At 72.1% G+C, this 57,671-nt stretch carries 44 protein-coding genes (2 of these 44 running past the window's edge); 17 read left to right on the top strand and 27 right to left on the bottom strand.

The features are described from left to right. From QT196_RS03860 to QT196_RS03810, 11 genes are all read right to left on the bottom strand, one after another. Positions 1–1,184: the beginning of a SpoIIE family protein phosphatase gene (locus QT196_RS03860; protein WP_248001568.1), read on the bottom strand. Its footprint begins 1,219 nt before the window's first position; the window shows 1,184 of its 2,403 coding nt (coding positions 1–1,184); its start codon is at positions 1,182–1,184; its stop codon lies off the left edge, out of view. A gap of 262 nt (positions 1,185–1,446) precedes the next feature. Continuing rightward, complete coding sequence (locus QT196_RS03855; protein WP_290354337.1) at positions 1,447–4,860, bottom strand: SAV_2336 N-terminal domain-related protein; 3,414 nt, start codon at positions 4,858–4,860, stop codon at positions 1,447–1,449. 3 nt (positions 4,861–4,863) lie between these two features. After that, entirely contained in the window at positions 4,864–5,817 is a 954-nt protein-coding gene (locus QT196_RS03850) for a MoxR family ATPase (RefSeq protein WP_168477537.1), read from the bottom strand. Then, complete coding sequence (locus tag QT196_RS03845) at positions 5,814–7,952, bottom strand: trypsin-like peptidase domain-containing protein (protein ID WP_168477535.1); 2,139 nt, start codon at positions 7,950–7,952, stop codon at positions 5,814–5,816. Before QT196_RS03845 ends, QT196_RS03850 begins: the two co-directional genes overlap by 4 nt. Continuing rightward, positions 7,952–8,332, bottom strand: coding sequence for a CU044_2847 family protein (locus tag QT196_RS03840; RefSeq protein ID WP_168477533.1), 381 nt, complete (start codon positions 8,330–8,332; stop codon positions 7,952–7,954). Before QT196_RS03840 ends, QT196_RS03845 begins: the two co-directional genes overlap by 1 nt. 75 nt (positions 8,333–8,407) lie before the next feature. Next, positions 8,408–10,072, bottom strand: coding sequence for a BBE domain-containing protein (locus QT196_RS03835; RefSeq protein ID WP_290354335.1), 1,665 nt, complete (start codon positions 10,070–10,072; stop codon positions 8,408–8,410). A gap of 185 nt (positions 10,073–10,257) precedes the next feature. Beyond that, entirely contained in the window at positions 10,258–11,286 is a 1,029-nt protein-coding gene (locus QT196_RS03830; protein WP_290354334.1) for a zinc-dependent alcohol dehydrogenase family protein, read from the bottom strand. Positions 11,287–11,413: 127 nt separating this feature from the next. Next, positions 11,414–11,644, bottom strand: coding sequence for a hypothetical protein (locus QT196_RS03825; RefSeq protein WP_168477527.1), 231 nt, complete (start codon positions 11,642–11,644; stop codon positions 11,414–11,416). 102 nt (positions 11,645–11,746) lie between these two features. Further along, positions 11,747–12,184, bottom strand: coding sequence for a hypothetical protein (locus tag QT196_RS03820; protein ID WP_290354333.1), 438 nt, complete (start codon positions 12,182–12,184; stop codon positions 11,747–11,749). Between the two features lie 177 nt (positions 12,185–12,361). Beyond that, positions 12,362–13,342: a hypothetical protein gene (locus QT196_RS03815; protein ID WP_290354332.1), complete on the bottom strand. Its 981-nt coding sequence runs from the start codon at positions 13,340–13,342 to the stop codon at positions 12,362–12,364. Between the two features lie 132 nt (positions 13,343–13,474). Continuing rightward, positions 13,475–14,938 (bottom strand): amino acid permease, encoded by a 1,464-nt coding sequence (locus tag QT196_RS03810; protein ID WP_290354331.1) that lies wholly within the window; start codon positions 14,936–14,938, stop codon positions 13,475–13,477. A 776-nt stretch (positions 14,939–15,714) separates the two neighbouring features. Here QT196_RS03810 and QT196_RS03805 point away from each other — a divergent pair. Next, on the top strand, positions 15,715–17,073 hold the full coding sequence (locus tag QT196_RS03805) for an NAD-binding protein (protein ID WP_266734945.1): 1,359 nt from the start codon (positions 15,715–15,717) through the stop codon (positions 17,071–17,073). A gap of 57 nt (positions 17,074–17,130) precedes the next feature. On the opposite strand, the gene QT196_RS03800 is transcribed toward QT196_RS03805, so the two are convergent. Together QT196_RS03800 and QT196_RS03795 are read right to left on the bottom strand one after the other, a co-directional pair. Then, on the bottom strand, positions 17,131–19,605 hold the full coding sequence (locus tag QT196_RS03800) for a SpoIIE family protein phosphatase (protein WP_290354330.1): 2,475 nt from the start codon (positions 19,603–19,605) through the stop codon (positions 17,131–17,133). 188 nt (positions 19,606–19,793) lie between these two features. Continuing rightward, on the bottom strand, positions 19,794–21,425 hold the full coding sequence (locus tag QT196_RS03795; RefSeq protein WP_290354329.1) for a helix-turn-helix domain-containing protein: 1,632 nt from the start codon (positions 21,423–21,425) through the stop codon (positions 19,794–19,796). Between the two features lie 320 nt (positions 21,426–21,745). Between QT196_RS03795 and QT196_RS03790 the strand changes: the two genes are divergently transcribed. Then, positions 21,746–22,708 carry an IS481 family transposase gene (locus QT196_RS03790; protein WP_168481483.1) on the top strand — a complete coding sequence of 321 codons (963 nt, stop codon included), beginning with the start codon at positions 21,746–21,748 and terminating at the stop codon, positions 22,706–22,708. On the opposite strand, the gene QT196_RS03785 is transcribed toward QT196_RS03790, so the two are convergent. Next, entirely contained in the window at positions 22,705–23,904 is a 1,200-nt protein-coding gene (locus QT196_RS03785) for an acyltransferase family protein (RefSeq protein WP_248001567.1), read from the bottom strand. The two genes, QT196_RS03790 and QT196_RS03785, sit on opposite strands and share 4 nt — an antisense overlap. Beyond that, a complete protein-coding gene (locus tag QT196_RS03780; protein ID WP_266734951.1) occupies positions 23,904–24,083 on the bottom strand; it encodes a hypothetical protein in 180 nt (59 codons plus the stop codon). The genes QT196_RS03785 and QT196_RS03780 overlap by 1 nt, the downstream gene beginning before the upstream one ends. A gap of 329 nt (positions 24,084–24,412) precedes the next feature. Here QT196_RS03780 and QT196_RS03775 point away from each other — a divergent pair, with 329 nt between their 5' ends. Continuing rightward, a complete protein-coding gene (locus tag QT196_RS03775) occupies positions 24,413–25,246 on the top strand; it encodes an undecaprenyl-diphosphate phosphatase (RefSeq protein ID WP_168477519.1) in 834 nt (277 codons plus the stop codon). A gap of 147 nt (positions 25,247–25,393) precedes the next feature. Continuing rightward, on the top strand, positions 25,394–26,659 hold the full coding sequence (locus QT196_RS03770; protein ID WP_266734954.1) for a SpoIIE family protein phosphatase: 1,266 nt from the start codon (positions 25,394–25,396) through the stop codon (positions 26,657–26,659). 14 nt (positions 26,660–26,673) lie between these two features. Here QT196_RS03770 and QT196_RS03765 read toward each other — a convergent pair whose 3' ends face one another. Continuing rightward, complete coding sequence (locus tag QT196_RS03765) at positions 26,674–27,660, bottom strand: IS481 family transposase (protein ID WP_168477516.1); 987 nt, start codon at positions 27,658–27,660, stop codon at positions 26,674–26,676. Between the two features lie 87 nt (positions 27,661–27,747). Continuing rightward, positions 27,748–28,113 carry a VOC family protein gene (locus QT196_RS03760; protein WP_168477514.1) on the bottom strand — a complete coding sequence of 122 codons (366 nt, stop codon included), beginning with the start codon at positions 28,111–28,113 and terminating at the stop codon, positions 27,748–27,750. Positions 28,114–28,209: 96 nt separating this feature from the next. Here QT196_RS03760 and QT196_RS03755 point away from each other — a divergent pair, with 96 nt between their 5' ends. Both QT196_RS03755 and QT196_RS03750 read left to right on the top strand, forming a co-directional pair. Next, a complete protein-coding gene (locus QT196_RS03755; protein ID WP_168477513.1) occupies positions 28,210–29,175 on the top strand; it encodes a WYL domain-containing protein in 966 nt (321 codons plus the stop codon). 445 nt (positions 29,176–29,620) lie between these two features. Continuing rightward, positions 29,621–30,955 (top strand): DUF5685 family protein, encoded by a 1,335-nt coding sequence (locus tag QT196_RS03750; protein ID WP_290354328.1) that lies wholly within the window; start codon positions 29,621–29,623, stop codon positions 30,953–30,955. Positions 30,956–31,121: 166 nt separating this feature from the next. Here QT196_RS03750 and QT196_RS03745 read toward each other — a convergent pair whose 3' ends face one another. Both QT196_RS03745 and QT196_RS03740 read right to left on the bottom strand, forming a co-directional pair. After that, a complete protein-coding gene (locus QT196_RS03745) occupies positions 31,122–31,949 on the bottom strand; it encodes a hypothetical protein (protein ID WP_168477511.1) in 828 nt (275 codons plus the stop codon). After that, positions 31,949–33,223, bottom strand: coding sequence for a VWA domain-containing protein (locus QT196_RS03740; protein ID WP_290354327.1), 1,275 nt, complete (start codon positions 33,221–33,223; stop codon positions 31,949–31,951). Before QT196_RS03740 ends, QT196_RS03745 begins: the two co-directional genes overlap by 1 nt. Before the next feature lie 458 nt (positions 33,224–33,681). Here QT196_RS03740 and QT196_RS03735 point away from each other — a divergent pair, with 458 nt between their 5' ends. After that, entirely contained in the window at positions 33,682–34,539 is an 858-nt protein-coding gene (locus QT196_RS03735; RefSeq protein WP_266734963.1) for a fumarylacetoacetate hydrolase family protein, read from the top strand. Here QT196_RS03735 and QT196_RS03730 read toward each other — a convergent pair. The 3 genes from QT196_RS03730 to QT196_RS03720 form a co-directional block, all read right to left on the bottom strand. Further along, the gene (locus QT196_RS03730) at positions 34,536–35,399 is read right to left on the bottom strand and encodes an IclR family transcriptional regulator (RefSeq protein WP_168477508.1); all 864 of its coding nucleotides are present in this window, start codon (positions 35,397–35,399) and stop codon (positions 34,536–34,538) included. The two genes, QT196_RS03735 and QT196_RS03730, sit on opposite strands and share 4 nt — an antisense overlap. A gap of 265 nt (positions 35,400–35,664) precedes the next feature. Beyond that, a complete protein-coding gene (locus tag QT196_RS03725; RefSeq protein ID WP_290354326.1) occupies positions 35,665–36,846 on the bottom strand; it encodes an aminotransferase class I/II-fold pyridoxal phosphate-dependent enzyme in 1,182 nt (393 codons plus the stop codon). A gap of 117 nt (positions 36,847–36,963) precedes the next feature. Further along, positions 36,964–39,147, bottom strand: coding sequence for a SpoIIE family protein phosphatase (locus QT196_RS03720; protein WP_168477504.1), 2,184 nt, complete (start codon positions 39,145–39,147; stop codon positions 36,964–36,966). Between the two features lie 354 nt (positions 39,148–39,501). Between QT196_RS03720 and QT196_RS03715 the strand changes: the two genes are divergently transcribed. From QT196_RS03715 to QT196_RS03705, 3 genes are all read left to right on the top strand, one after another. Continuing rightward, positions 39,502–40,338, top strand: coding sequence for a GNAT family N-acetyltransferase (locus tag QT196_RS03715; RefSeq protein ID WP_290354325.1), 837 nt, complete (start codon positions 39,502–39,504; stop codon positions 40,336–40,338). An 89-nt stretch (positions 40,339–40,427) separates the two neighbouring features. Next, positions 40,428–42,398 carry an APC family permease gene (locus tag QT196_RS03710; protein ID WP_168477500.1) on the top strand — a complete coding sequence of 657 codons (1,971 nt, stop codon included), beginning with the start codon at positions 40,428–40,430 and terminating at the stop codon, positions 42,396–42,398. Positions 42,399–42,477: 79 nt separating this feature from the next. Beyond that, complete coding sequence (locus QT196_RS03705) at positions 42,478–42,906, top strand: VOC family protein (protein ID WP_168477498.1); 429 nt, start codon at positions 42,478–42,480, stop codon at positions 42,904–42,906. 130 nt (positions 42,907–43,036) lie between these two features. On the opposite strand, the gene QT196_RS03700 is transcribed toward QT196_RS03705, so the two are convergent. Next, positions 43,037–44,665 (bottom strand): ISAzo13 family transposase, encoded by a 1,629-nt coding sequence (locus tag QT196_RS03700; RefSeq protein WP_168476530.1) that lies wholly within the window; start codon positions 44,663–44,665, stop codon positions 43,037–43,039. Positions 44,666–44,719: 54 nt separating this feature from the next. After that, positions 44,720–45,328 carry a TetR/AcrR family transcriptional regulator gene (locus QT196_RS03695; protein ID WP_168477496.1) on the bottom strand — a complete coding sequence of 203 codons (609 nt, stop codon included), beginning with the start codon at positions 45,326–45,328 and terminating at the stop codon, positions 44,720–44,722. Positions 45,329–45,399: 71 nt separating this feature from the next. On the opposite strand from QT196_RS03695, the gene QT196_RS03690 reads away from it, so the two are divergent. Continuing rightward, positions 45,400–46,230 carry a class I SAM-dependent methyltransferase gene (locus QT196_RS03690; RefSeq protein ID WP_266734975.1) on the top strand — a complete coding sequence of 277 codons (831 nt, stop codon included), beginning with the start codon at positions 45,400–45,402 and terminating at the stop codon, positions 46,228–46,230. Between the two features lie 62 nt (positions 46,231–46,292). Here QT196_RS03690 and QT196_RS03685 read toward each other — a convergent pair whose 3' ends face one another. Together QT196_RS03685 and QT196_RS03680 are read right to left on the bottom strand one after the other, a co-directional pair. Beyond that, entirely contained in the window at positions 46,293–47,129 is an 837-nt protein-coding gene (locus tag QT196_RS03685; protein WP_290354324.1) for a (2Fe-2S)-binding protein, read from the bottom strand. A 57-nt stretch (positions 47,130–47,186) separates the two neighbouring features. After that, on the bottom strand, positions 47,187–48,050 hold the full coding sequence (locus QT196_RS03680) for a LysR family transcriptional regulator (RefSeq protein ID WP_266734977.1): 864 nt from the start codon (positions 48,048–48,050) through the stop codon (positions 47,187–47,189). 157 nt (positions 48,051–48,207) lie between these two features. On the opposite strand from QT196_RS03680, the gene QT196_RS03675 reads away from it, so the two are divergent. From QT196_RS03675 to QT196_RS03650, 6 genes are all read left to right on the top strand, one after another. Continuing rightward, complete coding sequence (locus QT196_RS03675) at positions 48,208–49,149, top strand: EamA family transporter (protein ID WP_290356602.1); 942 nt, start codon at positions 48,208–48,210, stop codon at positions 49,147–49,149. Between the two features lie 183 nt (positions 49,150–49,332). Further along, positions 49,333–50,445: a CapA family protein gene (locus tag QT196_RS03670; protein ID WP_290354323.1), complete on the top strand. Its 1,113-nt coding sequence runs from the start codon at positions 49,333–49,335 to the stop codon at positions 50,443–50,445. A 149-nt stretch (positions 50,446–50,594) separates the two neighbouring features. Next, a complete protein-coding gene (gene lanKC / locus QT196_RS03665) occupies positions 50,595–53,195 on the top strand; it encodes a class III lanthionine synthetase LanKC (RefSeq protein ID WP_168477488.1) in 2,601 nt (866 codons plus the stop codon). Between the two features lie 57 nt (positions 53,196–53,252). Beyond that, entirely contained in the window at positions 53,253–53,381 is a 129-nt protein-coding gene (locus QT196_RS03660; RefSeq protein WP_042152795.1) for a SapB/AmfS family lanthipeptide, read from the top strand. Positions 53,382–53,506: 125 nt separating this feature from the next. Continuing rightward, the gene (locus tag QT196_RS03655) at positions 53,507–55,282 is read left to right on the top strand and encodes an ABC transporter ATP-binding protein (RefSeq protein WP_290354322.1); all 1,776 of its coding nucleotides are present in this window, start codon (positions 53,507–53,509) and stop codon (positions 55,280–55,282) included. Continuing rightward, complete coding sequence (locus QT196_RS03650) at positions 55,279–57,081, top strand: ABC transporter ATP-binding protein (RefSeq protein WP_290354321.1); 1,803 nt, start codon at positions 55,279–55,281, stop codon at positions 57,079–57,081. Before QT196_RS03655 ends, QT196_RS03650 begins: the two co-directional genes overlap by 4 nt. 23 nt (positions 57,082–57,104) lie before the next feature. On the opposite strand, the gene QT196_RS03645 is transcribed toward QT196_RS03650, so the two are convergent. After that, positions 57,105–57,671 carry the 3' portion of a response regulator transcription factor gene (locus tag QT196_RS03645; RefSeq protein WP_168477486.1) on the bottom strand. Its footprint extends 21 nt past the window's final position, so 567 of the gene's 588 nt are visible here — the last part of the coding sequence; its start codon lies off the right edge, out of view; it ends in the stop codon at positions 57,105–57,107.

Genomic DNA, 57,671 nt, shown 5'->3' with positions numbered 1-57,671 from the left:
AAGGACCGCTCCTCCGGCCCGAAGTGGTGCTCCGCGTCCCAGCCGATCAGGCACACCCCCACGAGCCGGCCCTCGGCCGGCAGCGGCAGCACGGCGAGCCCACCTGGCCCGATGCCCGCGAGGTCGCTTTCGAGGGCCGCACCCGGCGGCCACAGCGCGACATGCCCGGCACGCAGCACGCTCTCCAGCGTGGGCATCGAGTGGCAGGCCGCATCGGGCCACTCGGACCGCCATTCGGACCGCCACGCGTCGGGCCAGGCCGCGGGCTCCGGCGGGTCGAGCACGGACACCACGAACCGGTCGGCCTCCAGCTCGGCCACCGCCACCCGGTCGGCCGCCAGCGGCGCCCGCAGCGCGGCGACCACCACCCGGCTGACGTCCCGGATCGTCGTGGCACCGGCCAGCGCGGCCGACAGCCGCTGCACGATGGAGACCTCGTCGGCGGTGGGCCGCAGATACGAGGCGTCGGCGACCACGCCCAGCATCCGCTCCGGGGTGCCGTCGGCGTCGACCAGCACCCGGCAGCGCAGGCTCAGCCAGTGCAGCTCGCCATTGGGCCGCCGGATACGGATCGACAGCTGCTGGCCGGACACGGGCACCCCGCCCGGCTCCACGATCGACATCAGCGCCGGCACATCGTCCGGCACGGTGCGCTCCAGCAGCGTCTCCACCCGCCGGTCGAACTCCTCCGGGCCGATGCCGAACAGCTCCAGCACCTGGGCGTCCGCGTCCATCCGCCCGGTGCGCAGCACCAGCGTGAAGGCGCCGCCCCGCAGGGTGTCCAGCCCCGGACCCAGCAGCGAGCGCCGCTCCGTCTGCGCCATGGCGCGGGCCGCGACGGCCTCCAGCCCCGCGGCCACCTGGTCGGCGTGCAGTTCCAGGAGCTGGCGGCGGTCCGCGTCGAAGGCGTCGGTGGCCTTGTCCATCACCACCAGGCACCCCAGCCGCCGGACGGTCCCGCCCAGGGGCAGCACGCACAACGAGACATCCGCCGGGGGCTTCCCGGCACCGTCCCAGGCGCCCGCACCGGGGCTGTCCGCGGCCCCACTGAGGTCGTACTCCGCGAGCTCCGCCGGGCTCAGCCACAGCGGGTCGCCGCTGCGGAAGGCCGCGGCCACCGGAGAGTTGCCGGACAGCGGGTAGCTCGTCGGCAAGCCATAGGGGACGCCGGAGCCTCCGACCATCTCGGCCAGCTGAAGAACGCCGTCCCCTTCGGCCGGCACATAGACGGCGGTCAGCTCAGCCCCGGTAGACCCAAGGACTCGTGCGGTCACTGCCTGCACCGCCTCCGTACGCCGGAAGCCGTCGTCATAAGCCACGGTCGCCGTATCCGCCCTCGGGGGCCAGGGCGTCCGCCCCGCCACCGCCTCATCGGATATGTCGTGAATTACCGTCTTCCCTCCATGGTGCGGCACGCAGGGAGCCGGGAGCTAGTCGGCGCGGCGGTCACGGTGTGTGATCGGGGAAGTCCTCCGCCAGCAGCGCGGCGAGGTCGAGGAACGCGTCCTGCGTACGGGACCGCAGCCGGGCGAGATCGATGTCCCGCTGGCTGTCGAGGCGGTAGTCGAAGGGGAGGAAGACCATCCCGCCCGGATGGCCGCGGAACTGTTCGGCGAAGTCGTCACGCCGGGCCGGCCGGTCCGGCCCGGGAAGGCCGGTGACCGCGAGGACGGCACGCTCCGCCAGCTCCGGGTAGCCGCGCTGCGCGAGACGGGTCAGCAGCGCCTGGGTCTGCCCCATACCGCGCTCGGTCATCCGGGCCACGACGACCAGACGGTGCGTCATCGAAAGGGCGGTGTCGGTGACGCTCTCCGTCCGCAGATGCGCCCAGTCCGCGAGGACGACGGAGAAGTGCCGGCTCAGCAGCTCCATCAGCCGGCGGTACTCCTCCTCGTACACCGGAACCGGCGTGGTCCGGCCCAGGCCGTGGGTGAGCGCACGCAGCCCTGACGGGCCGTCCACGGTGTGGCGCAGCACCGCCTCGTAGCTGTCGACCGCGGGCAGCGTACGGAGCAGATTGTGGCGCAGACCGGCGGTGCCGCCGCGGTTCAGCCGGGCGGCCAGCTCACCGACCGCGTGGCCGGCGTCGAGCGCGATCACCCGCCCGCCGCGCGCCGCGGCCAGCAGCGAGCCCAGGGCGACCGTGACGGTGCTCCGGCCGACCTCACCGTCGACGCCGACGACGGTGGTCCGGTAGCTGAACCGCAGGCGGGCCCGGATCAGTTCCAGCTTCCGCTGCTGCTCCGGCCCCAGCCGCCGCCGTCCCAGCCGGGGCGCCGGAGCGCCGCCCCGCGACGGCCCGGCCGCCGCCGGGTCGGGTGCCGCGGTGCCGTCGTCGAGCGGGATCTGCGGCCCCGGACGGAACGAGTAGTGCGCGGCGCTCCGGGTGCGGTCCGTGCCACCGGACTCGCCACCGCCCGTCCGCAGCTCCGTCGCCATCGGCACGTAACGGGCGAACGCCTCGGCGACCTCACCGGCGGTCGGACGGCGGCCCGGGTCCTCGGACAGACACGCCTTGACGATCTCGCGCAACGGCCGCCAGGTGTCGCCCTGCCACAGCGCCATGTCCCCGCTCTCCGCGGACACCGGGACATGGTGCTTGTCCCCGAGCCGGCGCAGGATCTGGCCCAGGGACTCGACGTTGTCCGCCATCGTGGGGACGGCCTCCGCCCCGCGGGCCCGGAACTCCCCGTCGATGCCGCACCGGCCCAGCCCGGTCAGCATCAGGGAGCGCCCGACGACATGCACGCTCTGCGGCGTCAGTTCGGGCAGCACCAGCCCCTTGAGGTGGCAGAGGTTGACGGCGCTCGCCAGATGCCATCCGTAGGCGATGGACAGCAGGGTGTCGCGGCGCAGCTGGGAGCCGGTGGCGGCCCGCAGCAGGCTGCTGAGCTGCGGCGGCGGCCCGCCCTGGTCCTGCCCGGACGGCCGGTAGAGCTGCATGGCCAGCCACGGCGGCTCATCGCGCGGGCCCGTCGCCAGCAGCAGCGGCGCATACTGCCCGGCCATCCGGCCCAGCGCCTCCGCCTCCGTGGCGAGCATCGCTGCCGCCTCGTCCGGCGCGCCCGGCCTGATCACCCGGACCGCGGCCTCCTTGCCGTGCCGATCACGGCCCAGGTACACGAGCGAACGCGCGCCGGGCTGCCGGCCGTGCAGGGTGTACGGGCCCAGCCGCCGCGGATCGCGCGAGGTGAGGGGGCGCCAGCCGTCCGGGCCCGCGGGCTCCGTGTCGTCGTCCGGTGGCGCCACCTGTACGGAGGCGCCGAGCCGGGCCATCAGCCGCCGCTCCACGGACGAGAAGGCGCGCGAGCCGGCCGGGAGGTGATCCATCCCGTCCGGATGGGCGAGCCAGGCGGGGAAGTCCGGGGAGCGCCCGGCCAGTTGCTCCAGACGGCGGCCGATGTGCCGCCCGGTGCGCAGGAGTTCGGGGGTGGACACCGCGTCCAGGAGCGCCGACTTGGCTCCCTCGGGGAAGTCGAAGATCCGGTGCTGGTCCCGCAGCGGACCGGCCACCGGCGCCTCGACGGGGTGCATCAGCCCGCCCAGGAACACCTCGGCCAGATGGGCGGTGTCCGCGGACCACGGCACCGCGGACTGCACCAGCCGCATCACCGGCACGGAAGCGGGCGCCACCGCCGCGATATGCGCGGCGAGCCGGTATGCCTCGGGCGAGGCCGCCGCGCGGAAGTGCCGCACGGAGTCCGTACCGTCGCCGGACGGAACGACGGGGCGTCCGGCCGGGGCGTGCAGCAGCGGGAGCTGGACCGTGCCGCCGGTCGAGGCGAGCAGCCGGGACCAGGCCGAGACGGGGCCCGCGGAGGTCTCCAGCACCGGCACCGGCAGCCCGTGGAACGGCGCGAGGTCGGCAGGCAGGACCGGATCGCTGACGCTCCACGAGGCCCCGGCGGCGCCCCGCCGGCGCGTCGTCACCCGCCAGCGGCCGGCCTGGATGCCGGAGCCGCTCCACAACCGCGGCGGCAGCGCGTGCAGCACCGCCACCGGTCCGTTCGCCGCCCAGCGCCCCAGCACCCGGTGCATCCGGCCGTCCCGCCAGGCGGCCCCCATCCCATCGCTCAGCAGCAGGATCAGGGTCTGGCCCGACGGGTCGGCGAGCACCGCCGGCGGCAGCGAGGTGGTGTCCGGGTCGAACGGGCGGCCGCGCAGCAACGGGGCATCGGGCCCGCGGGTGTCCAGCCCGTGCACATGGACCATGCGGAACGCCCCGACCCGCTGCATCATCGTCCGCCACTCGACGGCGAGCCGCCGCCACAGCAGCATCGACATCCCGTCGTCCACCACGAGCGCGAGGTCGAGCCAGCGTTCGTGCCCGGGACGCAGCACGACATCGGGCAGCCCGCTCTCGGCCAGTGCGGCCGCCGTCGCCGCCTCGTCGAACTCCTGGATACGGGTGGTGGCCCGGCGCTGGCGCAGCGGGCGCAGGGCGCGGCCGATGCCCAGCTCGCCGAGGAGCGCCTTGTTCTCCGGGACCCGCAGCGGGATCGCCGCACTCGTCTTCGGCGGCAGCGGGAACTCCCGCCGGGGCGGCCGCGGCGCCGTCCCGGTCTCCGGTGCGGCGTGCAGATCGCCGCCGAGGTCGTCCAGCGGCAGGACGTCCGGGGGCTCCGCTTCCGCCAGGGCACTGTCGTCCGGCGGGGGCGGCGGCGGTGGCTCCGGGCACGGCTCACCGGCCACCGACCGGTGCCCGGGGCCCAACGCCCGTGCGAGCGGCGCCGATTGCGGCCCGGTCGGCAGTCGTCCGGCCAGCCAGAGCGCGTCGAGCAGGGAGTGCCGGTCCAGCTCGACACCGGCCCCCGCGAAGACCGCGAGCACCTCCCGGAGCCGGTCCGTTCCCCCTGTCATCGCTCAGACGGTCCCGCCGAGTTGGTGGAGCACGGCGTCCAGCAGCCCGTCGGCGTCCAGATCGACGCCGCCGGCGCGCAGGAAGACGGCGTTGAGCAGCTGGTCGGTGGCGAGTTCGCCCGGACCGCGGCGCTGGAGGAACGACCGGAGCAGATCCTCGACGCCGTCCAGCGAGCCGTCGCCGAGGTGGGCCGCCACGATGGCGCGCAGCCGCTCCTCGTCGGGAGTGGGCAGATCCAGCCGGATACAGCGGCGCAGGAACGCCGGGGGGAAGTCCCGCTCCCCGTTGCTCGTGATCACCACGACCGGGAATTCGGTGCACAGCACCTTGCCCCGCTCCACCGTGACCGGGTCCTGGGAGTCGGCCGCCAGCACCTGGATCACCGACTGCGCCTCGGGCAGCCTGGCCAGCTCCGGGATCTCGAAGACGCCCTCCTCGAACACGGTCAGCAGATCGTTGGGCAGATCGACGTCCCCCTTGTCGAGCTCGTCGACGAGCAGCACCCGCGGCCGCGGGCCCGGTACCAGCGCCGTGCCCAGCGGGCCCAGGCGGACGAAGCTGCCGATGGAGGGCTCGGCCTCCCCGCGGTCCCGGCTGAGGGTGGTCTCCCGCAGCCGCCCGATGGCGTCGTAGCGGTACAGGGCGTCCTGGACGTGGGCCCGGCTGTTCACCGGCCAGCGCAGCACCTCACCGAGGTCGAGCTCATGGGCGACCGCCCGGGCGAGCGAGGACTTGCCGGTGCCGGCCGGGCCGGTGACCAGGAGCGGCCTGCGCAGATGCAGCGCGGCATTGACCACGTCGGCGTGCTCCGGAGCGATCAGATACGGCAGCGGCCCGGCGGCGCCGCGCCGCGAGCCGCCGAACCGGCGCCAGGGCGGGGCCTGCGGCAGGGTGACCCGGCGCTGGGTGCCGTCTCCCTGGAACAGCCGCCAGTCGGTGGCCGGTTCGGCGTTCATAAGAGCTCCGTGGGTTCGGAAAGCTGGAGTTCGGGCAGCGCACGGTCGGGATCGGCCCAGGCGAGAACGGGCCGGCCCGGATGGTCGGCGGGACGGTGCAGGGTCTTGGCGCGGTAGGAACGGACCTGCTCGGGCAGCGCACGGGCCGGGGCGTCCGAGACCTGCTGGACGGCATGCGAGACCTCGTGCGCCGGACCGCGGTCCCACAGCACGACGGGAACGCCCATGGCCAGACACACCTGGATGATCTCCATCCGGGCCCGTGCGGACACCTCGACCGATACCCGGGCGGCATCGCGGCGGTCGAGCAACTTGCCGTACACCTCGCGCACTCCGGTGGACGGACCGGTGATGCGGAGGGGGCCGGAGGATTCCAGATGTTCCCAGCGGTGGCGCCAGTCGGTGAGAAAACGCTCATTGCGGCGCAGGAGTTCCGGGCAGTGCACCACCAGGGCGTACTCCGCACCCAGCACCCCCGGGATCAGCCCGTCCGCGTCCGCGAACTCCCACTCGTCCACGGGGAGTTCGAGGCAGTCACGGTCGAGGAGGACCTCGACGACCGGCCGGACGCCCTCGGGAGCGGACCGGCAGAGCCGTTCCAGGAGTTCCAGCACCGCCCCGGCGGTCTCGGCCGCGCTGTACCGGCGGCCGGTCTCGGTCGGCGCCCGGTGCGGGCCCATCCCGTCATCGCTCCACAGGCGCAGATGGAAGGCGTCCGTACCGGCCTTGACCAGATGCACCAGCAGCCTCGGTGGACGGGTGCGCCGGCGCCGCCCGAGAGCCCATTCGTCCGCGTCGGCACGGCGCTCCCGCAGCGAGGACGCGGGGAGGCCGAGCCGGGCGGCGACACCGTCGGCCCACAGCCGCAGCCGGGCCCGCTCCGGGGCGGGACACAGCACCGCCACATATTCGACCGCCCGCAGCAGGCCGGGCACCCGCAGTTCGCCCGGGCCGGAACGGCTGTCGCCGGAGAGCTGCTCCAGCCTCCCCAGCAGCGCGGGAAACCCGGCGTCACAGGGGAGTTCGGCGACCAGCGGCAGTGCGGCCCGTACGGCCTCCGGCAGCAGGTCCACCAGCTCTTCCGGCAGCCCGGTCAGCAGGGCCACTAGCCGGTCGTGCTCCCGCGGCGACAGCAGCCGGGGCACCGCGGAAAGCTTCCCCGCCGCGATCAGCGCGGTCACGGCTCCCGGGTCCCTGGAACGCAGCGCCTCCGTCAGCGCGGCCAGCGCCCGCTCCTCGGTCACCAGGATCCGCGCGAACTCCTCCGGAGACGGGGCGGACCCGTCCGTGGGGTGCCCGAGACCGCAGCGTTCGGCGACCGCCCTGGCGTAGTCGGCCCGGAACATCGGCGCGGGCAGCACATTCGCCAGCAGATCGGCGAGGACGGCCTGCGCGGGATCGTCGTCGCACACCGGCCGGTCGAGCAGGGCCCCGGCACCGGCCGCCCGCAGCTCCGCCTCGATCCGCTGCCACGGGATGCCCCAACTGCGGCGGGTGACATGCCGGGAATCGTAACCCTGGTCGGCGGGCGGCAGCATGCAGGCGGCGACGAGTCCCACGACCGCGCCCTCGGCCTCCGACCACAGCGGGCCGCCGCTGTAGGCGGGCCCGATCGCCATCCCGGACAGCGCGCCGTCCAGGTAACCGACCCGGCTGTCACAGGTCTTCACCCGGACATCGGCGTACGAGCCGCTCAGCGCGCTGCCGTGCCAGGCGCGCACGGACTGGCCCACCCGCATCCGCCGGAACTCCGGCGGAGCCGGGCAGCACAACGCGGCGCCGACCCTGAGGACCGCCAGATCGCCCGCCCACTCCAGCTCGCCGCGGCCCGGCGGACCGTCGCCTCCGTCGAGCCGCCGCGGCGGGATCCAGTGGACGGTCTGCGCTTCGTGCAGCTGCGCACCGGACGGGCCGTGGGTCTGCACCCGCAGCGTGAGCCCCTCAGGCCGGCTGTCGTCGAAGAGCTCCTTCCCGAGCGCGTCATTGACCACATGGGCGCAGGTGAGCAGGTGATGGGGCGTCAGTACCACGGCAGCGCCCGCCGCTTTGCCGTCCCCGGCATCCAGCACCGACGCCACCCGGAACCGGGGATCCGCCGGATCGTCGTTGCCCGATACGGCGCGGAACCAGCCCACTACTCCGCCCGCTGGGGCTGCCAGGTCGCCGTGATCGTCAGACTCGCATGGCCGTTGGCCCCGACGATGCCGAACTTGAGGTCCTGGCCGACCTGCACCCCGAACTGCACCGACATCTCACTCGGCGGGCGTTCGGAGGCGGTGACCGCGTCGTGGATCTCCTGGAGCAGGGGCCCGAGCGGACGCAGCGTCGTCCGCATCGCCGCGACGGCACCGGCTCCGGCCGCCGCCCCGCCACGGGCCACCGGCACGGTCGGGCCCATGCCGTCCGGCAGGTCGGCCTCCGGGGACTGCGCCGGGGGTGCGGCCGCGGCCACCGGGGCCAGTTCGAGACGAACCGACGTTCCGTCGGCGAGGCTGAATTCCGAGAATTGGGGCACCCCTCCATTGTGCCGATCGGCCGTGCTCACGGCAGCGGAACGGAAGGAACATCCCCGCGGACCGCCGTGGCGCGGTCAGCGGGTGTACGGCTGGATGGACTGGGCGTGACGGAACACATTGCGCGGGTCCCAGTGCTCCTTGACCGCTTGTAGGCGCGCGTAGTTGTCGCCGTAGTACAGGCGGTGCGAGGACTCGCCGGAACGGTTCCACTCGGGGTCGTCGAGGTCGGTGTCGGGGTAGTTGATGTAGCACCCGTCGGTCACCGGCTCCGGCTGTCCGCCCGCCGGGGCGTCGGCCGGCGCCAGGATCGGCACTCCACCGGTGTCCTGGTAGACGTCGCGGTAGAACTCACGGATCCAGCGCAGATGCGGCGCCGCGATCGCGGGGTCGATCTCGGCGTCGAGATAGTCGGTGACATCGTCGTGGTTGGCGTCCTGATCCCAGCTCCAGTACGTCTGGTACTGGAGCTTGAGTACGGAACTGCGTTGGTAGACCGCGGTGGCACCGCTGTCGGGGAGGTTGATCGCGCCGCCGTACGAGTCGACCTGGAGCAGCGCCTGCGGGTTGTCGTAGTCCTCGGTCGACAAGTGGCGGTAGATGGCGTCGAGTTGCGCTTCGGTGAAACCGCGCCGCATGTACGCCGACTTGTACTTGCCGCACTGGTTGTCGCCGGAGCCGTTGAGCGTCTGGGTGGCGGTGAGCCAGGGCAGCCGGGTCGGCACCACCAGGCCGCACATGGGGGCGTGTTCACCCATCCGCCGGTCCAAGGGGGTGGGCTCGACGTCCAGATCCTGGGTGATCCAGTCGAGGAAGGCGTTCAGCCGCTCCACGCTGTCCGGCCTGGTGGCGTCGAGCTGGGTGATCAGACCGACCTTGCCGTTGGCGCGCTGGTTCAGCTTCAGCAGGGTGAACATATCGCTGTAGTCGCCGCGGAGGGACGCCGGGAGCCGGGTGGTGTTCTCGTACTCGAAGAACAGCCCGTAGTTGCGCACCAGCGACTTCAGGCGCTCCGGGCGCTCCAGCAACTCCTCCCACGGCCACGCCACGGCGTGCAGCAGGACCTGGGAGGGGGGCTCGGGCAGGCCCTTGAACCAATACCGGGTGACCACACCGAAGTTCCCGCCGCCCCCGCCGGTGTGGGCCCACCACAGCTCGCGCAGTTCCGGTTCGGGCGAGTCGCGGCGCGCGATCACGACCTCCGCATGCTGCCCGTCGCGGACCACGACGACCTCCACCGCGTAGAGATAGTCGACGGTCAGCCCGTGCTGCCGGGACAGCAGTCCGTAGCCTCCGCCGACCACATGGCCGCCGGTGCCGACGGAGTAGCAGGAGCCGCCGGGCAGCGCCACTCCGAACGGTGCGTAGAGGTGCGTGGCGACATGCCAGTTGTTCGCCCCCGACTCCACGCAGTACGCGCCCATTTCCTGGTCCAGGTAGGCCCGGTCCAGCTGCCCCATGTCGACGATCACGCCCACGTCCTTGCCGCAGACGAAGTTCTCGTAGCAGTGGCCGCCCGAGCGGACCGTGAGCCGCCGGTGGAGATCCTCGTCGGCACGGTGACTCGCTAGATACTTGTTGACCGCGGCGACGACCTCACCCGTCGAGCTGACGACTGACACATAGTCAGGTGTCGCGATGAAGCGCTGGTTGAACCCTCTCCGCAGGGCCTCGTAGCGGGCGTCGCCCCGGCCCACCTCGATCCCGCACTCGACTCCGGCCTGGATCTGCTCGACGGCCATGTGGCTCCTCTCGTCCTCACGCTCGAACCCGCGAACCGACAGCATTGCGTAACCGGTGACTACTATCCGTGACGATTGTGGGCGTTGCGAGTACTCGAAAGGCGTCACCTCGTGGATCGGGGTTGACGCCCGCCGTAGGTGCGCACGGCCTGGTGGCCGCCTCGTCTCCGCCGCCTCGCCTCCGGTCAGCCCGGCGTCAGCACGGCCGCCCCGTGCACGCGGTCCGCGGCCAGATCCGCGAGCGCCTCCGGGGCGCGGCTCAACGGGTAGCGGCTGACGGTGACCTGGATGCCGATCCGCGCCGCGGTCGCCAGGAACTCACGGCCGTCCTCCCGGGTATTGGAGGTCACGCTGCACAGGTTCCGCTCGTAGAAGAGATGGCGCTGGTACGTGAGCGGCGGGATGTCGGTGAGATGGATCCCGGCCACGGCGAGGGTTCCGGAGCGGTCCAGCGCCTCCAGTGCCACCGGCACCAGGTCGCCCACCGGCGCGAAGAGAATCGCCGAGTCCAGCGGTTCGGGCGGCCGGTCGTAGGCGTCGCCGGCCGAGGACGCGCCCAGTTCCAGGGCGAGTTCACGGGCCTGCCCGGACCGGGTCAGCACATGGACGGTGGCCCCTTCGGTCAGGGCGACCTGCGCGGCCAGATGCGCCGAGGCGCCGAAGCCGTAGATGCCGAGGCGGCCACCGTCGGGCAGCGCACTGCGGCGCAGCGCGCGGTAGCCGATGATCCCGGCGCACAACAACGGCGCCAGCAGCGTGGCGTCCTCGGTGTCCGGGAGCGGATAGGCGTAGTCCGCGGGCACGACGGCGGCTTCGGCGAAGCCGCCGTCGGCGTCCCATCCGGTGTACACGGAGGCCGGACACAGGTTCTCGTGGCCCGCCCGGCAGTAGCGGCAGATTCCGCAGGTACCGCGCAGCCACGCCCCGCCCACCCGGTCCCCGGCCCGGAACCGGGTCACCGCCGCGCCGGTGGCGGTCACCCGGCCGACGATCTCATGGCCCGGCACGGTCGACGGGCGGTGCGGGGCCAGGTCGCCCTCCGCCAGGTGCAGATCCGTACGGCAGACACCGCAGGCCTCCACCCTGAGCGACAGCTCATCGGGGCCCGGCGCGGGAGCCGGGCGGCGGACCGGCGTCAGCGGCCCGGAGGCAACCGGGCCGGGCTGCCGGACGGCCCACCCGGACAGGGTGTCCGGGCCTGAATCGGGGGCCATGGCTCCAGGATGGCGCCGACCGGGGGGCCGGACAAACGGTGCGCCGCCGGGGCCCGCCGCCGCCCGGCCGGGTGCGCCGCGCGGCGGCGCCCACGGGCAACGGGCCGCCGGGGGCCCGTCGCCCGGCTCAGCCGATGAGCGTGGTCAGCTTCTGCATCAGCCTGGCGAGCGGATGTCGCTTCTTGGCGGGGGGAGCGGGGGCGGCTGCGGTGTCCGGCGGTTCGACCGGCGGGGGTGCCGGGCTGTGCGAGCGCTGTGCCGGAGGCTGGTCCGTGGGGGGCTTCGCGGGCTTGGTGCGGTTGCGTGCGGCCTCGGCGCGGACGAGCGCGCCAAGAGCGGCAAAGACGTCGAGGGGCATGCCGGATCTCCTGCGGTGGTGGTCCCGAGAGCTGATGACGGCAGGCCGCAGTCGCCCCGGGCCCCGGTGCGGGGAGGGGTGGGTGGATGCGGCCGGGCTCGCTCAGCAGCGCAGGATGGCCACGCGCTTCGGCGATGCGGGGGCGGCGGCGGTGACGACAGCCGTGGCGGAGGCGTTCTCCGACGCGCCAATGGTCTCCTCGACGAGGGCGTCCCCGAGCGCTTTGCCTCCGGCGCCCGTGGGGATCTGATGGCGGAGATGGCAGGCCGAGGCGTCGCATTTGTGCCGGACGCCGCTGCCCGGATGCTTCCCGTCGCCCTCGGTGGACGCCAGCACCGGGCCTGCCGGAAGACAGGGCCGTCCGGCCGGGACGGTCACGGCGGGCGGGCCGCTCTGGAGACGGCAACCGGCCTCGGTCAGCAGGGCTTCGGGGCAGCCGGTGGTGAGTGCGGAGTGGAGCAGGGCCAGTAACGCGAGCAACACCAGCACGCGCCGGCCGCCAGTTGCCGCGGAGCGGCCGGTGCTGACGGTGTGGCGCATGCGAATCTCCCAACCCTCTTCCAGGAGGGGATCCCCTGGAAGGGGTGAGGGCACGCCAGATAGGCCGCAAGAGCCGACAAAACCACCCGTTCCGGCTATCTGCCCGCAACACGCGCACCGTGCTTCGTACGCATGTCCGCTCTGCCCGTGGTGGGTTGCCGGTGTCGGTGCTATCCGTCAGCGCCGTCGGCCCGTGGAACCGCCGTCGGGATCGCTCGTCGCATAGCGGCCGTGGTAGTGCGAGAACCGCTCCAGCGCGTCCCCGTCCATGCTCCACGGCCAGGGGGTCACCACGCCGCCGGTGGCCCGCAGTACGGTCCCGGCCTCGGTCGTCCGGCCGGCCTTGATCAGGGCGTACGCCAGCAGGTTGAGATCGGCCAGGGCCGCCGCGTGGGTCAGGAACCCCGGGCCCGGCCAGTAGTGCGCCGCATGGTCGAGGGCCTTGGCGGCGTCGGGCCGCCGCCAAATCTCTCCGGCGCCGACGGCCATCAGGCCGCCGCCGCCAACCGCCCGCTGGTGGCTGCTGATGAGCGCGGTGAGCTCCAGCCCGGCGGCGGGGGCGTCGGGCGGCATGGCGGCGCGGACACCGTCGAGCAGATCCAGGACCAGTGCGCTGGAGCCGCACTCGTCCGGCGACAGGTACCCCAGCGCCTGTAGGTGCGCCTCGCGGTTCCACGGGTCGCGGGCCTTGATCTCGCGCCAGATCGCCGACAGCTCCGTGGAGGGGCGCTGCTCCAGGCGGAGCGTGGCCAGGTGCAGGGTCCACGGTGTGGGGTCGGCGGGGAGCATGTCGGCCGCGAGCCGGCAGGTCTCCCGGGTCTCGTACAGATCGACGCCGGAGCCCTCCTGCCGGGCCTGCATCAGATCCGACCAGGCGTGCAGCAGCAGCGCGTTCTGGTCCTGGGGGTTGTGCTGCCGCCAGATGCCGGGCAGCGACCGCCCCGCGGCCCGGGCGAGCACCGCCAGCCGGTGGGCCTTGCGGTCCCAGTCCTGGTCCGCCTCGTTGATCACGTCCGCCATCGAGGCCATCACGGCGGTGTCGAGCGACCCGCGGGACCAGCACGTCTCGACGCGGCGCCGGACCTGTCCCAGTGTGCGGTCGTCGAGCTCGGGGACCAGGCGGGGAAGGCTGCCTTTGCGGCGTCTGAAGACGGGCATCTGTTCGGGGGGCCTTCCGTTGGTGGGTCGGACACGGAGCTGAGCAGGGGCGCTACCGGGAGTGGCGCTCAGGCGAGACTACGGGCAGGGGTATGCATAGGCATACCCCTGCCCGTATGGCAGACCGTTCGGTCAGCGGGAGGTGACGGCCTCCTTCTCGGAGGCGCCGCGGCCGAGCCGTTCGCGGACCAGGGAGACCGCGACGACCACGATGGCGAGCAGCACCGACAGCACGACCTGGATCCGGCCGCCGCCCTCACTGTCGTCGGTGAGCATGTAGACCAGCACGAACGAGATCATCGCGATCGTCGCCCAGGTCAGGTACGGGAAGAGCCACATCCGGACGACCAGCTTGTCGGGGTTCTCGCGCAGGATGATCCCGCGCATCCGCAGCTGGGAGAAGCAGATGACCAGCCAGACGAACAGCGCCACCGCGCCGGAGGAGTTCAGCAGGAACTGGAAGACCGTGGTCGGCCAGACGTAGTTGAAGCCGACCGCGATGAAGCCGAAGAGCACTGAGGCCAGGATCGCGGCCTGCGGGACGCCTCGGGAGTTCGTCCGGGCGAAGGCCTTCGGGGCGTCGCCGCGCTGGCCGAGCGAGAAGGCCATCCGGGAGGCGGTGTAGAGGCCGGAGTTGAGGCAGGAGAGCACCGCGGTCAGCACGATGACGTTCATGATCTGGCCGGCGTGCGGGATACCTATGGTGTCCAGGGCCGCGACGTACGAGCCCTTCTTGGCGATCGACGGGTCGTTCCACGGCAGCAGGGAGACCACCACGAGGATCGAGCCGAGGTAGAAGATGCCGACGCGCCAGATGACGCTCTTGGTGGCCTTGGTGACCGCGCGCTGCGGGTCCTCGGACTCACCGGCGGCGAGGGTGACGATCTCGCTGCCCATGAAGGAGAAGACGACCATCAGCACACCGGTGAGGATCGCGCTGGGGCCGTGCGGCAGGAAGCCGCCATGGGAGGTGAGGTTGGCGAAGCCGGTGGCCGCGTTGTCGGAACCGGGCAGCACCCCGAAGATCGCCAGACCGCCGATGACGATGAAGGCCGCGATGGCGACGACCTTGATGCCCGCGAACCAGAACTCGAACTCACCGAACGAGGCGACCGAGGCGAGGTTGGTGGCGGTGAGTACGACCATCACGATCAGCGCCCAGGCCCACTGCGGGACGGCCGGGACCCAGCTGGTGAGGATGGCGGCACCGGCGGTCGCCTCCACGGCGAGCACCACGACCCAGAAGAACCAGTACAGCCAGCCGATCGAGAATCCGGCCCAGCGGCCGAGCGCCCGGTCCGCGTAGGCGGAGAACGAGCCGGAGGTCGGGTTGGCGGCAGCCATCTCACCGAGCATCCGCATCACGAACACGACCAGCGCGCCGACCAGGGCGTACGACAGCAGGATGCCGGGGCCGGCCGCGGTGATGCCGGAGGCGGAACCCACGAAGAGGCCGGCGCCGATGACCCCACCAACGGCGATCATGGACAGATGGCGGTTCTTGAGGCCCGACTGAAGACCTGACTGCTGCGGAGACTGCCCGTGCCCCGGCGGAGCGGGCGGAGCGGCCACGGGGCTGGGGGGAGGTGTAGTCATCTTCGACATCCATTGAGGGTTGGAGGGGTCATGCATGTGGTGCCTGCTGGGATCGCCTCGGTACGGGGACGCACGAGAGGGCCGGGTGCAGGTGGTGGCGATCGTGGCCCTGACGATGTGCGAAGGCGCAGCGAGTGGGCCATGGCCTTCGGATGCCTGCGCGGGTGGGGGAGCGCTTCTTTGCGCCGCCGCGCTATTGCTCGTCCTCCTCGTGAGAGGTGAGCCGCATCACGTCCGGATTGGGATTTGCGTAAGCGTATGTGGCGGTGCGCGGCGGCGTATTTGTGAGAGCGGACAAATTCGCCCCCGATGGCTGTCCGTTCGGCTAATGCGGAGGGCCGGAACGAAGGGCTCGCACCCGGGGCGCACGGGGAGATCCGGAGGCGCCGGCGGCTCGCCGGGCCCGTCGCGGCGGGCAGCGGGACGGTGCTGGTGCGGACGGACAACGCCGTCGGCGGAGCCTTGGCCTACGGAACAGATGTCCTGGACCGCCCGCGCCCTAGCGTGAGTTCGGCCCTGGGGTCTGGTGACCGGCCCCGCCGCCGGCCGACGAGCAAGGGGACTCCATGGCCACCCTTCCCTCCGCCCGACAGACCCGGACCGCTCCCGCGACCACGCCCTCACCCACACCACCAGGGGTGGGCGACCGCCGCGCGTCGGAGGACGGAATGTCATGTGAACGGCGCGGTGAACCTCCGGAGGTGCGCCAGTCACAACTGGTGGACGAAGCCGGGGAAATGGTGACAAATCAGACAGAAGGGGGCGTCGGGGTCCTGGTGATAGGCGCCACAACGCTGGCCCGACGGGTCTGTGCCTCCCTGGGGGAGAGTGGCCATCCCGTCGGCCACCTTGCCGCGCCGGACGACCAGGACCTCCGCCGCGCCCTCGCCACACCGCCGGCCGCCATCGCGGTCCTGGTGGGCGACGACCTCTCCGCGCTGCGCTACGCCCTCGCCGTACGCCATGTCCGCGACTCCGTCCGGATCGTCGTCACCGTCTTCGACCGCACCGTGGCGCAGCAGCTCCGGCTGCTGCTGCCCGACTGTGTGCCGGTCTCGCCCGCGGACCTCCTGGCGCCGACGCTGGCCGGACTGTGCGTCGACCCCGACGCGCTGGCCGTGTGGCACGACGGGCAGGGCGCGGTGGCGGTCCGCCCGCAAGAGGACCGGCTGGTGGAGACGGCGTGGCGGGCGAGCCCGGCCGCCCGGCGGCAGGCGCTGCTGGGACGGCTGCGGGGACAGTTGCAGCCCCATGACGCGGATGCCCGCCTGCTGCTCATCGGGCTGCTGGGCATCGTGGCCGTACTGGTCCTGGACTGGATCTGGCTGGTGGGCGTCTTCCACAAGCCGGTCAGCACCGCGTTCCTGGAGGCCGCCCGGGTGGTGGCGGGCGTGGGTCCGGCCGCTCCGCACGCCGGCCATCCCGGGTACGAGGTGGTGTCCGGCGTGGCGATGCTGGTGACGGTGGGCTTCACCGCGCTGCTGACCGCGGGCATCGTCGACCGGCTGTTCGGCCCGCGGCTGGTCGGCGTCCTCGGACCGCGGGTGCTGCCGCGGTCCGGGCACGTCATCGTGGTGGGGCTGGGGCAGGTCGGCCTGCGGCTGTGCCAGACCCTGCGGCAGCTGGGCGTCCCGGTCGTCGGGGTCGAGCGCGAGCCCACCGCCCCGAACCTGCGGCTCGCGCGGTCGATGGGGATACCCGTGGTGCTGGCGCACGGGGAGGACCGTGCGGTGCTGGCACGGCTCGGCCTGGGGCGGGCCCGTGCGCTGGCCGCCGTCGGCTCCCATGAGCTGGACAACATCGCCGTGGCGGTCGCCGCCCACGGGGTGGCACCCGACGTCCGGGTGGTGCTGCGGGCCGGCGAGGACGAGGCGACCGCCGAGACCCGCGCGCTGCTTCCCCTCGGGCTGACCCGCGACATCGTCCGGACGAGCGCGGCCTTCGTGACCGCCCAGCTGACCGCCGAACGGGCCGGCGCGGCGCCGCGCCGCGTGGTGGCCGGCACCGACCGTGACTATGTCGAGCTGCCCGGACGCGGTCTCGTCGGCTGGCCCGTCCCGGCCGGGGACGACTGCGGCCATGTGCCGGGCGGGGGCGAGCGGGAAGGTGCCCGGAGCGCTCTCGGGGCGGGGTGAGCGCGGCGCCCCGGGGTGCCCGGGGCGCCCTGGAGGTGTCCCGCCCGCGAGCCCGGCTCAGTCCTCGTCGGCGCCGCCCGCGTCGGACGGCAGGCTCTGCTCGGTCCAGATGACCTTGCCGTTCGGGGTGTAGCGGGTGCCCCACCGCCGGGTGAGCTGCGCGACGATGAACAGTCCGCGGCCGCCCTCGTCGGTGGTCCGGGCGTGGCGCAGGCGCGGCGAGGTGCTGCTGGCGTCGGAGACCTCGCAGATCAGGACGTCCTGCCGGATCAGGCGCAGGGTGATCGGCGCGGTGGCATGGCGGATGGCGTTGGTGACCAGTTCGCTGACGATCAGCTCCGTGGTGAACAGCAGAGCGTCCATGCCCCACTCGGTCAGCTGCCGGTCGGCGAGGCCACGGGCGGTGCCGACGACGGCCGGATCGCAGGTCAGCTCCCAGGAGGCGACCTGCCGCGCGTCCAGGGCGTGGGTCCGGGCGAGGAGCAGCGCGGCGTCGTCGGACGGCGGGCCGGTCAGCAGGGTCTTGATCACATTCCCGCCGAGCTCCTTCAGCGTCTCCCCGGGCACCGCCAGGGCACCGCTCAGCCGGGACAGCCCGACCTCGATGTCCTGGTCGCGGGTCTCGATCAGCCCGTTGGTGTAGAGCGCGATCAGGCTGCCTTCAGCGGGCTCCAGCTCGACCGCCTCAAAGGGCAGCGACCCGAGGCCGAGCGGCGGTCCGGCGGGCAGGTCCGGCCAGTCCACGGCGCCGTCGGGGCCGACGATCAGGGGCGGCAGATGCCCGGCCCGCGCCATGCTGCACCGCCTGCTGACCGGGTCGTAGACGGCGTACAGACAGGTGGCGCCCATGAACGTGGAGGCCACGCTCGGGTCCCCGGTGTCCGCCGCCGGGTCGGCACCCTGCGTCTTGACCAGCTCGATGACCAAGTCGTCCAGACGGGCCAGCAGTTCATCGGGCGGCAGATCCAGATTCGCCAGCGTACGCACGGCGGTCCGCAGCCGCCCCATGGTGGCCGCGGCGTTGATGCCGTGGCCGACCACGTCCCCGACGACCAGGGCGACCCGCGCCCCGGACAGCGGGATCACATCGAACCAGTCGCCGCCCACCCCGCTCGGCGCGTCCGCCGGGAAGTACCACGACGCCACCTCCAGCGCGGACCCGCCGGTCAGCTCGTGCGGCAGCAGATTCTGCTGCATCACCCGGGCCGCGGCCCGCTCGCGGGTGAAACGGCGCGCGTTGTCGACACACACCGCGGCCCGTGTGACCAGCTCCTCGGCCAGCTGTACGTCGTCCGCCGCGAAGGGCCCCAGACGGCGGGACCGGAAGAAGGTCGCCGCGCCCAGGGTGATGCCACGGGCCTGCACCGGTGCCACCATCACCGAACGGAACCCGAATTCCCGGATGACGGCGGCCCGCACCGGGTCCTCGGTGACCCAGGCGCTGGTGGTGAGGTCCAGGACCGGCTCCACCAGCGACGCGCCCTTGAGCAGACAGCGGGCGATCGGCGACGAAGGGGACCGCTGGACGGCTTCCCCCACGGCCAGACCGGCCTCCGGGCAGCCTTCGTGGACCGACTGCTGACCGCAGCGGCGCAGGGTGGGCGTGCTGTCGACCGGCCCGGGCACCGGCTCTTCGCCCCGGAGGACCGAATCCAGCAGATCGACGGCGACGAAGTCGGCGAGCGCCGGCACCGCGACATCGGCCAGTTCCTGAGCGGTCCGGGTGACATCGAGCGTGCTGCCGATCCGGACGCTGGCGTCGTTCAGCAGGGCCAGACGCTCCTGAGCCCGCCAGCGCTCGGTGACATCGATGACCATGTACCAGAGGCCGATCCGCCGGCCCCGGGGGTCCGACAGCCCGAAGAAGGACGCCGAGTAGGCACGCTCCTGGTGTGGGTCCGCATAGGTGGGGCTGCGGAATTCGTAGTCCATCACGGGCGCCCCGGTCCGCAGAACCCGCTGCATCCGCTCCTCGAACGCCGCGGCCTCCAGCCTCGGCAGTACCTCGTGCACCCGCTTCCCGAGCCGCTGGTCCAGCGGGATCAGGCGCTCCAGCACGTCGTTCACCCAGACGTACCGCAGCTCGGTGTCGAGCACCGCCATGCCGACCGGTGCGTGTGCCAGGAACGGTTCGAGCATCAGCTGGTTCACCCCGCCGCCCGGCACCCGCCACTCCTCCATGGCGAGGACGGACCACCGCTCGGGCCCCGCGCCGTCCAGCACCGGCGTGACCTGCACCGCCAGCTGCACCTCCCGGCCGTCCCGGTGGCGCGCCGCGACCGAACCGCCCCAGCCGTCCCCGGCACGGCACCACCGCGCCACGGAGGCCACCCGCACCTCGTCGCCCGGTATCGCCAGCAGCTCCGCGGCGGGGTGGTGCAGGATCTCCGCAGCCGGATACCCGAGCAGCCGCTCCGCCGCCCGGGTCCAGGCCACGACCCGGCCGTGGCCGTCCAGCTCGGCGGTGGCCGCTTTCGCGATATCGCACGCGCGGTCCGAGCCACCCGGCAGAGCATTCTCCGCACTCATCATCGCCAGCCCGTCAGCTGAATGGAGCAGTATCGCCCAGTTTAGGAGAACTGTTGACTATCGGCGGTGCGGGGGAGGCGAGTGCCCGGATAGCGGATTCCGTGGCTCCACGGGGTCCGGGTAGCGGACCCGGCGGCACGGCCGCCCGGTCTCCGGCCGGGCCTCGCGCCACGGGTTCCGGCCGGTCCGCTTCAGTCGGCGGGCGGCAGTCGCAGCTGGAGCATGGCCAGCAGCCGCTGATCCGGGCGGCTGAGGTCGAGACCGGTCAGATCCTCGGCCCGGCGGATCCGGTAGCGCAGCGTGTTCGGGTGCACATGCAGCTCGGTGGCGGCGGCCCGTACGTCGCCGAAGGCGTTCAGATAGGTGAGCACGGTCTCGGCCAACTGCCCCTGGTTGCGGCTGTCGTGGGTGACCAGGGCGGTCAGCCGGGGGTCGCGCATCTCGGGGTGCGCCGACAGCAGCGCCAGCACCTCGCTGACGAGCACCTCCGCCTGGATGTCCGGCAGCGCGGCGACCGTGGTGGCGACCCCGACGCTCAGCATGGCGTCCAGGATCCGGTCCGCCTCCCGGCGCGACTCGGGGATCTCCCCGAGCCCCGGCACGATGCAGCCGACGGAGCCGCGCAGCGACAGGCCCAGGTGGCGGCCGGCCGCGTCGGTGATCTCCTGGCCCCAGCCGCGCAGGGTGCCGGTGTCGATGCTGCGCGGCAGCTGCGGCAGCAGCACATAGAGCCGCGCGTCGACCTGGGTGACCACGGCGCTGCGGTGCCGGGCGGCGGTGTGCACCGAGATCAGGTTGCTGACCTCGCCACGGGTCAGCTCCGGCGGGGTCGCCTCGGCCGTGCCGTACGAGAAGCCCAGGACGGCCGCCGGGCGGGCCGCGTCCAGGGCCAGATGGCTCGCCAGCGGCTGCGGCCCGGTGCTGCCCTCCAGCAGTCCGGCCGCCAGCGTCCGGGTCAGCGTCAGATCGGCGGAGAGCTCCCGGCGGCGGCGCACCAGATGCAGTGCGGCGACCCGGGCCGCGCCCAGCAGCGCCTGGTCCGCGCGCTCGGACAGCGGCGAAGATCCTTCCTGTACCCAGATGACGCCCAGCTGCCGTTCCCCGGACCGGATGGCCACCGCGAGCCGCCGGCGGATGCCCAGCTCGGGGTGGGCATCGATGTTGATCACTTCGTCGGAGGTGCGCAGCCGCTGGAACACGCCCCACTCGCGCAGCCTCGACAGATACGCCTCCGGGCCGTGCCACCCCAGGATGGACCGCCGCCGCAGGTCATCGACCTCGTCGTCGTCGGCGGAGCGGGAGTAGGCCAGCACGCGGTTGGCGGTGTCCTCGATGCTGACGATGCCGCCGGTGAGGATGGCGGTGGTCTGCGCGAGCGAGAACAGATCGCCCTCCTCGACCCCCTCGCCGGGGCCCCCCTGCGGCGCACTCTCCAGCGCCGCGCGGGCCAGCGCGTCCACCTGCTCCCAGCGCGCCTCACTCCGTACGGACAGCAGCGCGATGCCCGCCTCGACGGCGGTCGCACTGAGCGCCGCGGCCTGCCCGGGAGCGTCCAGCTTGACCGCCACGGCGGCGGCTCCGTCGCGTCCGCCGGCCCGCAGCGCGGGGAACGCCGCGCGACCCCGGGCCCCTATGGCGAGGATCAGCTCGCCGGGGTGGGCCATCGGCGGGTCCTCGGGGTCGAGCAGGGCGACGCTGCGGATCTCGACGTCCAGTCCGTCGGGCGCGGCCTGGAGCTCCACCAGGGGCTCGCCCAGCGACATCAGCAACTGGCGCAGGCTGATGCCCGTACGGGGTGGCGGTGCCGCGGAAGCTGGATCCATGATCGGCGCCTCTGGAGGGTTCGGGTGGCCGGGGCTCACCGCACTGCCGGCCCTCTCGCAGGACTTCCGATCAGGTGCTGTCACGTACTCGACCGGCCCACGAAGGAGCCACCACCGCAGATGAGCCACGCCAACAGTACTGATGCTATCCGCCGGGGCGATCGTGGCCCTGGAGCGGACAAGACACCGGACACCCCCTAGGTGTGTTGTCCCGGGACGTTGGTGACAGGCGACATGCACCGTGGTGGTGCTTGAACGGGTGAGGGCCTTCTGGGATTGGTGTGGATTGCGACATCTCCACCGGTTCTCAGGAGGCCCTCGTGTCCCACCGTAATGCCCCGCTGACCCCAACCGGCAGGCTGCGTCTGGCCCGGTGCGTCGTTGACGACGGCTGGCCGCTTCGCCGGGCCGCGGAACGCTTCCAGGTCAGCCACACCACCGCTGCCCGCTGGGCCGGCCGTTACCGACTGCACGGCCCAGCGGGCATGGACGACCGCTCCAGCCGCCCCCACCACCAGCCACGACGCACCTCCCCAGCCGTCGAGGAGCACGTTCTGCGGATGCGGCATGAACACCGCATCGGCCCACTGCGACTCGCAGGCCGCGCCGGCATCGCAGCCTCCACCGCCCACCGCATCCTCCAGCGCCACCACACACCACCCCTGGCCACGCTGGACCGGGCCACCGGCGAACCCGTCCGCCGCTACGAGCGCTCCCGCCCCGGCGAACTGGTCCACATCGACGTCAAAAAGCTCGGCCGCATCCCCGACGGCGGCGGCCACAAAGCCCTCGGCAGGGCCGCCTCCAGCCCGAACAAGGACCGCCGCAACGGCGCCGGATACGCCTACCTGCACACCGCACTCGACGACCACTCCCGCCTCGCCTACACCGAAGACCTGCCCGACGAGACAGCCCCGACCTGCGCCGCCTTCCTGACCCGCGCCACGGCATGGTTCGCCGGACAAGGCGTCTTCACCGAACGCGTGCTGACCGACAACGCCTGGGCCTACACCAAGAACACCTGGCGCCAGACCTGCCGTGACCTGGGCATCAGCCCCCGCTGGACGCGGCCCTGGCGACCCCAGACCAACGGCAAAGTCGAACGCTTCCACCGCACCCTGCTCGACGAATGGGCCTACCACCGGCCCTACACCTCAGACGCCGAGCGCCAAGCAGCGTTTCCCAACTGGCTGGACTGGTACAACTACCACCGACCCCACACCGGAATCAGCGGCCACACCCCAGCCAGCCGCGTCACCAACCTGTCCGGACAACACACCTAGGGCGACGCTTGCTTCGCCACCGTCCGCTTCCCGGCAGGGGCCGCCGCCGCACCGGTCCGGGGCTCCCTTCTGAACGCCCAGGTCATCTTCGGCTCCATCACGCAGCGGAAGACCCGCTGCACCGGCGGTGTGCACAGCAGTGTCACGACCGCTGCGGCGATGAAGGTGACGGCGATGGCACCCCACGGGGTGCGGACCCAGTCGGCGTCGTACCAGTCCCACCAGCGGGAGGCCTTGGCGAGGAAGCCGTGCAGCAGATAGCCGTAGAGCGTGCCGGCGCCCAGCGCGGTGCACCACATCCGGCGGCCCGGCACCCAGGCCAGGAAGCATGCCGTCAGCACCAGCGAGCAGCCGAACATGGCGAGCTGCATCAGCGCACCGATCCACCACGGAGCGCCCAGGTTCTCGGCGCTGTCGGTGTGGTAGAACCAGGCGTCGTTCATCCGGGGCACGGCCCAGTACGCGAAGACCAGGGCCACCGCCAGGACGGGCACCGCGGCGATCCGCACCGACCAGCGGCGTACCAGGCTGAAGTGCTCCGCCTTCAGACACATGCCGAGGACGAAGAACGGCAGGAATTGCAGCACCCGCTGGAGGTCCAGTTCGGTGCCGACGTCGGGGGACGCGGAAGCCGCGATGGCGATCACGAGGGCCAGCGGCACCGGCCAGCGCACGATCCGCCACAACGGAGCGGTGAGCCGCCAGATGAACAGGGCCGCCAGGAACCAGGTGAGGAACCACGGATCCAGCAGGCTGACCGTGAAACTCGGGATGTCACCGGCCCAGTACCGGAAGAGCGCGAAGGCCGTCTGGAAGACGACGAACGGGACGGCGACGCCGGTGATCAGCCGCTGGAGCCGGTCGCGGCGCACGTCGAAAGTGCGCGAGAAATAGCCGGAGATGACCGTGAAGGCCGGCATGTGGAAGGCGTAGACGAAGAGATACAGCGACGCCGCGCTCCGGCTGCCATGGTAGTACGGCTCCCAGGCGTGCCCGAGCGCCACCAGGACGATGGCCAGGTATTTGGCGTTGTCGAAGAACGCGTCGCGCTGTTTGGGCGGGGCGGATGCCTTGGCAGGGGTGGGCGGCGCCGGTTCGCCCGAGGCGCCGGCGGTAGGGCCCGCCGGGGTGACGGGCGGCTCGGCGGGGGCGGTCCGACCGGTGTCCTGCCGGGCGGAGGACCGGGCAGCGGGGATCACGACACGGCCTCCCAGCAGTCCGTCGGCCGCCGTGGCTCTCTTGCCGCGCTGGTGGGGGCGATGACCATGGCGATCACGGTGAGCGGCATACCGGCTCCTCGGGTGGACTGCGGGACGGGGAGGCGCCGGCGGGTGTGCCCTTCCTCCCCCTGGTCGTCTACAGTGCTGTAGACCATCGGTGAACTGTAGACGCCGGGACGCGTGGGACGCACCCCGGACCGGCACCGGAGCGGCGGCGGCACGGCTCAATGCCCGGTCGCCCGCGCCCTGTTCACCGTTGGCCACGGCTGCTTCATGCGTAGCGGATCCCGGTGGCCCGCCGCCACTCGATGCCGCAGTCGTGATCCTTCTCTCCCCGGTCATGCCCGCCGTACGGACCCGCACCGCCCTTGCGCGGCAGTCCGCTGAGCGTCGCGCTTCGGCCGGATCGCGAGCACGCCAGTACAGTCCTGTGTGCCGCGGCGCCCCCACGCCCACCGATCACCCTTCACCCGGAATGGATCCCATGAGCGCGATCAGCATCGGCCAAGCCGTCGTCCTCGGAGCTGTAGAGGGGGTGACGGAATTCCTGCCGGTCTCCTCCACCGGTCACCTCAAGATCGCCGAGGGGCTGATGGGTATCCCGGTCGACGACAAGACCGTTGTCGCGTTCTCCGCGGTCATCCAGGTCGGCGCGATCGCCGCGGCACTCGCCTATTTCTTCAAGGACATCGTGCGCATCATGGGCGCGTGGTTCCGCGGGCTGCGCGACCGTGAGGAGCGGTACCACCACGACTACAAGTTCGCCTGGTGGGTGATCTACGCCACCCTCCCGATCGTCGTGGTCGGCCTGGCCGCCAAGCCGCTGATCGAAGGACCGCTCGCCTCGCTCTGGGTGGTGGCCGGCTCGCTGATCGTCGGCAGCGGGGTGATGTGGGCGGCGGACCGGATGGGCCGCCACAAGCGCGGTGAGGACGACACCTCGCTCAAGGACGCCATGCTGGTCGGCTGCTCACAGATCCTCGCGCTCCTCTTCCCCGGCTTCTCCCGCTCCGGCGCGACGATGTCCACGGCGCTGATGCTCGACCTGGAGCGGGTCGCGGCCACCCGGCTGTCCTTCTTCCTCGGCATCCCGGCCCTCACCGGCGCCGGGATCTACGAGCTGAAGGACGCCATCGGTACCGGCGCCGCCGTCGCCCCGCTGGCCATCGGCACCGTCGTCTCCTTCGGCGTCGCCTACGCCTCGATCGCCTGGCTGCTGAAGTTCGTGGCCAAGCACTCCTTCAACTCCTTTGTCCTCTACCGGATCCTCGTCGGCGGGCTGCTCTTCGGACTGCTGGGCGCGGGCGTCCTCAGCTGACGGCCGCCAGGGGCTCGGCCGGCCGTGGCGCTCGGCCGCACGGGGACCGTCGCGGCCGCCGTGCCGGGCCGTGGTGCCGGGTTGCTGATGGTATGGGTGCATGAGAGCGCCCCGCCCGCGGCGGGCCGCAGTGCCCTGGAGGTGGCCTTGTCGAACCGGGATGGCGCGGAGACGGACCCGGACGCCGAGCACGCCGGCGTCCTGGCCCGTCTGCACACGGTGGAAGAGGCCGCCGAGCAGATCGGCACGACCCTGGACGAGCAGACCACCTGCGCCGAGCTGGCCCGCTTCCTGTGCCGGTACCTGTGTGACGCCGCGGCGGTGGACCTGCTCACCGAGCAGGGCACCGGCGCCCGGCCCCGGTCCCCGGAGGCGCTCACCCGCGTCGCGACGGCCGGCCTGGTCAAGGTGCTGGAGGCGCGGTTCCCGGCCGAGGACGCCCCCTCGGCACGGGCGCTGGACGAGGAGCGCCCGGTCACCGCGGCGGCGGTCCTGACGGGCGGCCGCGCCGCCGAGGCCGTGGCCGCGCCGCTCCTGGCGTACGGCCGTCGCTACGGTGTGCTGCTCGCCCTGCGCGCGGGCGGCAGCTTTTCCGCGCAGGAGACCGCCACCGCGCATCACCTGGCGCGCCTCACCGCCACCCGGCTCGCCCACGCCCGCCGCCATGCCGACGTGCAGCGCACCGCGATGGACCTCCAGCGGGCGCTCCTCGCGGAGCCGGGCCGCCCGCACCCCAACCTGGAGCTGGCCACCCGCTATCTGCCGTCCGGCAGCAGCGCCCTTGTGGGCGGCGACTGGTTCGAGACGGTACGGCTCCACTACGGGCGCACCCTGCTCGTCATGGGGGATGTGATGGGGCACGGGCTCGACGCGGCGGTCGATATGAACGCCTACCGCTCCCACCTGCGCTATGTCGCCTCGACCGATCTGCCGCCCCACCGGGTGCTGCGGCAACTCGACGCCGCGGTGGCCGAGGAGGAGTCCCGCCGCCCGGCGACCTGCCTGCTGGCCAGGGTCGATCCGGCGCGCGGTATCGCCGCCTTCGCCAGCGCCGGCCATCTCCCCCCGGCGGTCATCGGCCCCGACGGCGCCGCCGGTCTGGTGGACGTCCCCGTCGGCCCGCCCCTGGGCACCGGCGTAGGGGGCTACGAACTCGTCACCCGCGCCCTCACCCCCGAGGAAACCCTGGTGATGTTCACCGACGGGCTCATCGAGCGCCGTGGCGAGGACATCGACGCCTCCCTGTCCCGGCTGGCGCGGATGCGGCTGTCCGTCGGGGCCGGCGTGGAGCAGATGCTCGACGAGGTCCTGCTCCGCCTCGACGGACTGCACGCCGAGGACGATGTCGCCGTCCTCGCCGCCCGAATCCGCCACCATCCGGGCACGGAGGCGGCCGGAGCGGTGGAGAGTTGACGCCGACAGGGTCCCTAGGTGTACCGATCGGGGACGTTAGTCAATCGTGAGAAGGGCGGCTGGTTGCCGCAAGCCGTGTGGGGCCGGTGCTGGTTGTAGTGGTGTAGCCACGTCTTGAGTGCGTCCCGTCGCTCTTGTTCTGACTGGTAGCAACGGGCGTAAGCCCAGCCGTCGGCCATTGTTCGATGGAAGCGCTCCACCTTGCCATTCGTCTGCGGTCGGTAAGGACGTGTGCGCTTCGGCGTGATGGCCAGGGCCTCGCAGGTGTCGCGCCAGAGGAAGGACCGGTACGCGCCTCCGTTGTCCGACAGAATTCGCTCGGTGGTAACGCCGCGTTCGGCGAACCACGCCACCGCTCGATGCAGCACCCCGACGGCGGTGATGGCGGTCTCGTCGTCGTGTACCTCGGTGTATGCGATGCGTGAGTGGTCGTCGATGATCGTGTGCATGAAGGCGTAGCCGAGTTTCGGGTTGCCCCACTTGCTCTTCAGCTTGTCGGGAGTGGCCGAGCGGTTCCTCTCGCCTTGCCGTCGCCCGACATAGCGCCACCCACCGCCGTCAGGGATGTTCCCGAATTTCTTAACGTCCACGTGCACCAGCGAGCCGGGGTACGGGTGCTCGTAAGCGCGGATGGGTTCTCCAGTGGCACGGTCGAGATAGGACAGCCTGTTCAGCCGCGCCGCGGTGAGGATACGGTGGACTGTCGACGCGGCGATGCCGAGTCGTGTCGCGAGTTGAACTGGGCCCTCCCTCAATCGCCTCCGCAAGCTGACGCATCGCATCGATACTGCCTTGGGCGTCTTCTTCGGCGAGGTCTTCGGTCGGGACGAGCGGTCTTGCATTGACTCGCCAGCAAGGTGGCGGTCGACCCAGCGCTTCACGGTGGGCCAGGAGACCTGGAAACGGGCCGCAACTTCGCTGATTGGCCAGCCGTCGTCAACGACGAGTCGCGCGACTTTCAGACGGTGGCGCGGGGTGAGGGCAGCGTTCGGATGTGACATGTCTGAGCTCCTGGACAAGCTGAAGGGCCGGCCATCGTGTGTGGCCGGCCCTTCGAGAACGAACATAGTGGGTAAGGGTCGTGCAGCTCAGTCCACCGGGGAGACCCGGATGAGGTTGCCGTCGGGGTCCGTGATCACGAACGTGCGGCCGAAGACAGCGTCGTACGGCTCCTCCACGACTTGGACTCCCTTCGAGACCCAACTCGTGAAGATCTCGTCAACTGCGGACGCTGCTCCCGGCACCATCAGCCCGACTTCGCTCGTGCGAGGGGTGCTCGGGACCGCGTGTTCGCTGCCCCCCGTCCACAACGCGAACAGGACGCCGGGGGCTACCTCGAAAGCCACGTAGTGGGGACTGGTGAAGGTCGGTTCGATCTCGAACAGGTCGCTGTAGAAGGCCGTAGCGGCCTCGGCGTCGCGGACGTAGATCAGGAACAGGTTGGGTGCGGGCATAGAGCGCTCCTCAGATCGTTGAATTCTCGGTACCGCTCCAGTTGATCGCTTAACCGCGACAGAACCTGTCACCTTTTTCTGCGAACATTGGTCAGCATGAAGGCTTCGAGGCTGTTGCACCTCTTGCTGCTCCTACAGACCCGTCAGCGCATCACCACCGCCGAGCTCGCCAAGCGCCTGGAGGTGTCCCGGCGGACTGTGCTGCGGGATGTCGAGGCACTCTCGACAGCAGGTGTGCCTGTTTATGCCGAACGCGGGCGGAATGGTGGGATCGTTCTGCTCCCCGGTGCACGGCTCAACGCATCCCATCTGGAACCACCAGAGCTGGAGGCCCTCTCCGTGGCTGGTTTGGACAGCGCGCAACTTGAGCGCATGGGCCTGTCTGCGGTGCAGGAGTCGGCCGCGCGCAAGATCGCCGCCCGCCAGGCCGCAGCACCTGAGTCGCCGAGCCTGCTGCGACTGGCGGACCTGGTACTGGTGGACAGCAACGCGTGGCTTGCTGACTCAAAGCCAGCGGTAGACGTATCGGATCTAGCCTCGGCCCTGCGACACCGACGCCGGCTGCGAATCCAGTACCGGCGCAGCGCCGAGAAACAGGCCTCGGCGCGGGTGGTCGACCCGTATGGGATCGTGGCGAAATCAGGCCGCTGGTATCTCATCGCCGACGACCATGGGACCGGTCGGCTGTTCGCTCTGGAACGACTCTCGGCCTACGAACAACTCGACGCGCCAGCTGTTCTCCGGCCAGATGAGACCCTCCGCACAAGGTGGGCTGCGTTGAAGGAACGCACCGAGAGGCCAGGCCGCGTGAGCGTGACCGTCCGTCTGCGAGAAAATGGCCTCGACCTGGCACGGCGCATCCTCGGCACCCGTATCCACGATGTCTCCGACACGGAAAACGGCTGGTGCACCATTGTCGTCCGCTACCCCGACATCGAGTCAGTGCGTCAGCTCCTCCAGTTCGGCAACCACATCGAGATACTCACCCCAGAGACAGCCCGCAAACGCATCAGCCAGCTTGCCAAGGACCTGACTGAAAGACACTCGGCCCCAGCCTCGTGACTGCTAAGCGGCACGCCCTGCTCTCGATCAATGTCCCCGGTCGGTACACCTAGGGGGTGTCCCGGCCCGGCGGATCAGGGTCGGGTCGGACACCCCCTGAGCCCCCGCCGCGACGAATCCAAAACTCGGCTGAACGATCCCGCCGCGCGGTGCGTATCTCAGGGTGAGCCGAGGGATTTTCCCCGATTCCCGGCTCGGCCCTGGTTTTGCCTGTGAACCCGGGCCGCGCGGTCGCTCCACCTCTGCTACCCCCTGGCAGAGGCGGAGCGACCGCCCTGTCCGTAGAGGCGGGCCGATCCGTCCGTGATGACGGGGCGTCAGCCGCACCCCAACCCCGCATCAGGGTCAAGTGTCCAGGTCAGCGGCGCACTCGATACGCTTTTTCGGCGCTGCCGGTCGCGCTCTTCTCGGACCGGCCCATGCCGACTTCTTACGGGGTTTCCATATGTTCGGAATCGTCAGGCCTTGCACCCATCGCCTGTCCCAAGGGCTCAAAGCGGAGTGGATGGCCCATCTGTGCGGCCTCTGTCTCGCGCTGCGCGGCGATCACGGGCAGTTCGCCCGGGTCGTCACCAACTACGACGGGCTGATCGTCTCGGCGTTGACGGACGCTCAGTCGGGCCCGGCGGAGGCCGGCCGCCGTACCGCCGGACCCTGCCCGCTGCGGGGGATGCGGACCGCGTCGGTGGCGAAGGGCGAGGGCGCACGGCTGGCGGCCTCGGTGTCCCTGGTGCTGGCCTCGGCGAAGATACGTGACCATGTCGCCGACCGGAACGGCCTGTTGCGCCGCCGGCCGGTGGCCGCCGCTGCGCGCAAGGTCGCCGCGGGCTGGGACCGGGCCGGGGCGCGCACCGGCGCCGCTCTCGGCTTTGACACGGCGGTGCTGGTCGACGCGGTCGACCGGCAGGTGGGCATCGAGGAACTGGCCGGTCCCGGCACGCCGTTGACGGTCATCACCGAACCGACCGAGACGGCGACCGCCGCGGCCTTCGCCCACACCGCCGTACTGGCGGGCCGCCCTGGCAATGCCGCACCCCTGGCCGAGGCCGGCCGGTTCTTCGGCCGGCTGGCGCATCTCCTCGACGCCGTGGAGGACCGCACCGCGGACGCCGCCGAGGGCGCCTGGAACCCGCTCACCGCCACCGGCGCCACCATGGCGCAGGCCCGCCGACTGTGTGACGACGCCCTGCACGGTATCCGTCTCGCCCTGCGCGAGGTGGAGTTCGCCGACTCCACCCTGGTGCATGTGCTGTTGGTGCACGAGCTGCGCCGGTCGGTGGACCGGGCCTTCGGCACCGCCGCCTGCTCCCATCAGGGACACGGCGCGCCGGGCCCGTACGGCGGCCAGGGCGGCAACCCGTACGGGAACGGCCCCGGTCAGCCCGCCCCGTACGGGCAGCCCCCGCAATACGGGCAGCCGTCGGCCGGTAACCCGTACGCCCAGGGCGGGCCGCATCTGAACGGGCCACAGAACCCTTACCACGGTGGCCAGATGCCTCCCGGTGGTCCGGGCGGTGGCGACGGCGGCGGCTCGGGCGGTGGCGGTGGCGGCGGTGGGACGTCGAAGTTCCCGCAGCAGCCGAAGAAGCCCCGTGGGTTCTTCGCCGGCTGCGCGGTCGCCATCGGGCTGTGCTGCACCTGTCAGCTCTGCTGTGCGGAGGAGTTCGAGGGGCCGTGGTCGCGCAAGAAGCGCGAGGGGTGCTGCCAGAACTGCGACTGCAGCGGCTGCGGGTGCGAGTGCCTCGGCTGCTGTGAATGCCTCAGCTGCTGCAACTGCTGAGCGCTGAGGACGACTCACCGGCCGCGGCTGTTGAGCGCTGAGGGCGACTCACCGGCAAGCGGCCGCTGAGTGCTGGCGGGGCCTCACCGGCCGCCACCGGCTCCCCGCATCCGGAGAAAACCGGTGCGGGGCGGCCACGGCACGGTGCCCTGGCCGCCCCGTTCGGTCAGGCGCCCGGCGGCAGGTGGGACGGGCGGCCGGAGCCCCGGGTGAAGCGGTAGCCGGCGATACCGGCGAGGGCCGCGAGCACCCCGCCCACCGCGGTCCAGATCCAGCGGTCGGACCACCAGCCCGAGGACCAGCCGCCGTCCGGCTCACCGAGGGCCGCGGCGGCCCCGGGTGCGCTGCTCTCCTCGGCCTCTGGTGTCGCGGTGGCGGCACCGGGCACCAGGGGCGCGGCGAGGCTGCCGTCCACCGCGTGGGCACCGCCCATGTCGGCCGTGGTGGCGTCGATCTCGGCGCGTACCGGCAGACCGAGGTCGTCCTTCGGCAGGTCGACGACCGTCAGCCGGACGTAGTAGCTGCCCGGCAGCGGGTCGTTCGCCCACGGTTCCGCCCAGGCGCGGACCGTGCGCAGGGTGCAGGACAGTTCGGCGGAACCGGCGTCCGGTGCCGCCTTCCTGGTCTGCGCGCCGTACATACAGGACTGGCGGCGGCGCAGCCCGTCGTAGACATCGAGCTGCCAGGTGGCGGCGCCGTGCCGGGCGGCCTGCGGGAGCGTCACCTTGGCCTTCACGGTGGCGCGCTGTCCCGCGTCCACGGGCAGCACCCAGTAGAGGTAGTCGCCGGTGGAGGCGCTGGCCGTGGCCCGCTGGTCCGGCTTGATGGCGGTCGCCGTACGGAAGGAGGTGCCGGCCTCGGTGGGAGCGGCTGCCTCCGCGTCGGCGCTCGCGCTCGCGCTGGGGGAGGGGCTGTCGGCGACGGCGGTGCCCGTCAGGCCGAGGAGCCCCGCGCTCGCCACCACGGCCGTCATCAGGGTGCGTAGGGTGCGCATCAGTTGGTCCTCCAGACGGTGACACGCCAACGGGAGATCCAGCCCCACAGCAGACCGGCCGCCAGGCCCGTGAGCACCAGGGCGATCAGGTACCACCAGCCGTGGCCGAGGCCGAAGAAGGCCGCGTCGGAGGCGTCGTCGGGGCCGTCCACCAGGTCGACGGTCAGCTCGACCGGCAGGCCCGGGTCGGTCTTGACCGAGGCGGGCGCCGAGAAGGAGTTGCTGACCTGGAGGCAGACGGTCTCCGTCGCCGGCTTGTCCGCATCGTCCGAGGACGTGAGCTGCGGCTTGGGGTAGCGCAGCCCGGAAGAGATCACATCCGTACGGCCGTCGCTGGCCTCCGCACCGCGGACGATCTCCCGGCCGTGCACGGTCGACGCGCGCAGCAGGACCCCGTAGTCGTTGTTGACCGCGCGGTCGGCGCCGATGCTCACCGAGGCCCGCAGTTCCTGGCCGGGCCGGACCGCCACCCGGTACCAGCGGTGCTCGGCGAACTTCTCACGGTCGCTGTAGAGACCGGCCTTGAGCTCCGGGGCGTCGGCGCACTGCTGGGCACCCTCGGTCGGCTTGGGGGTGGCGACGGGGCGGGCGGCGCGGTCCACCAACTGGTGTACGCGGTCGCGGAGTTCCTTGGTGTGCTGCACCGAGGTGTAGGTACCGCCGGTCGCCTCCGCGATGCAGCTCAGCTGGTTGCGGGTCTTGGCGTCCGGCAGCAGGCCGAGGGTGTCGACGGTGAGGTGGATGCCCTTGGCGGCGATGTCCCGTGCCACCTGGCAGGGGTCGAGCGGGGCGCAGGTGTCCTCGCCGTCCGTGATGAGGACGATCCGGCGGCTCGCGTCGCCGCCCTTGAGGTCGTCGGCCGCGCCCAGCAGCGCGGGTCCGATGGGCGTCCAGCCGGTGGGCGCGAGGGTGGCCACCGCGGTCTTCGCCTCGGTCCGGTCGAGGGGGCCGACCGGGTAGAGCTGCCGGGTGTCCTTGCAGCCGACCTTCCGGTCCTCGCCGCGGTAGTTGGCGCCGAGGGTACGGATGCCGAGCTGGACATCGTCCGGCACGGCGTCCAGCACCTCGTTGAACGCCTGCTTCGCAGCGGCCATCCGGCTCTGCCCGTCGATGTCCCGGGCCCGCATCGAGCCGCTGACATCGAGCGTCAACTCGACCTTGGGGGAGGACTTCGCCGCCGGTTCACCGGCGACGGCAGGTGTGGGGAGCAGCCCGACGGCTATCGCGGCGAGCAGGCCGCACACCCCGGCCGCCAGCCGTTTTCTTGTGATCATTGCCGGATCGTATGGAGAAACGCCCCGCACTCCAAAACGGCCTCAAGGGCGCCGCGCGGAACGGCCGGTGACGACCCTGGCCCCCGGCGATGCCGAACGGTCCCGGGCCTCCGCCCGCCCTCCGCAGCGGCGTCGTCCGACCGCCGCGCCTTCCCCGAATTTCCAGGAGATCCGGCCGTTGCGGCCGACGGCTGGTCTCCCGTACGGTCGGCTCACTGCGTCTCACTGGATGGTGTCGAGTCCCAATTAATGGGACATGCCTTGTTGTTGAGGAGTAAATCATGTCACGGACCGCCCGGGGACGGGACCGAGATGCGGATCCCGCTCATCCGAACGCACGGTGCCCGGCTTCATAGGCGCGTACGGGGCGCTGCCCCACTCCGAACGCTGCCGCCACCTCTGCCGAGCGCCCCGCCGCACCACCCGCGACGGGGTGCCGTACCGCCCTGGAGAGCCCCATGTATCTGGCCACCCTCATCCATCAGGGGCGCGACCGGCTCGCCGGCCGGCTGGCGCCGCAGGACCCCTGGCGGCTCGCACCGCCCTATATCTCCCTGGCGGAGGTCATCGCCGGCGGCACCCTGCCGTGGTCGTGGGGCCAACTGCCCACCGGGGCCGACCTCGTGCCGACCCTGCCGTACCGGCCGGGAGCGCTGTACGGAGTCGGGCTGAACTACCGGGACGCCCTCCAGGAGCGGGGCAGGGAACGCCCCGTCGAGCCCTGCCTCTTCCCCAAGCTCTCCTCCAGCGTCATCGGCAGCGGCGAGGCGGTCGTCATCGACCCGGAACTCACCCAACGCGTCGACTGGGAAACGGAGTTGGCCGTCATCATCGGCACCGAGGCCCGGCAGGTCGCCGAGGCGGACGCGCTGCGGTACGTCTTCGGCTACACCGTCGCCAACGACATCTCCGCCCGCGACCTACAGGAGCGCGACGGACAGTGGCTGCGGGGCAAGGGCCTGGACACCTTCTGCCCCTTCGGGCCGGTGCTGGTCACGGCCGACGAGATACCGGACCCGCAGCGGCTCCGGATCCGCACCCGGGTCAACGGCGAGACGGTGCAGGACGGTTCGACGGCCGACATGGTCTTCGGCGTCCCGGCGCTGATCGCCTACCTCAGCCGGTTCTTCACCCTGCGGCCCGGCGATGTCGTGCTGACCGGAACCCCGGCGGGCAGCGGCGACTACATGCGCCCGCCGCGTGCCCTGCGGCCAGGCGATCTGCTGGAGTCGGAGGTGGAGGGAATCGGGCGGCTGACCAACCCGGTGCGCAGTACCGTGCCCGATGGTGCCGGGGAGTGCGTCGCCGTGCCTTAGAGAGGGTCGTTCACCTCAGGGCGGGACGCTGCGGAGGCGCCCTGCTTCTCGGGCGGCAAGTAGCCCAGCGCCGACGAGAGTTCCCGGCACACCTGCGCCACCACCGGCCCGTAGGTCGGCACCAGCGGCGCCATACGTTCGGCCACACCGGCCACGCTGATACAGGCCACCGGCATCCCGGTGTGGTCGTAGACGGCGGCGCCGCAGCAGCAGCTCGACTCGTCGAAGTCCCGCAGATCCTGGGACCAGCCGCGCTCCCGGGTGCGCTCGACCTCGGCATGCACCTCCGAGACGGTGGCCGCGGACACCGGCGACATCGGATCGCGGACCAGCTCGATCAGGGTGTCCTCCAGCTTCTGCCGCGGCAGCGCGGCCAGATAGGCGCGGCCCAGCGAGCTGGAGTGCAGAGGGCGGGAGGCGCCCGGCTCGGCGGTCACCACGGCCGGCCGGGTGCCGCGCTCGCGGTGGACGAACACCATGGTCAGGCCGTTGGGCACGCCGAGGCTGACGGTTTCCTGGGTGAGCTCGGCGAGCTTGCGCAGCGCGGGCGCCGCGGTATCGCGCAGATTGGTCGAGGTCACCGCCGCGGACGCCAGCCGGACCGCCGTCGGCCCCAACTGCCATTGCCCCGCGGCCGGGGTGTGGGTCAGCCAGCCCTGCTCCTCCAGGCGGTCGACGAGACGGTACGCCGTACTCCGGGTCAGCCCCAGCGCCTGCGCGATCTCCGGAGTCGAGACACCGCGGTTCCCCGCCACATGGGTCAGGATCGCCAGCCCCCGGTCCAGCGCGCCCGCGGCCCGCTCGCCCGGACTCCCGCCTCCGGAGTTCCGGCCGGTGCCCGGCGCCACTGACTCGCTCATCGTCGTCCTCGGCCCTTCCGGTAACGCGCTTCGGATCCGACTGGTCGGGTGACCCTACCGACCCGATTCCGGCGCTGTCACGGGGACTTGCGCGTGCCGCGAAGCCGTCGCCGCGCCCCGGATCCCCGCAATGAACGAGATCATGTCCTAATGAATGGGAATCCCGCAAGGTGTGACAGCGGGGGCGCGGGGGACGGACGGGGCCGCGCGCTCGCCGGCCACCACGCGCGGGGGCCGAGCGGACCGGGCGGCCCCCGCTCCGTCGTCAGTCCACCGCCGCGGCCATCCGCCGTACCGCCTCGGTGAGCACACCGGGTGAGGTCGCCAGGTTGAGCCGGAGGTGGCCGGCGCCGCCGGTGCCGAAGTTCGCACCGGGACTGAGGGCCACCCGGCCGCGGGCGAGGAAGGCCGCCGCGGGGTCGTCACCGAGATCCAGCGGGCGGCAGTCGAGCCAGGCGAGATAGGTCCCGGCGGCGGGGCGGTAGCGGATCTGGGGGAGCCGGTCGGCCAGCAGCTCCGCGAGCAGCCGGCGGTTGTCGTCGATCCCGGCGCGCACCGCGTCGAGCCACTCGCGGCCGTCCCGCAGGGCGGCGGTGTGGGCGATGATGCCGACGTGGCTGGGCCCGTGGCTGACCTCCTCCGGGAGGCGGGCCAGATCGTCGGCCGCGGCGGGCCCGGCGACGGCGACCGCGGCCTTGAGACCGGCCAGATTCCACGCCTTCGAGGCCGACATCAGCGCAAGCCCGTTCTCCGCCCCGGGCACGCTCAGATAGGGCACGAAGGCGGTGTCGTGTGCCACCACGGGTGCGTGGATCTCGTCGGCGACGACCCGGATGCCGTACCGGTCCGCCAGCGCCGCGATGGCGGTCAGCTCCTCGGTGCTGTGCACGGTGCCGGTGGGATTGTGCGGGCTGCACAACAGGTACGCGGCCCGCCCGCCGCCCGTAGTGGCATGCCGGAACGCCTCCTCCAGCGCGGCGAAGTCGATCCGCAGATCATCGCCCAGCGGCGCCTCCACCACGCGCCGGTCCATATGCGTCACGAACTGGTAGAACGGCGGATAGACAGGGCAGTTGACGACCACGGGGGCGCCCGGCCCGGTGATCAGCTTGAGCATCTCGACAATGCCCAGCATCACGTCCGGCACGATCGCGGTGCGCTCCACGGTGACCCCGTCCCAGCCCCACCGGGTGCGGGCGAAGTCGGCGAGCGCCCCGGCGTACGCGTTCCCCGCCGGATAGCCGGTGTCGCCGAGCGCGACCGCGTCCGTGATGGCCCGGGCGACCGGCGCGGCCAGCGGTACATCCATCTCCGCCACCCACAGCGGCAGCACATCCTCCGGGTAGGTGCGCCACTTCATGCTCGTACGCCGGCGCAGTGCGTCGAGGGAGAGCCGGTGCAGCGGATTGCGGTCATCGTCGGGGGTGTCACGCGGCGCGCTGTCCATGAAGCCAAAATAGGCAGCTTCCCCGGAGAAGGGCAGAGGCGCGGGCGCATCGGGCGATCCCGTGTGCGCCGGACGGCGTTGCGTGCTCATCGGTCGGTGCCGGGTGTGCCGGAGCGGTCAGGTGGCGGTGAGGACCAGAGCGGCCTGGTCGTCGGGGGTGGACGGGCCCGCGAAGGCGGTCACCGCGGTATTGACGGACTCGATGAGACCGGCGGCGCCGCCGGACGCGGTGCGCCGCGGATGGAGCGCCGCGGCCAGGCGGTGCTCGTCGAAGAACTCCCCGGCGGCGGAGCGGGCCTCGGTGATGCCGTCGGTGACCAGGACCAGGCTGTCGCCCGGGAAGAGGTCGACCCGGCACGCGCCACCGTCGAAGGCGGGGGCCACACCCAGCAGCAGGCCCGACTGGGTGACCTGTTCGACCGTGCCGTCGGCGCGCAGGACGAGTGGGGGGACATGGCCGGCGCGGATCAGGTCCAGCGTGAGGTGCGAGGCGGTGTGCCGCAGCTCGCCGTAGACGAGCGAGACGAAGAAGTCCTCGTCGACGGGGCCTTCGGTCAGTGCGTCGTTGATGGCGGCGACCACGGCCACCGGGTCGTGCAGCAGCCGCGCGGCGGCGCGGGCCGTGTGGCGGACCATGCCGGTGGTGGTGGCGGCCAGGGCGCCGCGCCCGCACACATCGCCGATCATCAGCGCCCAGCGGTGGTCGGGGAGCGGGAAGACATCGTAGAAGTCGCCGCCGACATCGAGCCCTTCACCGGCGGGGTGGTAGGACGCCGCCAGATCGGCGCCGGGAATCCTGGGCAGCTCGGGAGGCAGCAGACCGGCCTGTAGGTCGCGGGCCAGCCGGACGCGGTCGGTGAACTGGTGGGCGTTGTCGGCGCTGGAGGCGGCCCGGCGGGCCAGCTCCTCCGCGAGGACAATGGCATGGCCGTCCAGGGGCGGGCCGGTGGCCAGGAGGGTCAGGACCCCGAAGGTGCGGCCGCGGGCGCCCAGCGGCACGGACACGTAATCGGTGACGCCGGGCGGCGCGGGGCGGCCGCCGCGTGCGCCATCGGCCTGGTCCGTCTCCGTCGTGCCGGACGCCAGGACCCGGCGCACCGCCCGTTCGACCTCGTCCTGCATGCCGGGGGCGGCGAGCAGCTCCTCGTCGGCCGGGGCGGCGGCGGCCACGGCGATCCGCCGGGTCCGGCCGTCCTCCAGCACATGGACCGTGCACAGCGGCGCCAGGGCCGGCACGGTCAGCCGGGCCAGGCATTGCAGACAGTCGCCATAGTGCGGCTCACGGGTGATGGCCGTACTGGCCTCCAGCACGAAGGCCAGGTCGTCCCGGACCGCCTTCTCCCGCTCCTGGGCGGCCCGCCCCGCCTCCAGGGCCTGATGGCGCTCGATGGCCAGCGCGGCAATACGGGCGAACGCGCCGCTGAGGGCCACGTCCTTGTCCGCGGGAGCCTTGGGGGCGCGGTGATACATCGCGAAGGTGCCCAGCAGCCGGTCGTCCGTCCCCATGATCGGGGTCGACCAGCACGCCGCGACATCGGCCCGCGCGGCCAGCTCGCGGTAGTCCCTCCACCGGCGGTCGGTGGCGATATCGGTGACGATCACCGGCTCGCGGAGATAGGCGGCCGTCCCGCAGGAGCCGACATCCGGACCGACGGCGATGCCGTCGATGGCGTCGTTGTAGAAGGCGGGCAGGCTCGGGCCGGTGCCGTGCAGCAGATGGGTGCCGTCGGGATCGGTGAGCAGCACCGAGACGATCAGTTCCGGGGACAGCTCCTCGATCGCGCGCGCCATGCCGGTGAGGATCTCGCCCAGTGGGGCGTCGCTCGCGATCTGCTCCAGCAGGAGGCGCTGCTCGGCCGCGAGGAGCTGGGCGTGGTGGGAGGCGGTGGTCTCCACCGCGATCACGACCACTCCGTCGATCTGGCCGAGCGCGTCCCGGCGGGGCTCGTAGGTGAAGTCGAAGAACCCCTCCCGCTCCGCCCCTGGCGGCCCGAGCACCAGCCGCCCCGCACGGGCCCGGTACGCGGTGCCGGTCCGGTACACCGCGTCGAGCCGGTCCAGCACGCCCTGCGGAGCCAGCTCGGGGATCAGCTCGCCGATCGGTACATCGCTCCGTCCGCGGTCGCCGCCGAAGGCCTCGAAGAACGCCGGATTCGCCGCCTCCAGCAGATGGGTCGGGCCGCTCAGCGCAGCAAAGATCACCGGAGCCTGATCGAAGAGGTCCTCGTACTCCTCGCTCCGCCGAGGCGGGGACCTGGGATGTGCGGCGACCGCGTCGAGGCGATCCGACTGAAGGGACATGACAGGCACTCTCCCTGCACGCACCGGTACCCGGTCCGTACCGATACGTCCTCCTCCACTCTGGCACACCACTCGACGGAGTCCAGGCCGCGCCGGGAACGGTCGCGGAGGGGATGTGGCCGGTCACGGGGTGCGCAGTGGGTTGGCGAGAGGGGGCGGGGCGACTGGCGTCGCGGTGACACGGCCCGGTGGGGACTCCGCGCCCCGGCGACACGACGACCGCCGAAGCGGATCGCGCCCGACTTCCGGCATTCCTCCCGTATCGTCCGGGCGGTCGATGTGCCTCAGGCGCCGAGCGGGTGGCCCCGGTTCCGCACGGGCCGGGCCGTCCCGCGATCACCTCAAGGGACCGCAGTGATCGAACTCGCCCCGGACCAACTCCCGCCGCTCGCCCGCTGGTTCGCCGCCGGGGCGCCGGGGGCGGCGGCGCTGGCCGAACACGTGCCGGCCTCCGGAACCGGCCGCTGGTGGGCCGACCGCGCCCACGCGCCCCGCACGCTGGCCGTCGCCTGCGCCGGACATGTGCTGCTCCGCGGCGATCCGAGCGCCCTGGCACCGGATGCCCTCGCCGCCTTCGACGCGCACTACGTGCAGGCCCCCAGCCGCTTCCTGCCGGCCCTGGGCAGCACCTTCGACCGGATCGTGCCGTGGGAGCGGATGCTGTACGTGCACCAGGTGCCGGTGGCGGCGCCGCGCCCACCGCACGGGGTGACGGTGCGCCGGCTGGTGCCGGCGGACCGCCCGGCGCTGGCCGCCCTCGCGCCGGACATGGCCTGGCTCCATGCCAGCTGGGGCGGCCCGGCCGGACTCGCCGCCTCCGGACTCGGCTGGGCGGCCTTCGGGACGGACGAGATCCTCGCCGTCGCCTGCACGTACTTCCTCGGCACCGCGTACGAGGACATCGCCTGCTACACCGCGCCCGCACACCGCCGCCGGCGCCTCGCCCTGGCCTGTGTGACCTCCCTCTGCCAGGACATCGCGGGCCGCGGGCACACCCCCAGCTGGACCTGTTCCCGCGACAACCGCCCCAGCCGGCTCCTCGCCTGGACCGCCGGCTTCCGCCTGGCACATGAGTATGTGCACTACCTCACCGGCAAACCGGCGCGGCGCGATGGCGGTGGCACGTCCGGCTACCCCGGCCTCCCGGCCTCCACTGCGGCCCTCGGAGACACGCCGACGCCACAACGCTGAACACCGCGGTCGCGGGGCCCGGACTCCGTACGCTGACCTGGCCGTCTCGTCGACGGCGGGATGCTTTCGCGGTACGACAGGAGCACACGATGGCCGCCTCCGTCCCTGCCGGTGCTTCCTCCCGGGCCACGGCGCGGCAGCGCCTGCACGCCTGGATGCTGGAAGGCCTGTCCGATATGGCCAAGCATCAGAAAGGGGCGCACGCCGGGCCGGTGAGTTCCCACCCGGGGCAGCGCTGGTGGCGGGTGATGTGCCTGACCGGTGTCGACTACTTCTCCACCCTCGGCTACCAGCCGGGCATCGCCGCCCTGGCCGCGGGCCTGCTGTCACCGATCGCCACCATCGTCCTGGTCCTCGTGACGCTCGCCGGGGCGCTGCCGGTCTACCGGCGAGTGGCGAAGGAGAGCCCGCACGGCCAGGGCTCGATCGCCATGCTGGAGCGCTTGCTGTCCTTTTGGAAGGGCAAGCTGTTCGTGCTGACCCTGCTGGGCTTCGCCGCCACCGACTTCCTGATCACCATCACCCTCTCGGCGGCCGACGCGGCGACCCACCTCGTGGAGAACCCGCACCTCACCAGCGCCCTGCGCAACGGCCAGATGACCATCACCCTCCTCCTGATCGCGCTGCTCGGCGCGGTGTTCCTCAAGGGCTTCCTGGAGGCGATCGGGGTCGCGGTCGTCCTTGTGGGGCTCTACCTCACGCTGAACGTGGTCGTGGTCGTCGCCGGGCTGTGGCACGTGGCGACCGCGTCGCAGCTGGTCACCGACTGGTCCCATGCCCTGACCGCCGAGCACGGCAGCCCGCTGGCGATGGTCGGCGTGGCCCTGCTGGTCTTCCCGAAGCTGGCGCTGGGCCTGTCCGGCTTCGAAACCGGCGTGGCGGTGATGCCGCACATCGAAGGCGACCCCGGTGACACCGAGGAACGCCCCACCGGACGGATCCGCGGCGCGAAGAAACTCCTCACCACCTCCGCCGTGATCATGAGCGTCTTCCTCATCGTCACCAGCTTCATCACCACCGTGCTCATCCCGGAGCCGGCGTTCCAGCCCGGCGGCTCGGCCAACGGCCGCGCCCTCGCCTATCTGGCCCACGAGTACCTGGGTTCGGCCTTCGGCACGGTCTACGACATCTCCACCATCGCCATCCTCTGGTTCGCCGGCGCCTCGGCCATGGCCGGCCTGCTGAACCTGATGCCGCAGTACCTGCCGCGCTACGGCATGGCGCCCCACTGGGCCCGCGCGGTCCGCCCGATGGTGCTGGTCTTCACCCTGGTCGCCTTCCTGGTCACCTGGATCTTCAACGCCGACGTGGACGCCCAGGGCGGTGCCTACGCCACCGGCGTCCTGGTCCTGATCAGCTCCGCCGCGATCGCCGTGACCATCGCCGCCCGGCGGGCCCGGGAACGCGGCTGGACGATCGGCTTCGCCGTGATCTCCGTGGTGTTCCTCTACACCACCGTGGCGAACGTCTTCGAGCGCCCCGACGGCGTCAAGATCGGTGCCTGCTTCATCGCCGGCATCATCCTGGTGTCGTTCCTCTCCCGCCTCGCCCGCGCCTTCGAGCTGCGCGTGACCAGCGTCGTGCTCGACACCATGGCCGAGCGGTTCATCCGCGATATCGCCCACCGCAAGATCCGCTTCATCGCGAACGAGCCCGACCAGCGGGATCTGGCCGAATACCGCGACAAGCTCGAACAGATCCGCACCGACAACGACCTCCCGGTCGACGACGACTTCATTTTCGTCGAGGTCACCGTCGGCGACCCCTCGGAGTTCGAGAGCGAACTACGGGTACGCGGCGAGGTCCTGCACGGCCGCTACCGCGTGCTTTGCCTGGAGAGTTCCACCATCTCCAACGCGCTGGCCGCCCTGCTGCTGCACGCCCGCGACCTGACCGGACAGCGGCCGCACATCTACTTCGAATGGACCGAAGGAAATCCCTTCGCCCAGTTCCTCCGTTTCTTCCTCTTCGGCCAGGGCGAAGTCGCCCCCGTCACCCGCGAAGTCCTCCGCGAGGCCGAACCGAACCGCGACCGCCGCCCCCGCGTCCACGTGGGCTGAGCGGACCGGAATTCCGCCCTCTGCGCTGCCTCTGGGGAATTGAGCGGCAGAGTCTCAAGTCCCTTGGTACGGTGCGCGGATGTCAGCGATCAAGAAGTTCCAAGTCACCTTTGACTGCGCGGAACCGGAGCGTCTCGCTCGTTTCTGGTGCGAGGTGTTGGGATACGTCGTACCGCCGCCACCAAAGGGGTTTGACACTTGGGATGACTTCAAGCGTGCGCAGCCACCTGAGCAGCGGGATTCATGGTTCGCCTGCATGGATCCCTCAGGCGTGGGCCCGCGACTGTACTTCCAGCGCGTCCCCGAAGGGAAGGCCGCCAAGAACCGGGTGCATCTTGATGTACGGGTCGGCACCGGACTCGTCGGTGAAGAACGCCTCGCCGTACTAGAGGCCGAACGCGCCCGACTGGTCCCGCTCGGCGCGGTACACGTGCAAACGCTGTATGACGGCGATGATTCGTGCATCCCGATGCTGGACATCGAGGGCAACGAGTTCTGTATCGACTGAGCATATGGCGGGCTCAGCCCGATGAACGGGGCTGTCCAGGATGGCTCCGACGCCATGATCAGACCAGGCACGGCAAGATCACGCCACCGAGATCAGCCGTTACGGGACAACCCTTAGGGCCTGCCGATCATTAACACGTCGTCTTGATCTTGCTGTTGGGGGCGCTGTCGAGGGCGATGACCTGGGCTTGGAGGGTTGCGAGTGCGGCGGGTGGGGTGGTGGCCGGCGGGACGTTGATGCCGTGTGCTTCGAGTAACTTCTTGATCTTCAGCAGGGTGCGGTGCATGGCAGTCCGGCTGCTGTTGAAGAGCACGGCGAGGGGTTCCGCGGCCAGGTTGACGCGTAGATGGAGCACGGTGGCCACGACCTGGTCGGCGAAGGTGAGGCGGGGTGGGCGTCCGCGGTGGGTGTCTCCTTCCGCAGCCAGGGTTTCGATGAGGTGCTGGAGCTGGTGTGGGGCCAGGCCGGTTAGCGCGGGATCGGACAGCAGTGCCGGCTTCCACTGAGGCGTCGGTGGCTGACCGTTCCGCGCTGCTGGGATAGCCGGGGTCGGCCGGGGATGCACGGCATAGTTCCAGTCGCCGTGGAAGTTGTGCCGGGTCAGCGGCAAGGCCGCCATCTCCGCGTCGCCGACCCCAATACCGGTGGGATAGGTATTGGTGTCCAGCTGGGCCTTCACGCGTAGTCCGGCGCGGGTGGTGGTCGCGGCGATTGATTCGAGGATGACTTCGTGGCTGGTCAGCGGGCGGCCGCGCCAGTTCATGGTGATGTGCGAGAAGAGCCGGTGCTCGATCTTGTTCCACTTCGATGTGCCCGGCGGCAGGTGACAGACCGTGATGGCCAGGCCGGTCTCAGCGGCCAGGCGGGCGAGGTGCAGTTTCCAGGCCCGGGTGCGATAGCCGTTGGAGCCGCCCGCATCGGCGGTGATCAGCAACCGGGAAGCCTGCGGATAAGCGGCCCGACCCTGGTCATGCCACCAGCGGCGGATCGACTCCACCGCGAACGCGGCGGTGTCATGGTCAGTGCCGACGTTCACCCAGCCGGTGTCGGCCGCCAGGTCGTAGATGCCATAGGGGATGGCCTTGCCCAGCTGCGGATCGGCGAAGTCATGCACTCGCACCAGCACCGGATCGCCCGTCGGCCGCCACGAACGGCCCGGATTGCGGAAGTCACCGACCAGCTCCTTCTTCTTCGTGTCCACGCTGATCACCGGCTGGCCGGCATCCCGGTGACCGCGTGCCTGCTCGTTGAGATACCGGAACTGGGTATCCCGGTCGGCATGCTGACTGCCCTCGAGCGTCTTGGCATTGGCCTGCAGCCGGAAGCCCTCCTGCCGTAGCAGGCCGGCGACGGTGTCGGCGCCGACCCGGTGCCCCTGGCGGGTCAGCTCGGCCGCCAGCATGCGGGTCGACTTGGTTGTCCACCGCAACGGCGACATCGGATCCCCGCGCTCGTCCGGCTCGACCAGACTCAACAGAGCAATCCGCAGTCCAGGATCGAGGTCCGCGACGCGTTTGCGCCCGCCGCCCGGCCGCCGCACCCGCCCCACCAGGGATTCGCCCGCCTCCAGGTCGGACATACCCCTGCGGATCGTTGTCTCGCTCACTCCAGCCGCCCGGCCCACGGCCCGGATGCCGCCATGGCCCAGGCTTCGGGCCTCTGCGGCCACCAGCAACCGCCGCTGTCGCTCGTCCAGATGCGGGAACAACACCGCGAACTTCACGGCAAGTTGATCACGAGTCTCGTCCGGGATGCGCATACGCCATCAACGAGCACCAACCTCGAAAGCAACACCTTGATGACCGGCAGGCCCTTAGGGGCGCCGCGCCTGGTGCCCCGGTGCGGCGCCCGCGATGACCGTCGTCACGACTTTGTGGACGGCCTCCGTCCCCGGCGGGCTGCCGTCCCGGCCGGCGAACAGCAGATGCCCGGACCCGATCAGCGTGAGCGCGAGCGTGTCGACATCGGCATCCGCCGCGATGCGGCCCAGGTCGCGCTCCGCGGAGAGGTAGGAGGCCAGCATGGCCGTGGCTTCCGTCAGTACGGGGATGCCGGTCGGCCTGACCTGGCGCAGCCGGGTGCGCAGGACGTCCCGGGAGGTGATCAGGCCGACGATGGCCACGGCGAGCGAGCCGAACACGTCCCGCAGTGCGCCGGTGAGGTTGTCGGCGACGGTGCCGGTCCCGGCGGACTCGCGCAGGGCGGCGGCCTGTTGGTCGATCCGGCCGATGCGGTCCAGGACGAGCTCGGCGAGGAAGGCGTCGAAGTCGGCGAAGTGCCGGTGCAGGACCCCCTTGGCGCACCCCGCCTCCGTGGTGACCGCGCGGCTGGTCAGGGCGTTCGGCCCGGCCCGGAGCAGAATGCGCTCCGCGGCGTCGAACAGCTGCCCGCGCGCGTCGCGCATGGCCACCCCTGTCGGCATACTGCGCCTTTCTCTTTCCTCGCCGGACCCGACCCGTTGACGAGTGGGCAGGTGCCCACCATAGTGGGCGCATGCCCACTTTACCTCCGGAGCCTGCCCCTCGCTCCGCGCGCGAGCCCCAACTGCCCTGTCAGGCAGCGGCATCGTTCGGTGCGGACGCCGCACGCTATGACCGGGCCCGGCCCCGCTATCCCGACGCCATGGTGCGCCGGATCGTCGCCGCCGGCCCAGGCCCCGAGGTCCTCGACGTCGGGTGCGGTACCGGCATCGCCGCCCGCCAATTCCAGGCGGCCGGCTGCCGGGTGCTCGGCGTCGACATCGACGCACGGATGGCTGACCTGGCGCGGCGCAGCGGGGTCGAGGTGGAGGTGGCGGCATTCGAGAGCTGGGACCCGGCCGGGCGGGCGTTCGACGCGGTCATCGCCGGGCAGACCTGGCACTGGCTGGACGCGGTGGCGGGGGCGGCCAAGGCGGGCCAGGTGCTGCGTCCTGGTGGCCGACTGGCGGCGTTCTGGAACGTATTCCAGCTCCCGCCCGAGGTGGCGGACGCCTCCGCCGCGGTCTGCCGACGGGTGCTGCCGGACTCGCCGTTCAACCTCCAGGCGGTGACGCAGCAGACCCGGGACGGATATCAGGTGGTGTGCACCCGGGTGGCCGACGGGATCAGGGCGGCGGGCGGCTTCAGCGAACCGGAGGAGTGGCGATTCGACTGGGAGTGGACCTACACCCGGGACGCATGGCTGGACCAGCTGCCCACCCATGGCGCTTTCACCCAACTCCCGTCGCACCAGATGGCAGAGGTGCTGGAGGCCGTCGGCGCCGCCATCGACGCGATGGGCGGCAGTTTCACGATGCGTTACGCGACGGTGGCGGTCACGGCGAGGCGAACTGACGCCGCCTGAGCGAGAGTTGGTCGCTGACCTGTCACCCCCGGGGTCGCCGGATCACGGACGCCGGCGCCCGCTCATCGCCCTCCCCGCCCGCGCCGGCCTCGCCCGTCGCCGACCCGTCCGCCACCGCCCGACCCACGCAACAGCACGCAATCGCCGCACACGGCGCCCGTGCCGCCCGGTGCGGCGCGGTAGATGAGGCAGCAACTTCGGCGGGTGAAGCGGGCGTTGTGGGGGTTCAGGGTGTGGGTGTTCCGTAGTCGGGGGTGCTGTAGGAAGGTCAGGGCTGTTGCGTGGGCGGGGTGTGCCAGGGAGGGGGCCGCCGCGGTGATGCCGGTGGCGGCGCCGTTCACGGCTGAGGCCACGTTGCCCCACAGGATGTGCTGGGAGACCGAGAAGGGGGCGAAGGTGGCCACCAGGTCGTGGACCGGTCCGGTCAGCAGGTCGTCGGCGAGGGCGCTGACCGGGCGGGTGTCGCTGCCGGGGTCGTACCCGTGCTGCACGTCCTCGGCCGCGGCCGGGGTCACCGCCTCTCGGGGCAGTGAGAGTGGGAAGGCGCCGCTGAGGGATGACCTCCACCGCAGGTCGCCCAGGGTGAGCGGCCGCGACGGCAGGCCGTGCAGAGTGGCGAGGCCGAGGGCGGGTGAGATGACGCGGGCCATCAGGCCGAGATGGGCCACCGAGGCGGCCACCCGGGACTCGACGGCTTCGGGCGGGCTGCCGTAGTTGGCGGCGAGGGAGGCCCGCACGGAGGCGACCCGTTCGCGCAGGGCGCCGTTCCCCTCCTCCGTCAGCTCGCTCAACGTCCGCCAGGGAGGGGTGAGTTCGGAGCCCTCGGGGTGGGTCTCGAAGGCGCAGAAGGGGCCGAGTGCTGCGAGGTGTGGCGTTGGTGCGGCAGCGGGTTCCGTCATGGGTGCGGTCCGATTCGTCGAGAAGGGGGCGGGCAGCGGCACCTCAGGGGAGGCCGTTCACGTTCGCTGCCGGTAGAGGTCGGTGAGTAGCGCGACGGCGGCATGCGTGGCCGGATGGGGGTCATGGCGTCGCCAGATGAGATGGACCGCGACGGGGGTGGCGTCCCGGAGGCGCCGGAAGACGATGCCGTCGCGCCGGTACTGGTTGGCGGTGCTCTCCGGTGTGATGCCGACGCTGCGGCCGGTGGCGATCGCCGTGAGCCAGTCGTCGATGTCCTGGGTGTACTCGACGACCGGGCGCGCGTCGGGGGGCCACAGATCGGCTGTGGTGGTGCCGGTGCGACGGTCGAGAAGGAGGGTGCGGGTGCGGACGTCGGCCAGGGGGATGGCGCGGCGGGTGGCCCAGGGGTCGTCGGCGGCCATCGCGCAGTAGCGGCGTTCCTGGCCGACGACGGCGCTGGCGAAGCGCGCGTCGTCGAAGGCCGTACGGACCACGGCGAGGTCGCACAGCCCCTCCGCCAGACCACCCGTGGCGGAGTTGGTGCGGATCAGATGCAGCTCGATATCGGGGTGGCGGGCCGCCCAGCGGCGCTGGTACTCGGCGGTGTGCCGGCCCATGGCCGACCAGGCGTGGCCGATACGCAGCCGGGTGTGGCCGGTGGTGGCCTCGCGGATGAGGTTGTCGGCCTCGGCCAGCACCTTCCGGGCGCGGGCCAGCACCTGGACGCCCGCGGTGGTGGGGATGACGCTCCGGCTGGTGCGGTGCAACAGCCGTACGCCCAGGAAGTCTTCGAGCGAACCGAGCGTCCGGGACACCGCCGCCTGCGAGATCCCGAGATCGATGGCGGCGTCGGTGAAGCCACCGGCATCGACGATCGCCACCAGGCAGCGCAGATGTCGCAGTTCCATCCTCAGATCCATAACCAGAGCGTATTGATACGTACGAGGATGCATTTTAGGTATCGATGCCGGTGGGCGGAGGCTGCCGGGTATGAGACGAAGCACGCAGGGCCTGCCGCATCCGGAAGCCGTCCGTGGGGGACCGGCGGCGCGCTCGGGCGGACTGGCGGGCGTGGCGATGATGTGCGGCAGCGGACTCGCCAACCAGACCGGCGCCGCGACGGGAGCGCTGGCCTTTCCGGCGATCGGACCGGCCGGGGTGGTGGCCGTGCGGCAGTGGGTGGCCGGGCTCGTCCTCCTGGCGGTGGGCCGGCCGAGGCTGCGTTCGTTCACCTGGCGGCAGTGGTGGCCGGTGCTGTGCCTGGCGATGGTGTTCGCCACGATGAATCTGACCCTCTACACCGCCATCGACCGCATCGGCCTGGGCCTGGCGGTGACCCTGGAGTTCCTCGGCCCGCTGGCCGTGGCCCTGGCCGCCTCCCGCCGGCTGGTGGACCTGCTGTGCGCCCTCGTCGCGGGGGCGGCGGTCGCCATTCTGACCAGCCCCGAGCCGAGCACCGACTACGCGGGCATCGCGTTCGGGCTGGTCGCCGCCGTGTGCTGGGCGTCCTACATCCTGCTCAACCGCCTCGTCGGCGCCCGTCTGCCCGGCGTCGAAGGGTCGGCAGCGGCCGCCGGTGTCTCCGCCCTGCTCTACCTCCCCCTCGGGATCACCGTGCTCGCCCACCACCCGCCGAGCCTGCGCGTCCTGGGATACGCGGCCGTCGCGGGCGTCCTCTCCTCGGCGGTGCCGTTCCTGGCCGACCTGCTGGCCCTGCGCCGGGTTCCCGCGCGGTTCTTCGGGATCTTCATGAGCGTCAACCCCGTCCTGGCGTCACTGGTCGGCCTGGTCGTCCTGGACCAGACCCTGCGCGGAATCGAGTGGCTGGCCGTTTCCGCGATCGTGGTGGCCAACGCCGTCAGCATCCTGGCCGCCGGTCGCCGTCCGGTGTCGGCGCCCGTGGCGCGCGGGGGCACCGCGCTCCCGGTGCCGACGATGCCCCAGGCCCCCGCGGCGGACACCACCACACCGCACGACGGTCCGCAGGCCGGGGCGCCGGCGCGGTGTGATGCCTGCTGAGCCGCGGCACCGTGTACGTCGGGATCGGCGCAGCTCAGGGGGAGGGGGACGAGGCCGGGGCCGGGGGAGAGGCCGGGTTCCCGGCTCCGGGACGCCGTGGCGCGGGGCGGCCGCCCCGCCCGCCACGAACCTCGTCCACCCGCCCGCCGCGAAACCTCGGCCGGCCGGTTCTAACCTGGGGGAATGGGCGGTGACTTGCTCACACTGTTCCTCTGCGGTGATGTCATGCTCGGCCGCGGGGTCGACCAGATCCTGCCGCACCCCGGAGACCCGGCGCTGAGGGAGGCGTACCTGCGGGACGCCCGCGCCTATGTGGAGCTGGCGGCGGCGAGAAACGGTCCCGTTCCGTGTCCGGCCGGCTTCGCCTGGCCATGGGGGGACGCGCTGGAGGTGCTCGACGACGCGGCGCCCGCCGCCCGGGTGCTCAATCTGGAAACCAGCGTCACGCGGTACGCCGGATTTGCACCCGAGAAGGAAATTCACTACCGGATGAACCCGGCGAACGTGCCCTGTCTGGCCGCCGCCCGTCCCGACGTCTGCGTACTGGCGAACAACCACGTCCTGGACTTCGGCCGCCAGGGACTGACGGACACCCTCGGCGCGCTCGCGGGCGCGGGCCTGCGGACGGCGGGAGCGGGAGCGGATCCCGACGCCGCGCAGCGCCCGGCGATCGTCCCCGTCGCGGACGGCCGCCGGATCCTGGTCTTCTCCTTCGGGATGCCGTCCAGCGGTATCCCGCGGGCCTGGGCGGCAGCCGGGGGCCGCTCCGGGGTCGACTTCGTGGCCCGGCCCTCACCGGCCGCCGCGGGCGAGATCATCGGGCGGGTACGGCAGGTGAAGCGGCCGGGGGACCTCGCGGTCGCCTCCGTCCACTGGGGACCCAACTGGGGCTACCACGTGACCCGTAGCGAGAGCGCCTTCGCCCGTGCGCTCCTGGAGGGCGGTGTGGATCTCGTCCACGGCCACTCCTCGCACCACCCCCGCGCCCTGGAGACATATCGCGGAAAGCTCGTGATCCACGGGTGCGGCGACTTCATCGATGACTACGAGGGCATCACCGGCTACGAGGAGTACCGGGACGACCTGCGGCTGCTCTTCCTCGTCACGCTGGCCCCGGACACCGACCGGCTCCACGACGTGCGGATCGTCCCCCTACAGGCCCGGCGCATGCGGCTGCGGCACGCCTCGCGCCAGGACTCCCGGTGGCTGCAAGGGCTCCTCGACCGGATCAGCTCCGGCTTCCGGCCCTGCGCCGCCGACGAGCCGGAGGGCACGCTCACCCTCCGTCCGGCCTAGGGGAAGGGCGGTGTTCCCGGCCGCCCCTTCACTTCTCAGCAAATTCGCAGCAAACGTGCATTTCGCATGGGTTCTTCGTGACAGTCATGACTGTTTGCGGTCCCCGCGCCATGACAGCGTCATCCCCGTCACCAGCCGAGGGGAATGCGATGAACAAGGGTTACGCGGTCTTCTGCGACGCCGACCGACAGTTCTACGACGCTCCCCACCGGCTGCCCGCGAGCAGCACCGGGCGCGGCGCTCAGTACGCGACGCTGAGCCGGGAGCTGCCGGAGGGCTGGCAGCGTCACCGCTCCGGCGACTGGCTGGCGTTCCGCCCGCTGGACCGCGAACTCCCCAGCCAGGGCTGGAAGATCCATGTCTCGGCCTGCCTGGACAACGCCGAACGCGTGCTGGCCAAGGTCTGGGACTACTGCGTCCCGCGCTCGATCGCCTTCAAGTGCATGCCGACCCGGTACCTGCTGCACATCCGCAACGCCAAATACGCCGACCGCGGCGCCAGCGGAAAGTTCCTCACGGTCTACCCCGCCGATGAGGAGCAGTGCGGCCGCATCGCCGAGGAGCTGAACGAGCTGCTCGCCGGCGAGCCGGGACCGTACATCCTCAGCGATCTGCGCTGGGGCGCCGGTCCGGTGTATGTGCGCTACGGCAGCTTCACCGAACGGCACTGCTACGACGACAAGGGCGAACTCCGCCCCGCCATCGAGGACGGCCAGGGGCAGCTGGTCCCCGACCGCCGCGAGCCCGCGTTCCGGGTCCCCGAGTGGGTCACCCTCCCGGAGTTCCTCCAGCCGCATCTGACCGCCCGTTCCGCCACCACCGTCACCGACCTCCCGTACAAGATCGAGCAGGCGCTGCACTTCTCCAACGGCGGTGGTGTCTACGTCGGCCGGGACCTGCGGACCGACCAGCGAGTGGTGCTGAAGGAGGCACGGCCGTACGCCGGACTGGCCGCCGATGAAGCGGACGCCGTGGCCCGGCTGGAGCGGGAGCGGGACGCGCTGAAAAGACTCTCCGGACTCGGCTGTGCCCCCGAGGTGCACGACTGGTTCACGCTCGGCGAGCACACCTTCCTGGTGCTGGAGTTCATCGAAGGCCGGCCGCTGAACAGCTTCTTCGCGCACCGTCACCCGCTGATCGAGGCCGATCCGAGCCCCGAGCGGCTCGCGGAGTACACCGAGTGGGCCATGCGCGTCCACGGCCTGGTGGCCGACGCGGTCAAGGCGGTCCACTCCCGTGGTGTGGTCTTCAACGATCTGCACCTCTTCAACATCATGATGTCCGAGGACGAATCCTCCGTGGTGCTCCTGGACTTCGAGGCCGCGTCCGTCGACGACGAGTCCAGCCGCCAGGTGATCGCCAACCCGGGGTTCGTCGCCCCCGCGGACCGCCGGGGCTTCGATGTCGACCGCTACGCCCTGGCCTGTCTGCGACTTGCGCTGTTCCTCCCGCTCACCAGCCTCTTCGCGGTGGACCGCAACAAGGCGGCGCACCTCGCGGAGATCGCCGCCGCACAGTTCCCGGTGCCCCGCGACTATCTCGACGAAGCGGTGGCGGAGATCCTGCGGGGGTACCGGCCCGCGCACGCCCCCGTCCGCTCGGGCCCGACCGGGGGAGCGGACTACCTCCCCGTGGCCCTCGACGACTGGCCGCACAGCCGTGACTCCATGGTCCGGGCCGTGCTCGCCTCGGCGACCCCCGACCGGGAGGACCGCTACTTCCCCGGCGACATCGCCCAGTTCTCCACCACGGGCGGGGGCACCTGCTTCGCCTACGGGGCGGCCGGAGTGCTGTACGCCCTGGCGGAGACCGGCGCGGACCGCTGCCCGGAGGCGGAGGAGTGGCTGCTGCGGAGGACGAAGTCCCCCGCGTCCGGCAGCCCGCTCGGCTTCTACGACGGCCTCTCCGGCGTCGCCTGGGTCCTGGACCGGCTCGGCCACCGGGACCGGGCCCTGGACCTCATCGACACCGTCGCCACGCAGCGCTGGCAGGACATCGCCCCCGATCTGCACAGCGGCCTGGCGGGCCTCGGCCTCGCCCTCGACTCCCTGGCCGGGTCTACCGGCGAAACCGCCCTCGGCGAGCGGGCCTTGCACTGCGCCCAGCTCGTCGCCGACAAGCTCCGGACCGCCGCGCCACCCGCCGAGGCCGGTGCGACGCCCCGCGCCGGGCTGCTGCACGGCGACAGCGGAGCGGCCCTGCTCTTCCTGCGCCTGTACGAGCGCACGGACGACCCCGCGCTGCTCGATCTGGCCGCCGACGCCCTGCGCCGGGACCTGTCCCGCTGCGTCCGCGGCGCCGGGGGCGCCCTCCAGGTCAACGAGGGCTGGCGGACCATGCCGTACCTCGGCGCCGGCAGCGTCGGCATCGGCATGGTGCTCGACGACTTCCTCGCCCATCGCCCGGACGACGAGTTCGCCCGGGCGCGGAGCGAGATCGTGCAGGCCGCCCAGGCCAAGTTCTATGCCCAGCCCGGCCTGTTCCGCGGCGCGGCGGGCATGGTGCTGCACCTCGCCCGCACCACGGCCGGCGGCCCCGGCACCCATGCCGCCGACCTCCGCCGCCAGATCGGCTCCCTGGCCTGGGGCGCCGTGCCCTACCAAGGCCAACTGGCGTTCGCCGGGGAGCAGATGATGCGGCTCTCCATGGACCTGAGCACCGGCACCGCCGGATGCCTGCTCGCACTGGGCAGCGCGCTGCACGACACCCCCGTGCACCTGCCCTTCCTCCCGCCGCCCAGGCGGCCCTGAAGCCGGCCCCGTCCGGGGCCGATCGAGAAACACCGTCCCCATCAGAGAGGAACCACCATGTCCCTTCTTGACCTTCAGACGCTGGAGACCCCCAAGGCCGAGGCCACGGAGGAGCTGCACACCGGCAGCCGCGCGAGCCTGCTGCTCTGCGGTGACAGCAGCCTGAGCGTCACCACCTGCAACTGACTTCTCGCCGCTACCGGACCTCGGTCCCCTAGCGCGTAAGTCACGGCGAGCCCCGGGTGGCAACACCGCCCGGGGCCTGCCGCTGCCACCCGCAAACGTCCCTTGGAGGCGAGGTCCGCACCCGTATGCCCCGCACCCCCGGGCCCTCCTCGCCCCCGCCCGCGCCGGCCGCCCGCCGCGGTCCCGACCCCGGCGTCCGCTCCGTACTGACCGGGGCCTTCCGGCACAGCCCCGTACGCACCCTCGCCGTCTGCCTCTTCAGCGTGGCGTCAGCGGGTGCCGCCCTCGCGCTGCCCGCCGTACTCGGCCACACCCTCGACCTCGTACTCGGCGCCCGTCCGGGCCTCCACGGGGCCCTCGTGCTCTGCGCCGTGCTGCTGAGCGCGGAAGTGCTGCTGGACGCGCTGGTCGCGCTGACCGGCGGCGTCACCACCGCACGCAGCACCGCCTGGCTCCGCCGGCGCGGTATCGACCATCTGCTGTCCCTCGCCCCGCACCGGGTCGCGGACCGCTTCACCCCCGGCGACCTGGTGACCCGCCTCACCGGGAACGCCGCCGACGCCGGGACCGCACCCACCGCCGCGGCCACCGGCCTCGCCGCCGTCATCACCCCGGTCGGCGCCCTCATAGCCCTGGCGCTCACCGACATCTGGCTGGCCGCCGTGTTCCTCGCAGGGCTGCCGCTGCTGACCCGGCTGCTGCGCCGCTTCGCCCGCGGCTCCTCCGACAGCGTCGGCCGCTATCAGCGCGTCCAGGCGGACCTCGCGACCCGGCTCGTCGAGGCGCTCGGCGGCGCCCGGACCATCGCCGCGGCGGGCACGGCGGGGCGCGAGCGGGCCCGGATCCTCGCCCCGCTTCCCGAACTGGGCGCGCAGGGACGGCAGATGTGGCAGATCTACGGCCGCGCCGTGGTCAGCAGCAGCATCCTGGTGCCGCTGCTGACCACCGCCGTCCTCGCCGTCGGCGGCATCCGGCTGGCCTACGGCAGCCTGTCCGTCGGTGAGCTGCTGGCGGCCTCCCGGTACGCCGCCCTCACCGCCGGGCTGGGCGGGGTCGTCGGGCAGCTCAACGCCCTGGTGCGCAGCCGCGCCGCGGCCCACCGCACCGGCGAACTCCTCACCCTGCCCACGCCCGCGCAGGGCTCCCGGCCGCTGCCCGCCGACGGCACCGGCCGGCTCGAACTGCGCGCGGTCACCGTCCTCCGCGGTGGCACCCCCGCGCTGCGCGACATCGACCTGGTGGTGCCCGGCGGTACGACCATGGCGGTCGTCGGGCACTCGGGGGCGGGCAAATCGCTGCTCGCCGCCGTCGCGGGCCGGCTCACCGACCCCGACAGCGGACAGGTACTGCTGGACGGGATACCCCTCGACGAGGCCGACCCGGCACAACTGCGCCGCGAGATCGGCTACGCCTTCGAGCGCCCCGCCCTGTTCGGCGCCACCGTAGGAGCCGCCATCGGCTTCGGCCCCTACGAGCCCCCGGACCGGGCCATCGAGGCCGCCTCCCGCGCGGCCGGTGCGGACTCGTTCGTCCGTCTCCTCCCCGGGGGATACGCCGCCCCGCTCACCGCCGCCCCGCTGTCCGGCGGCGAGGTCCAACGGCTCGGCCTGGCCCGGGCGTTCGCCCACGCGGGCCGGCTGCTCGTGCTCGACGACGCCACCTCCAGCCTGGACAGCGTCACCGAACTCCATGTCCGCCGGGCCCTGGTCCATGACGTACGGACCGGCAGCCGACTGCTGATCGCCCATCGCGTCTCCTCCGCCGCCCGCGCCGACCTGGTCGCCTGGCTGGAGAACGGCCGGCTCCGCGCCGTCGCCCCGCACGACCGGCTCTGGGCGGACGCCGACTACCGCGCGGTGTTCGCCCATACCGACGACGAGGACACCCGGACCGCCTCATGACGACCGCGACCGCACGACTGCTGCCCCGGGCGAGGCGCTTTCTCCGCCGCCGGACCCGCGTACTGCTGCTGCTGGCCGGCTGGTCACTGCTGGAGTCCGCCCACACCTTCCTCGGCGGCTACGGCCTGGCAAAGGCCCTGGACCAGGGCTTTCTGGCCGGCCACACCGGCGTCGGGCTGATCTGGCTGGGCGTCACCGCACTGGCCGTCGTCGTCGGCGGGCTGGCCGGCCGAGGGGTCTTCCGCGGACTGGCCGACCTCGTCGAGCCACTGCGCGACGGCCTGGTGCGTCAGGTGGTGTCGCGGTCGCTGACACACGCGGTGGAGCAGCCGGCCCGCGCGGCGGACAGCGCCGTGGTCTCCCGGCTGACCAACCAGACCGAGATCGCCCGGGACAGCTTCGCCGGACTGGTCCTGGTCGCCCGCTCCTTCGTGTTCACCGCCGCCGGAGCGGTGCTCGGACTGCTCTCCCTGGCACCCCAGTTGCTGCTCATCGTGGTGCCTCCGCTCGCGGCCGGGCTGCTGCTCTTCCTGGCCACCCTCCGGCCGATGGCGGCCCGCCAGCGCGCCTTTCTCCAGGCGGACGAGGACCTGGCCACCCAGTTCGGCGCCGTCGCCGAGGGACTGCGTGACGTGGTGGCCTGCGGTGCGCAGCAGCGGACCGCGGACCGGGCGTACGCCGTGATCGAGGACGAGGCCCGCGCGGCACGGCAGCTGGCACGCTGGGCCGCCGTCCGCTGTCTCGCGCTCGGCCTGGCCGGCCAACTGCCCATCCTGTTGCTGTTGGTGACCGCGCCCTGGCTGCTGCGGCAAGGGCTCACCCCCGGCGCCGTGCTGGGCGCGCTGGCCTATCTGACCCAGTCCTTGCTGCCCGCCCTGCACACCCTGATGAACGCACTGGGCTCGGCCGGCACCCGGCTGCTCGTGGTCCTGGACCGGCTCACCACCGGCCCCGGCTCCGCTCCTGAGCCCCCCACCGCGCCGCTCCCAGCCCCCGCGCAGGACCCCGAGGCCCGCCTCCCCTCCCCGCCCGACGACCCCCGCGTCGAACTGCGCGCGGTGACCTTCGCCTACGGGCCCGCCGCCCAGCCCGTGCTGCACGACCTCGACCTGACCGTCGAACCGGGCGAGCACCTCGTAGTGGTGGGCCCGAGCGGCATCGGAAAGTCGACCCTGACCGCTCTTGTCGCCGGTCTGCTCGAACCCGGCCACGGCGAGATACGCGTGGCCGGCCGACCGGTCCGCGCCCCCTCCGGAACCGATCCGTCCCTGTTGCGCGTGCTCATCCCGCAACAGGCCTACGTCTTCTCCGGAACCCTGCGCGAGAACCTGCTCTACCTCTGCCCGGAGGGCGCCTCCACGGCCGCCCTGGAGGCGGCGTCGGACGCCGTGGGCCTGGACGCGCTGGTGCACCGGCTGGGCGGCTTCGACGCACCGCTCGACCCGGGTGCCCTGTCCCAGGGCGAGCGCCAGCTGATCGCACTGGGCCGGGCCTATCTGTCCCCCGCCCCTCTCGTCCTCCTCGACGAGGCGACCTGCCATCTCGACCCGGCGGCGGAGATGCGGGCCGAGCGCGCCTTCGCGGAGCGGCCCGGAACGCTGATCGTCGTGGCCCACCGGATCACCTCGGCCCGCCGGGCCGACCGCATCCTGGTACTCGACGGCAACCGTGCCACCTGCGGCACCCATGACGAGCTGCTCGCACGCTCGCCCCTCTACCGGGATCTCGCGGGAAGCTGGCAGCCGGACGCCCCGGACGGCGCGGAGAACCTCACCGCGAAGTCCCGCTCTCTCGGCTGATCACGGGACTTCACGGACACTCCCTAGACCCAGCCCGCCCCCTGCGATATCCGTATCGCGTCCACGCGGTTCCGGGCGCCGGTCTTGCGATTGATCGCCGCCATGTAGTTGCGTACCGTCCCACTGCTCAGATGCAGTTCACGGGCGATCTCGGAGACCGAGGCGCCGCCCGCGGCGAGCGAGAGCACGCTTAACTCACGCGGGGTCAGCGGCATGTCAGCGGCCTCCAGGAAGTCCGGGCTGAGCGAATGGTCGACATAGCGCTTCCCGGCGGCGACCAGGTTTATCGCGTGCAGCAGCCGGGCCGGTGGCGCGTCCTTGTCCACAAAGCCCCGCGCGCGGGCGGCGATGGCCCGGCGCAGGGTGCCGGGCCGGCAGGCGCTGGCCAGGACCAGCAGGGCGCATCCCGGGCCGCCGGGAGGGTCCGCCGAGGCCACCGAACCCGCACAGTCGCCATCGACGACGCACACCTGCGGCCGGAAGGAACGGGCTCGCCCGGGGGCACTTCTCCAGCAGGCGGCGACCGCGTCGATACCCTCCTCGTCGCGCAACAGCGCGGTGAGCGCCGAGCGCAGCAGCCGCGTTTCGTG

Origin of the sequence: Streptomyces sp. P9-2B-2, from assembly GCF_030406865.1 — a bacterium.
Classification (GTDB): domain Bacteria; phylum Actinomycetota; class Actinomycetes; order Streptomycetales; family Streptomycetaceae; genus Streptomyces; species Streptomyces platensis.
Note: the sequence above shows the minus strand (reverse complement) of the source record. Positions and strands in the feature narration are given on the sequence as shown.

Coding starts and splice junctions, on each gene's coding strand:
- QT196_RS03685 (WP_290354324.1), bottom strand. CDS start 47,129: ATGACGGAACCCGCTGCCGCACCAACGCCACACCTCGCAGCACTCGGC.
- QT196_RS03690 (WP_266734975.1), top strand. CDS start 45,400: ATGCCCACTTTACCTCCGGAGCCTGCCCCTCGCTCCGCGCGCGAGCCC.
- QT196_RS03660 (WP_042152795.1), top strand. CDS start 53,253: ATGTCCCTTCTTGACCTTCAGACGCTGGAGACCCCCAAGGCCGAGGCC.
- QT196_RS03795 (WP_290354329.1), bottom strand. CDS start 21,425: ATGGATCCAGCTTCCGCGGCACCGCCACCCCGTACGGGCATCAGCCTG.
- QT196_RS03800 (WP_290354330.1), bottom strand. CDS start 19,605: ATGATGAGTGCGGAGAATGCTCTGCCGGGTGGCTCGGACCGCGCGTGC.
- QT196_RS03855 (WP_290354337.1), bottom strand. CDS start 4,860: ATGACAGGGGGAACGGACCGGCTCCGGGAGGTGCTCGCGGTCTTCGCG.
- QT196_RS03745 (WP_168477511.1), bottom strand. CDS start 31,949: ATGCGCACCCTACGCACCCTGATGACGGCCGTGGTGGCGAGCGCGGGG.
- QT196_RS03835 (WP_290354335.1), bottom strand. CDS start 10,072: ATGGCCGTCGAGCAGATCCAGGCCGGAGTCGAGTGCGGGATCGAGGTG.
- QT196_RS03680 (WP_266734977.1), bottom strand. CDS start 48,050: ATGGATCTGAGGATGGAACTGCGACATCTGCGCTGCCTGGTGGCGATC.
- QT196_RS03735 (WP_266734963.1), top strand. CDS start 33,682: ATGTATCTGGCCACCCTCATCCATCAGGGGCGCGACCGGCTCGCCGGC.
- QT196_RS03705 (WP_168477498.1), top strand. CDS start 42,478: ATGTCAGCGATCAAGAAGTTCCAAGTCACCTTTGACTGCGCGGAACCG.
- QT196_RS03825 (WP_168477527.1), bottom strand. CDS start 11,644: ATGCCCCTCGACGTCTTTGCCGCTCTTGGCGCGCTCGTCCGCGCCGAG.
- QT196_RS03740 (WP_290354327.1), bottom strand. CDS start 33,223: ATGATCACAAGAAAACGGCTGGCGGCCGGGGTGTGCGGCCTGCTCGCC.
- QT196_RS03700 (WP_168476530.1), bottom strand. CDS start 44,665: ATGCGCATCCCGGACGAGACTCGTGATCAACTTGCCGTGAAGTTCGCG.
- QT196_RS03725 (WP_290354326.1), bottom strand. CDS start 36,846: ATGGACAGCGCGCCGCGTGACACCCCCGACGATGACCGCAATCCGCTG.
- QT196_RS03820 (WP_290354333.1), bottom strand. CDS start 12,184: ATGCGCCACACCGTCAGCACCGGCCGCTCCGCGGCAACTGGCGGCCGG.
- QT196_RS03850 (WP_168477537.1), bottom strand. CDS start 5,817: ATGAACGCCGAACCGGCCACCGACTGGCGGCTGTTCCAGGGAGACGGC.
- QT196_RS03760 (WP_168477514.1), bottom strand. CDS start 28,113: ATGCCCGCACCCAACCTGTTCCTGATCTACGTCCGCGACGCCGAGGCC.
- QT196_RS03755 (WP_168477513.1), top strand. CDS start 28,210: ATGAAGGCTTCGAGGCTGTTGCACCTCTTGCTGCTCCTACAGACCCGT.
- QT196_RS03650 (WP_290354321.1), top strand. CDS start 55,279: ATGACGACCGCGACCGCACGACTGCTGCCCCGGGCGAGGCGCTTTCTC.
- QT196_RS03815 (WP_290354332.1), bottom strand. CDS start 13,342: ATGCCCGTCTTCAGACGCCGCAAAGGCAGCCTTCCCCGCCTGGTCCCC.
- QT196_RS03655 (WP_290354322.1), top strand. CDS start 53,507: ATGCCCCGCACCCCCGGGCCCTCCTCGCCCCCGCCCGCGCCGGCCGCC.
- QT196_RS03695 (WP_168477496.1), bottom strand. CDS start 45,328: ATGCCGACAGGGGTGGCCATGCGCGACGCGCGCGGGCAGCTGTTCGAC.
- QT196_RS03810 (WP_290354331.1), bottom strand. CDS start 14,938: ATGACTACACCTCCCCCCAGCCCCGTGGCCGCTCCGCCCGCTCCGCCG.
- QT196_RS03780 (WP_266734951.1), bottom strand. CDS start 24,083: ATGGTCTACAGCACTGTAGACGACCAGGGGGAGGAAGGGCACACCCGC.
- QT196_RS03670 (WP_290354323.1), top strand. CDS start 49,333: ATGGGCGGTGACTTGCTCACACTGTTCCTCTGCGGTGATGTCATGCTC.
- QT196_RS03750 (WP_290354328.1), top strand. CDS start 29,621: ATGTTCGGAATCGTCAGGCCTTGCACCCATCGCCTGTCCCAAGGGCTC.
- lanKC (WP_168477488.1), top strand. CDS start 50,595: ATGAACAAGGGTTACGCGGTCTTCTGCGACGCCGACCGACAGTTCTAC.
- QT196_RS03775 (WP_168477519.1), top strand. CDS start 24,413: ATGAGCGCGATCAGCATCGGCCAAGCCGTCGTCCTCGGAGCTGTAGAG.
- QT196_RS03730 (WP_168477508.1), bottom strand. CDS start 35,399: ATGAGCGAGTCAGTGGCGCCGGGCACCGGCCGGAACTCCGGAGGCGGG.
- QT196_RS03675 (WP_290356602.1), top strand. CDS start 48,208: ATGATGTGCGGCAGCGGACTCGCCAACCAGACCGGCGCCGCGACGGGA.
- QT196_RS03720 (WP_168477504.1), bottom strand. CDS start 39,147: ATGTCCCTTCAGTCGGATCGCCTCGACGCGGTCGCCGCACATCCCAGG.
- QT196_RS03830 (WP_290354334.1), bottom strand. CDS start 11,286: ATGGCCCCCGATTCAGGCCCGGACACCCTGTCCGGGTGGGCCGTCCGG.
- QT196_RS03765 (WP_168477516.1), bottom strand. CDS start 27,660: ATGTCACATCCGAACGCTGCCCTCACCCCGCGCCACCGTCTGAAAGTC.
- QT196_RS03710 (WP_168477500.1), top strand. CDS start 40,428: ATGGCCGCCTCCGTCCCTGCCGGTGCTTCCTCCCGGGCCACGGCGCGG.